49 protein-coding genes, 2 tRNA genes and 2 pseudogenes (1 of these 53 cut by a window edge) are annotated in these 56,498 nt (G+C 72.9%); 34 read left to right on the forward strand and 19 right to left on the reverse strand.

What is annotated here, in order from left to right; all coding sequences use genetic code 11:
- Nucleotides 1-189 precede the first annotated feature (189 nt).
- Nucleotides 190-1,767 carry a glycosyltransferase family 87 protein gene (locus tag ACFVX9_RS14180; RefSeq protein WP_387981823.1) on the forward strand — a complete coding sequence of 526 codons (1,578 nt, stop codon included), beginning with the start codon at nucleotides 190-192 and terminating at the stop codon, nucleotides 1,765-1,767.
- Nucleotides 1,768-1,798: 31 nt separating this feature from the next.
- Here ACFVX9_RS14180 and ACFVX9_RS14185 read toward each other — a convergent pair whose 3' ends face one another.
- From ACFVX9_RS14185 to ACFVX9_RS14195, 3 genes are all read right to left on the reverse strand, one after another.
- Nucleotides 1,799-2,833, reverse strand: a complete 1,035-nt coding sequence (locus ACFVX9_RS14185; RefSeq protein ID WP_063348483.1) for an alanine racemase — start codon at nucleotides 2,831-2,833, stop codon at nucleotides 1,799-1,801.
- A gap of 13 nt (nucleotides 2,834-2,846) precedes the next feature.
- Nucleotides 2,847-3,965, reverse strand: coding sequence for a peptidoglycan bridge formation glycyltransferase FemA/FemB family protein (locus ACFVX9_RS14190; RefSeq protein WP_063348484.1), 1,119 nt, complete (start codon nucleotides 3,963-3,965; stop codon nucleotides 2,847-2,849).
- A 177-nt stretch (nucleotides 3,966-4,142) separates the two neighbouring features.
- Nucleotides 4,143-4,442, reverse strand: coding sequence for a hypothetical protein (locus ACFVX9_RS14195; protein ID WP_063348485.1), 300 nt, complete (start codon nucleotides 4,440-4,442; stop codon nucleotides 4,143-4,145).
- Between the two features lie 315 nt (nucleotides 4,443-4,757).
- On the opposite strand from ACFVX9_RS14195, the gene rpsF reads away from it, so the two are divergent.
- The 4 genes from rpsF to rplI all read left to right on the forward strand — a co-directional run bounded on the left by rpsF (nucleotide 4,758) and on the right by rplI (nucleotide 6,546).
- A complete protein-coding gene (rpsF, locus tag ACFVX9_RS14200) occupies nucleotides 4,758-5,048 on the forward strand; it encodes a 30S ribosomal protein S6 (protein ID WP_063348486.1) in 291 nt (96 codons plus the stop codon).
- A 96-nt stretch (nucleotides 5,049-5,144) separates the two neighbouring features.
- Nucleotides 5,145-5,765 (forward strand): single-stranded DNA-binding protein, encoded by a 621-nt coding sequence (locus ACFVX9_RS14205; RefSeq protein WP_063348487.1) that lies wholly within the window; start codon nucleotides 5,145-5,147, stop codon nucleotides 5,763-5,765.
- Nucleotides 5,766-5,845: 80 nt separating this feature from the next.
- Nucleotides 5,846-6,082, forward strand: a complete 237-nt coding sequence (gene rpsR / locus ACFVX9_RS14210; RefSeq protein WP_030304537.1) for a 30S ribosomal protein S18 — start codon at nucleotides 5,846-5,848, stop codon at nucleotides 6,080-6,082.
- 17 nt (nucleotides 6,083-6,099) lie between these two features.
- The gene (gene rplI / locus ACFVX9_RS14215) at nucleotides 6,100-6,546 is read left to right on the forward strand and encodes a 50S ribosomal protein L9 (protein ID WP_063348488.1); all 447 of its coding nucleotides are present in this window, start codon (nucleotides 6,100-6,102) and stop codon (nucleotides 6,544-6,546) included.
- Between the two features lie 128 nt (nucleotides 6,547-6,674).
- Here rplI and ACFVX9_RS14220 read toward each other — a convergent pair whose 3' ends face one another.
- The gene (locus tag ACFVX9_RS14220; protein WP_387981825.1) at nucleotides 6,675-8,015 is read right to left on the reverse strand and encodes an MATE family efflux transporter; all 1,341 of its coding nucleotides are present in this window, start codon (nucleotides 8,013-8,015) and stop codon (nucleotides 6,675-6,677) included.
- A 452-nt stretch (nucleotides 8,016-8,467) separates the two neighbouring features.
- Between ACFVX9_RS14220 and dnaB the strand changes: the two genes are divergently transcribed.
- Both dnaB and ACFVX9_RS14230 read left to right on the forward strand, forming a co-directional pair.
- Entirely contained in the window at nucleotides 8,468-10,114 is a 1,647-nt protein-coding gene (gene dnaB / locus ACFVX9_RS14225) for a replicative DNA helicase (RefSeq protein WP_380369734.1), read from the forward strand.
- A gap of 92 nt (nucleotides 10,115-10,206) precedes the next feature.
- Nucleotides 10,207-11,673, forward strand: coding sequence for an acyltransferase (locus ACFVX9_RS14230; protein WP_079135734.1), 1,467 nt, complete (start codon nucleotides 10,207-10,209; stop codon nucleotides 11,671-11,673).
- A gap of 74 nt (nucleotides 11,674-11,747) precedes the next feature.
- Here the strand turns inward: ACFVX9_RS14230 and manA are convergent, their stop codons facing one another.
- Complete coding sequence (manA, locus tag ACFVX9_RS14235) at nucleotides 11,748-12,938, reverse strand: mannose-6-phosphate isomerase, class I (RefSeq protein WP_387981826.1); 1,191 nt, start codon at nucleotides 12,936-12,938, stop codon at nucleotides 11,748-11,750.
- Nucleotides 12,939-13,267: 329 nt separating this feature from the next.
- Between manA and ACFVX9_RS14240 the strand changes: the two genes are divergently transcribed.
- The 11 genes and pseudogenes from ACFVX9_RS14240 (at nucleotide 13,268) to ACFVX9_RS14290 (ending at nucleotide 24,935) form a co-directional block, all read left to right on the forward strand.
- Complete coding sequence (locus tag ACFVX9_RS14240) at nucleotides 13,268-14,032, forward strand: polyprenol monophosphomannose synthase (RefSeq protein ID WP_380428610.1); 765 nt, start codon at nucleotides 13,268-13,270, stop codon at nucleotides 14,030-14,032.
- Nucleotides 14,033-14,278: 246 nt separating this feature from the next.
- Nucleotides 14,279-15,280: an MBL fold metallo-hydrolase gene (locus tag ACFVX9_RS14245; RefSeq protein ID WP_387981828.1), complete on the forward strand. Its 1,002-nt coding sequence runs from the start codon at nucleotides 14,279-14,281 to the stop codon at nucleotides 15,278-15,280.
- A gap of 16 nt (nucleotides 15,281-15,296) precedes the next feature.
- Nucleotides 15,297-15,866: pseudogene (locus ACFVX9_RS14250) on the forward strand (molybdenum cofactor guanylyltransferase); the annotation flags it as partial.
- A 108-nt stretch (nucleotides 15,867-15,974) separates the two neighbouring features.
- Nucleotides 15,975-16,256 (forward strand): annotated as a pseudogene (locus tag ACFVX9_RS14255) (DUF6457 domain-containing protein); the annotation flags it as partial.
- Nucleotides 16,253-17,530, forward strand: coding sequence for a molybdopterin molybdotransferase MoeA (locus ACFVX9_RS14260; protein WP_387981830.1), 1,278 nt, complete (start codon nucleotides 16,253-16,255; stop codon nucleotides 17,528-17,530). The pseudogene ACFVX9_RS14255 and the gene ACFVX9_RS14260, both read left to right, overlap by 4 nt.
- A gap of 49 nt (nucleotides 17,531-17,579) precedes the next feature.
- Nucleotides 17,580-18,626, forward strand: a complete 1,047-nt coding sequence (locus tag ACFVX9_RS14265) for a potassium channel family protein (RefSeq protein WP_380369749.1) — start codon at nucleotides 17,580-17,582, stop codon at nucleotides 18,624-18,626.
- A 47-nt stretch (nucleotides 18,627-18,673) separates the two neighbouring features.
- The gene (locus ACFVX9_RS14270; RefSeq protein WP_380369751.1) at nucleotides 18,674-19,651 is read left to right on the forward strand and encodes an NAD(P)H-quinone oxidoreductase; all 978 of its coding nucleotides are present in this window, start codon (nucleotides 18,674-18,676) and stop codon (nucleotides 19,649-19,651) included.
- 134 nt (nucleotides 19,652-19,785) lie between these two features.
- Nucleotides 19,786-20,490 (forward strand): hypothetical protein, encoded by a 705-nt coding sequence (locus ACFVX9_RS14275; protein WP_387981831.1) that lies wholly within the window; start codon nucleotides 19,786-19,788, stop codon nucleotides 20,488-20,490.
- 198 nt (nucleotides 20,491-20,688) lie between these two features.
- Nucleotides 20,689-21,300: a bacterial proteasome activator family protein gene (locus tag ACFVX9_RS14280; protein ID WP_208869088.1), complete on the forward strand. Its 612-nt coding sequence runs from the start codon at nucleotides 20,689-20,691 to the stop codon at nucleotides 21,298-21,300.
- A gap of 257 nt (nucleotides 21,301-21,557) precedes the next feature.
- Nucleotides 21,558-23,024, forward strand: coding sequence for a protein kinase (locus ACFVX9_RS14285; protein ID WP_387981833.1), 1,467 nt, complete (start codon nucleotides 21,558-21,560; stop codon nucleotides 23,022-23,024).
- Between the two features lie 183 nt (nucleotides 23,025-23,207).
- Nucleotides 23,208-24,935: a protein kinase gene (locus ACFVX9_RS14290; RefSeq protein ID WP_380369763.1), complete on the forward strand. Its 1,728-nt coding sequence runs from the start codon at nucleotides 23,208-23,210 to the stop codon at nucleotides 24,933-24,935.
- A gap of 20 nt (nucleotides 24,936-24,955) precedes the next feature.
- Here ACFVX9_RS14290 and ACFVX9_RS14295 read toward each other — a convergent pair whose 3' ends face one another.
- Together ACFVX9_RS14295 and ACFVX9_RS14300 are read right to left on the reverse strand one after the other, a co-directional pair.
- Nucleotides 24,956-26,056, reverse strand: coding sequence for a phosphotransferase (locus ACFVX9_RS14295; protein ID WP_079135737.1), 1,101 nt, complete (start codon nucleotides 26,054-26,056; stop codon nucleotides 24,956-24,958).
- Nucleotides 26,057-26,123: 67 nt separating this feature from the next.
- Nucleotides 26,124-26,783, reverse strand: a complete 660-nt coding sequence (locus ACFVX9_RS14300; protein ID WP_063348500.1) for a response regulator transcription factor — start codon at nucleotides 26,781-26,783, stop codon at nucleotides 26,124-26,126.
- Nucleotides 26,784-27,209: 426 nt separating this feature from the next.
- On the opposite strand from ACFVX9_RS14300, the gene pdhA reads away from it, so the two are divergent.
- From pdhA to ACFVX9_RS14330, 6 genes are all read left to right on the forward strand, one after another.
- Nucleotides 27,210-28,364: a pyruvate dehydrogenase (acetyl-transferring) E1 component subunit alpha gene (pdhA, locus tag ACFVX9_RS14305; RefSeq protein WP_063348501.1), complete on the forward strand. Its 1,155-nt coding sequence runs from the start codon at nucleotides 27,210-27,212 to the stop codon at nucleotides 28,362-28,364.
- Entirely contained in the window at nucleotides 28,364-29,338 is a 975-nt protein-coding gene (locus ACFVX9_RS14310) for an alpha-ketoacid dehydrogenase subunit beta (protein WP_063348502.1), read from the forward strand. Before pdhA ends, ACFVX9_RS14310 begins: the two co-directional genes overlap by 1 nt.
- A gap of 15 nt (nucleotides 29,339-29,353) precedes the next feature.
- A complete protein-coding gene (locus tag ACFVX9_RS14315; RefSeq protein ID WP_387981836.1) occupies nucleotides 29,354-30,820 on the forward strand; it encodes a dihydrolipoamide acetyltransferase family protein in 1,467 nt (488 codons plus the stop codon).
- Nucleotides 30,821-31,076: 256 nt separating this feature from the next.
- Complete coding sequence (locus ACFVX9_RS14320) at nucleotides 31,077-32,300, forward strand: benzoate/H(+) symporter BenE family transporter (RefSeq protein WP_387981838.1); 1,224 nt, start codon at nucleotides 31,077-31,079, stop codon at nucleotides 32,298-32,300.
- 230 nt (nucleotides 32,301-32,530) lie between these two features.
- Nucleotides 32,531-33,709: a M64 family metallopeptidase gene (locus ACFVX9_RS14325; protein ID WP_380369776.1), complete on the forward strand. Its 1,179-nt coding sequence runs from the start codon at nucleotides 32,531-32,533 to the stop codon at nucleotides 33,707-33,709.
- Between the two features lie 100 nt (nucleotides 33,710-33,809).
- On the forward strand, nucleotides 33,810-35,171 hold the full coding sequence (locus tag ACFVX9_RS14330) for a nitrate/nitrite transporter (RefSeq protein ID WP_387981841.1): 1,362 nt from the start codon (nucleotides 33,810-33,812) through the stop codon (nucleotides 35,169-35,171).
- A 57-nt stretch (nucleotides 35,172-35,228) separates the two neighbouring features.
- Here the strand turns inward: ACFVX9_RS14330 and ACFVX9_RS14335 are convergent, their stop codons facing one another.
- The 4 genes from ACFVX9_RS14335 to ACFVX9_RS14350 form a co-directional block, all read right to left on the reverse strand.
- A complete protein-coding gene (locus tag ACFVX9_RS14335; protein WP_387981842.1) occupies nucleotides 35,229-36,077 on the reverse strand; it encodes a Bro-N domain-containing protein in 849 nt (282 codons plus the stop codon).
- Between the two features lie 265 nt (nucleotides 36,078-36,342).
- Nucleotides 36,343-36,519 (reverse strand): hypothetical protein, encoded by a 177-nt coding sequence (locus tag ACFVX9_RS14340; protein WP_387981844.1) that lies wholly within the window; start codon nucleotides 36,517-36,519, stop codon nucleotides 36,343-36,345.
- Nucleotides 36,504-36,683 carry a BRO family protein gene (locus tag ACFVX9_RS14345; RefSeq protein ID WP_387981845.1) on the reverse strand — a complete coding sequence of 60 codons (180 nt, stop codon included), beginning with the start codon at nucleotides 36,681-36,683 and terminating at the stop codon, nucleotides 36,504-36,506. The genes ACFVX9_RS14340 and ACFVX9_RS14345 overlap by 16 nt, the downstream gene beginning before the upstream one ends.
- 194 nt (nucleotides 36,684-36,877) lie before the next feature.
- On the reverse strand, nucleotides 36,878-37,699 hold the full coding sequence (locus ACFVX9_RS14350) for a maleylpyruvate isomerase family mycothiol-dependent enzyme (protein WP_387981847.1): 822 nt from the start codon (nucleotides 37,697-37,699) through the stop codon (nucleotides 36,878-36,880).
- Between the two features lie 173 nt (nucleotides 37,700-37,872).
- Between ACFVX9_RS14350 and ACFVX9_RS14355 the strand changes: the two genes are divergently transcribed.
- From ACFVX9_RS14355 to ACFVX9_RS14365, 3 genes are all read left to right on the forward strand, one after another.
- Nucleotides 37,873-38,670, forward strand: coding sequence for a carbon-nitrogen family hydrolase (locus tag ACFVX9_RS14355; protein WP_380369791.1), 798 nt, complete (start codon nucleotides 37,873-37,875; stop codon nucleotides 38,668-38,670).
- Nucleotides 38,671-38,882: 212 nt separating this feature from the next.
- A complete protein-coding gene (locus tag ACFVX9_RS14360) occupies nucleotides 38,883-40,016 on the forward strand; it encodes a GntR family transcriptional regulator (protein ID WP_380489443.1) in 1,134 nt (377 codons plus the stop codon).
- Nucleotides 40,017-40,131: 115 nt separating this feature from the next.
- Complete coding sequence (locus ACFVX9_RS14365; RefSeq protein ID WP_063348510.1) at nucleotides 40,132-40,779, forward strand: hypothetical protein; 648 nt, start codon at nucleotides 40,132-40,134, stop codon at nucleotides 40,777-40,779.
- A 52-nt stretch (nucleotides 40,780-40,831) separates the two neighbouring features.
- Here the strand turns inward: ACFVX9_RS14365 and ACFVX9_RS14370 are convergent, their stop codons facing one another.
- Nucleotides 40,832-41,617: an SLATT domain-containing protein gene (locus ACFVX9_RS14370; RefSeq protein ID WP_363619432.1), complete on the reverse strand. Its 786-nt coding sequence runs from the start codon at nucleotides 41,615-41,617 to the stop codon at nucleotides 40,832-40,834.
- Nucleotides 41,618-41,992: 375 nt separating this feature from the next.
- Here ACFVX9_RS14370 and purD point away from each other — a divergent pair, with 375 nt between their 5' ends.
- From purD to ACFVX9_RS14390, 4 genes are all read left to right on the forward strand, one after another.
- Complete coding sequence (purD, locus tag ACFVX9_RS14375; RefSeq protein WP_063348512.1) at nucleotides 41,993-43,240, forward strand: phosphoribosylamine--glycine ligase; 1,248 nt, start codon at nucleotides 41,993-41,995, stop codon at nucleotides 43,238-43,240.
- A gap of 532 nt (nucleotides 43,241-43,772) precedes the next feature.
- Nucleotides 43,773-45,356: a hypothetical protein gene (locus tag ACFVX9_RS14380; protein ID WP_387981850.1), complete on the forward strand. Its 1,584-nt coding sequence runs from the start codon at nucleotides 43,773-43,775 to the stop codon at nucleotides 45,354-45,356.
- A gap of 219 nt (nucleotides 45,357-45,575) precedes the next feature.
- The gene (locus ACFVX9_RS14385; RefSeq protein WP_387981852.1) at nucleotides 45,576-47,216 is read left to right on the forward strand and encodes a N,N-dimethylformamidase beta subunit family domain-containing protein; all 1,641 of its coding nucleotides are present in this window, start codon (nucleotides 45,576-45,578) and stop codon (nucleotides 47,214-47,216) included.
- A 73-nt stretch (nucleotides 47,217-47,289) separates the two neighbouring features.
- Nucleotides 47,290-48,189 (forward strand): phosphoribosylaminoimidazolesuccinocarboxamide synthase, encoded by a 900-nt coding sequence (locus ACFVX9_RS14390; protein WP_063348514.1) that lies wholly within the window; start codon nucleotides 47,290-47,292, stop codon nucleotides 48,187-48,189.
- 51 nt (nucleotides 48,190-48,240) lie between these two features.
- Here the strand turns inward: ACFVX9_RS14390 and ACFVX9_RS14395 are convergent, their stop codons facing one another.
- From ACFVX9_RS14395 to ACFVX9_RS14425, 7 genes are all read right to left on the reverse strand, one after another.
- Nucleotides 48,241-48,861, reverse strand: coding sequence for a response regulator transcription factor (locus ACFVX9_RS14395; protein WP_350876631.1), 621 nt, complete (start codon nucleotides 48,859-48,861; stop codon nucleotides 48,241-48,243).
- Nucleotides 48,862-48,889: 28 nt separating this feature from the next.
- The gene (locus ACFVX9_RS14400) at nucleotides 48,890-50,122 is read right to left on the reverse strand and encodes a sensor histidine kinase (protein ID WP_387981854.1); all 1,233 of its coding nucleotides are present in this window, start codon (nucleotides 50,120-50,122) and stop codon (nucleotides 48,890-48,892) included.
- A gap of 103 nt (nucleotides 50,123-50,225) precedes the next feature.
- Complete coding sequence (locus ACFVX9_RS14405; protein WP_387981855.1) at nucleotides 50,226-51,059, reverse strand: ABC transporter permease; 834 nt, start codon at nucleotides 51,057-51,059, stop codon at nucleotides 50,226-50,228.
- Nucleotides 51,056-52,069: an ABC transporter ATP-binding protein gene (locus tag ACFVX9_RS14410; RefSeq protein ID WP_380339112.1), complete on the reverse strand. Its 1,014-nt coding sequence runs from the start codon at nucleotides 52,067-52,069 to the stop codon at nucleotides 51,056-51,058. The genes ACFVX9_RS14405 and ACFVX9_RS14410 overlap by 4 nt, the downstream gene beginning before the upstream one ends.
- Before the next feature lie 158 nt (nucleotides 52,070-52,227).
- A tRNA-Gly gene (locus ACFVX9_RS14415) sits at nucleotides 52,228-52,303 on the reverse strand.
- Between the two features lie 39 nt (nucleotides 52,304-52,342).
- Nucleotides 52,343-52,415, reverse strand: a tRNA-Gly gene (locus tag ACFVX9_RS14420).
- A 137-nt stretch (nucleotides 52,416-52,552) separates the two neighbouring features.
- A complete protein-coding gene (locus ACFVX9_RS14425) occupies nucleotides 52,553-52,870 on the reverse strand; it encodes an Lsr2 family protein (protein ID WP_063348519.1) in 318 nt (105 codons plus the stop codon).
- Between the two features lie 467 nt (nucleotides 52,871-53,337).
- Here ACFVX9_RS14425 and purS point away from each other — a divergent pair, with 467 nt between their 5' ends.
- The 3 genes in view from purS to purL are tightly spaced (each overlapping or abutting the next) and all read left to right on the forward strand, a layout consistent with a single transcriptional unit that may run on beyond the window.
- Entirely contained in the window at nucleotides 53,338-53,592 is a 255-nt protein-coding gene (purS, locus tag ACFVX9_RS14430) for a phosphoribosylformylglycinamidine synthase subunit PurS (RefSeq protein ID WP_045692676.1), read from the forward strand.
- Nucleotides 53,589-54,290, forward strand: a complete 702-nt coding sequence (purQ, locus tag ACFVX9_RS14435; RefSeq protein ID WP_380483248.1) for a phosphoribosylformylglycinamidine synthase subunit PurQ — start codon at nucleotides 53,589-53,591, stop codon at nucleotides 54,288-54,290. Before purS ends, purQ begins: the two co-directional genes overlap by 4 nt.
- Nucleotides 54,290-56,498, forward strand: the 5' portion of a protein-coding gene (gene purL, locus ACFVX9_RS14440) for a phosphoribosylformylglycinamidine synthase subunit PurL (RefSeq protein ID WP_063348521.1). It continues 47 nt past the right edge of the window; the window shows 2,209 of its 2,256 coding nt (coding positions 1-2,209); the start codon lies at nucleotides 54,290-54,292; its stop codon lies beyond the right edge, outside the window. The genes purQ and purL overlap by 1 nt, the downstream gene beginning before the upstream one ends.

A 56,498-nucleotide genomic window follows, 5' to 3' on the forward strand; every position in this document is an offset into this window, starting at 1 on the left:
GGGGAAAAGAGGGGTTGGTACCAAAAACAACCACCGGGGAAGGGGAAAAAAGAGGGGGGGGTGCCTCCTTCCTCAGGATCCCCCCCACCGCCGTTTCGTCATGATTCGCCGTGCCGCCGGGCGACGGAGGCCGGGCCCGTTGCGGGGTCCTCCTCGTCCCGGTGGGGCCGGTGCGGCAGGATGTCCGGCATGACGTCGAGCGATCGTGACGAATCCGCAGGGCCGGCCGGGCCCGGCGACGCCGCAGGGCCGGTCGGGCCGGCCGTCGCCACGGCCGCGCCGCCGGTCAACACCGTGGTCGTCCCGGCCGACGAGGACCCGGTGGCGGCGGCCGGCAGCGAGGTGATCGGCGGCCCGCCGGGCCGCCGGGCGCTGCTGGGCGTCTCCTGGTGGATCCCGGCGCGCTTCCTGGCGCTGGCGGTGATCGTGGTCTCGGTGCTCGGCATGGTGCAGAAGGCGCCCTGCTACAACCAGGCCTGGTTCCAGCCGGGTTCGCCGCAGTACATCCACGCCTGCTACAGCGACATCCCGCACCTGTTCTCCGGCCGCGGCTTCTCGGCCGGGCTGCACCCGTACGTGGACCGCATCCCGGGCACCTCGGGGGATCTGCAGTACCTCGAATACCCGGTGCTGACCGGCCTGTTCATGCAGGTCGCGGCCTGGCTGACGCCCGGCGCCGGCACCTCGCAGGACCAGGAGCGGTGGTTCTGGGCGATCAACGCGGGGCTGCTGATGGCCTGCGCGGTGGTCGCCGTGGTGGCGCTCTCGCGCACCCACCGCCGCCGCCCCTGGGACGCCCTGCTGTTCGCGCTCGCGCCCGTCCTGCTGCTGAACGGCACGGTCAACTGGGACCTCCTCGCGGTCGCGCTGGCCGCCGTGGCGATGGCCTGGTGGTCCGGCTCCCGGCCCGGCTGGGCGGGTGTCTTCATCGGCCTGGCCACCGCGGCCAAGCTCTACCCGGTGCTGTTGCTCGGCCCGCTGCTGGTGCTCTGCTGGCGGGCCGGGAAGTGGCGTGAGTTCCGGGTGATGCTGGCCGGCGCGGTCGGCTCCTGGCTGCTGGTCAACCTGCCGATCATGGCGGCCAACTGGCAGGGCTGGTCGACCTTCTACGTGTTCAGCAAGCACCGCGCCGAGGACTACGGCTCGTTCTGGCTGATCCTGATGCAGAGCCGGGGCACGGGGCTGGCCGACCTCGACCTCTACATCGGCGTGCTGATGGTCCTCGGCTGCCTGGCCATAGCGTGGCTCGGCTTCACGGCGCCCCGCCGCCCGCGCCTCGCGCAGCTGGCCTTCCTGGTGGTCGCCCTGTTCGTGCTGGTCAACAAGGTGTACTCGCCGCAGTACGCGCTCTGGCTGCTGCCGCTCGCGGTGCTGGCCCGGCCGCGCTGGCGGGACTTCCTGATCTGGCAGGCCTGCGAGGTGCTGTACACCCTGGGCATCTGGTCCCACCTGGGCTTCGTCACCGGGCCCAAGCAGCACGGGATCGGCGAGGCCTGGTACCACTTCGCGGTCGTGCTGCACCTGCTGGGCACGCTCTACCTGGTGGTCATGGTGGTCCGCGACGCCCTGCAGCCGGACCGCGACCCGGTGCGCTGGGACGGCAGCGACGACCCGTCCGGCGGGGTGCTCGACCGGGCCCCGGACGTGTTCGTGCTCGGCACCGCCCGGACGCTGCGCGAGGAGGAGAGCTACGCCGGATACGCGCCGGCCGGCTCCGAGCAGTGGCTGGACGAGCCGGAACTGCCGGAGCCGGCCGAGAAGGCGTAGGCGCTTCAGTCGTTCTAGGGCCGGACAGGGCCTAGCGGTCCACCACGCGGTCGAAGTGCGTGGTGGTGTGCCGGACCTGGAGGCCGAGCTCCTCGCCGATCGCGGGGGGCTTGGTCTCGCCGTCCAGGAACAGCAGCGAGACCTGCATGTGCGGCGGCTCGGCGAACCAGAGCTGCTTGCCGGCCCAGTGGAACGGCGACTTGGTCTTGTTGACGGTCGCCAGGCCGGCCCGGGCGATGCCCTTGGCCCGGGAGGCCATGGTCTGCACGTACTTGGGCGCCTCCAGGCCGATGCCGTGCGCGGTGCCGCCGGCCACCACCACGATGTGGCCGTCGGCCGGCGCCGGGTGCTGGCGGTAGCCGTAGCGGTCGCCCTTCTTCACCGGGGTGACGTCCAGCACCGTGGCCCGGACCTCCAGCGCGCCGTGGTCGCCCAGCCAGAGCCGGGTGCCGATCCGGGCCCGGAAGACGATGTCCGGGTAGCGCTGGGCCAGCTGCTCCATGCCGGCCGCGCCGAGGTGGCTGACGTACACGGTGTGCACCGGCACCCCGGCCGCCCGGGCGGTGTCCACCCAGTGGACGACCTCCTCGGTCGGGCTGGAGCCGTCCGGCCGGTCCATCGGCAGGTGCAGCGCCAGGCCCTCGAAGGCGACGCCGTCCAGCTCGGCGGCGACGGCCGTGAGGTCGGCGGCGCTCACCCCGTGGCGGCGCATGGAGGTCATGCACTCCACCACCACCCGGGCGCCGCGCAGCGCCCGCAGCGCGTCCAGGTTCGCCACCGTCCGGATCACCCGGGCGTGCGGCAGCGGCAGCGCCTCCTCGCCGACCCGGTACGGGGTGAGCACCAGCAGCTCGCCGCCGTACCACTCGGCGGCGTCGGCCGCCTCGTACGCGGTGCCGACGGCCAGCACACCGGTGCCCAGCAGCGTCGCCTCCTCGGCCAGCCGGTGGTTGCCCAGGCCGTAGCCGTTCCCCTTGGCGACCGGCACCAGGCCGGGGAACTCGGCGAGGACGGAGCGCTGGTGGGTGCGCCAGCGTTCGGTGTCGAGGTAGAGCGACAGCGTCATCGGGTCAGCCTCCTCAGCGGCGGGACATGTAGAGGTCGAGGGCCTTGTGCAGCAGCTTGTTGAGCGGGAAGTCCCACTCGCCGAGGTACTCGGCGGCCTGGCCGCCGGTGCCGACCTTGAACTGGATCAGGCCGAACAGGTGGTCGTTCTCGTCCAGGGTGTCGCTGATGCCGCGCAGGTCGTACACGCCGCCGCCGAGCGCGTAGGAGTCGCGCATCATCCGCCACTGGATCGCGTTGGACGGCTTGACCTCGCGCTTGTGGTTGGCCGAGGCGCCGTAGGAGTACCAGACGTGCTCGCCGACCACCAGCATCGTGGTCGCGGCCAGCGGCTCGCCGTCGTGGTAGGCGATGTAGAGCCGCATCCGGTTCTGGTCCTCGGCGGTGAGGGCCTTCCACATCCGCTGGAAGTAGGACAGCGGGCGCGGGGTGAACTTGTCGCGCTCGGCGGTCACCAGGTAGAGCTGGTGGAAGATCGGCAGCTCGTCGTAGCCGCCCTGGTACACCTCGACGCCGCTCTTCTCGGCCTTCTTGATGTTGCGGCGCCAGAGCTGGTTGAAGTTCTTGTGGATGTCGTCCAGCGAGCGGTTGGCCAGCGGCACCTGGAACACGTAGCGCGGCTGGACGTCGCCGAAGCCGGCGCCGCCGTCCTCGCCCTGCAGCCAGCCGGCCTTGCGCAGCCGGTCGGCCACCTCGAAGGCGCGCGCCTCGTACCAGTCGGCCTCGACGTCGCGCAGGCGCTTGGCCTGCTTGCCGGCGATGGCCTCCTTGATGGTGGGGGCGTTCCAGCGGCGGATGACGATCGGCGGGCCCATCTTGACCGAGAACGCGCCCTGCGACTTGAGGTGGGCGAGCATCGGGGAGAGCCAGCGGTCGAGGTCCCGGTCGAACCAGTCGATGACCGGGCCCTCGGGCAGGTAGGCGAGGTAGCGCTTGAGCTTGGGCAGCTGCCGGTAGAGCACCAGGCCGGCGCCGACGAGCTGGTTGGCCTCGTCGAACCAGCCGATCGACTCCGAGCGCCACTCGGCCTTCACGTCGCCCCACGACGGCACCTGCATGTGGCTGGCCGAGGCGCGGCTCCTGATGAAGGCGAGGTGCTCCTCGCGGGTGATCGTCCTCAGGCGCAGGCTCATTGCTCGGTGCTCCTCGTCGGTCGGGCTGCGGTGGGCCCAGGTTCTCGGGCTGACCCTATCGTCCGGGGCCCGGGCGCCCGCCGCTGCGGGCGCGACGGCGCCCCCGTCGCGTACCTGTCTCCTTGCAGATACGCCACGGGGGCGCCGAGGGTTCCGGAACGGTGCGCCCGGGGCGGCTCAGCCCCAGAGGCCGCCCCGGGCGATGCCGAGGTAGAAGCCGATGGCGGAGGCGCCGAGCGTGATCATCAGCACGAAGCGCTCGGCCGTGGTGACCGAGACGAACATGCCGAGCAGCCCCGTGATGATCCCGAACAGGCCGGTCCACGAGGTCAGCAGGTGCAGGTTGTGGAAGAACGAGGTGGTGAAGGCGATCACGCCCAGCACGGCGGTGAGGCCCACCAGGGCGTTCTCGCGGGGGTGCGGGTGGCCGTCGGTGTTCAGTGTGAGCGCGGGCATGCGGTGGACGGACTGGGCCATGAGTCCCACCTCCTGGCGTGGAGACGAACGGGCAGGAATCCCGTTCCGTCCAGATTGCGGCGGTTGGGCCCGTCTCACAACCCCTATGCGTTTTGTTCGGCCGTCCGGGTGCGGGTAGGCTGTGCCGTCTGCACTGGTGTAGTTGTGCCCCCTTGCGCCCTCTTCCGGGCGACCACCCCGTCGGGTGAGCGGGGCCCGATTGTCGGACCCGGCCGCTACGGTGGCCGGTGTCGTCACTGCTCCGGTGCCGACGCTGCACAACCCTCCTGCCACGGAGAGACCGTGGCCGTTGAGTCCAAAGGAGGTGGGTTACCCATGCGTCACTACGAGGTGATGGTCATCCTCGACCCCTCGGTCGAGGAGCGCGCTGTCTCCCCCCTGATCGAGAACTTCCTCACCGTCGTCCGGAACGCCGGCGGCAAGGTGGAGAAGGTCGACACCTGGGGTCGTCGCCGTCTGGCTTACGAGATCAACAAGCAGTCCGAGGGCATCTACTCGGTCATCGACCTGAAGGCCACGCCTGAGGTCGTCAAGGAGCTCGACCGCCAGATGGGCCTGAGCGAGTCGGTTCTGCGGACCAAGGTCCTGCGCCCGGACACCCACTGAGCCACCTCTGAGGCCTTCGGGTCTCGGGTAGCTCGCGTCCGCTGTTTCACGTGAAACAGCGGTGAACGGACATCTTCCCGAGAGGTCATCACCACCATGGCAGGCGAGACCGTCATCACCCTCGTCGGCAATCTCGTCGACGACCCCGAGCTGCGCTTCACCCCGTCGGGTGCGGCGGTCGCGAAGTTCCGTATCGCGTCCACCCCCCGCACCTTCGACCGTCAGACGAACGAGTGGAAGGACGGCGAGAGCCTCTTCCTCACGTGCAACGTCTGGCGGCAGCCGGCGGAGAACGTGGCCGAGTCGCTGCAGCGCGGCATGCGCGTCATCGTGCAGGGCCGACTGCGCCAGCGGTCTTACGAGACCAAGGAAGGCGAGAAGCGGACGGTCTTCGAGGTCGAGGTCGACGAGGTCGGCCCGAGCCTGCGCTCGGCGACCGCGAAGGTCACCCGGGCCAACCGGTCCGGTGGCCCCGGCGGCTCTGGTGGCGGCTTCGGCGGCCAGCAGGGCGGCGGCGGTGGCCAGCAGGGCGGTTGGGGCGGCGGTGGCGGCCAGCAGGGCGGCGGCGGCAGCTGGGGTGGAAACTCCGGCGGCGGCGGCCAGTCCGGCCCCTCCGACGACCCGTGGGCGTCCAGCACTCCGTCCGGCGGCCAGCAGGGCGGCGGCAGCTGGGGCGCCCCGTCCGGTGGCGGCTTCTCGGAAGAGCCTCCGTTCTAAGAGCTGACAGATTTCGTGCGGCCCGGCCGCCGGCGTCCTGAGGACGCAGGCCGGGCCGTGAACCCCAAATGGAGCACACAATGGCGAAGCCGCCTGCTCGCAAGCCGAAGAAGAAGGTTTGCGTCTTCTGCAAGGACAAGGTCAACTACGTTGACTACAAGGACACGAACCTGCTGCGGAAGTTCATCTCCGACCGTGGCAAGATCCGTGCCCGCCGGGTCACCGGCAACTGCACCCAGCACCAGCGTGACGTCGCCACGGCCGTGAAGAACAGCCGTGAGATGGCGCTGCTGCCCTACACCAGCACCGCGCGCTAAGAGAGGGTGACCAAGTAATGAAGATCATCCTCACGCACGAGGTGCCGGGTCTCGGCTCCGCCGGCGAGGTCGTCGAGGTCAAGGACGGCTACGCCCGCAACTACCTGGTTCCGCGTGGCTACGCCATCCGCTGGACCAAGGGCGGCCAGAAGGACGTCGACGCGATCCGTCGCGCCCGCAAGATCCACGAGATCCAGACCCTTGAGGCCGCCAACGAGGTCAAGGGCAAGCTCGAGGGCGTCCAGGTCAAGCTGGCCGTTCGCTCGGGTGACGCCGGCCGTCTGTTCGGTTCGGTGACCCAGGCCGACGTCGTGGAGGCCATCAAGGCCGCCGGCGGCCCGGCCGTGGACAAGCGCGCCGTCGCGATCGCCTCGCCGATCAAGACCGTGGGCACCCACAAGGTCTCGGTCAAGCTGCACGCCGACGTCCAGGCCAACCTCGACGTCGCCGTCGTCGCTGCCTGAGTTCCGTAGCAGTGGCCTGAGGGCCGGACTCCTCCGGGAGTCCGGCCCTCGGTCGTGTTCCGGAGCGTTCGGCCCCTGCGCATTCGGTGCCGGCGCATTCCGTGCCGGAGCCCTCGGCCCCGGCGCCGTCAGCTCCGGACGGCCCCGGTGACCAGCCAGCGGCCGCCGCGCGCCCGCCCGACCAGGAAGGCCGCGCGGACCAGCATGAACAGGTTCATCGCCCACCACAGCCCGGCCAGCCCGGTGCCGGTGGCCGGCACCGCGATCGCCGCCGGGGTGAACACCGCCAGGGTCGCGATCGCCGCCCAGGCCAGGTAGGGGCCGTCCCCGGCGCCCATCAGCACCCCGTCCAGCACGAAGACCAGGCCGGCGACCGGCTGGCTGAGGGCGAGCAGCAGCAGGGCGGTGTCCAACTGCCCCTGCACCGCCGGATCGGGCGTGAACAGCGGGACGTACAGCGGGCGGGCGGCCACCACCAGCAGACCCAGCAGCACGCCCGAGCCGATGCCCCACTCGACCATCCGGCGGGTGGCGGCCCTGGCGCCCGGGGCGTCCTCGGCGCCCAGGTAGCGGCCGATGATCGCCTGGCCGGCGATCGCGATGGCGTCCAGGGCGAAGGCCAGGAAGCTGAACAGCGTCATGGTGATCTGGTGCGCGGCCACCTGGTCGTCGCCCAGCCTGGCGGCCACCGCGGTGGCGATCATCAGCACCGCGCGCAGGCTGACCGTCCGGACCAGCAGCGGACCGCCCGCCCTCGCACTGGCCCGGATGCCGGCCGCGTCCGGCCGCAGCGAGGCGTGCTCGCGCCGCGCCCCTCGCACCACCACGACCAGGTAGACGGCGGCCATCCCGGTCTGCGCGAGCACGGTGCCCCAGGCCGAGCCGGCCACCCCGAGCCCGGCGCCGTACACCAGGCCGGCGTTCAGGCCGATGTTGGCGGTGAAGCCCGCGATCGCCACCAGCAGCGGCGTGCGGGTGTCCTGGAGGCCGCGCAGCACGCCGGTGGCGGCCATCACCATGAGCATCGCGGGGATGCCCAGGGCGCTGATCCGCAGGTACGTCACGGCGTAGGGGGCGGCGGTCTCCGAGGCCCCCAGGACGTCGGCCGCCCAGGGGGCCAGCAGCACGGTGAGCAGCACCACCGGGACGGCCAGGCCGAGGGCGAGCCAGATGCCGTCGACGCCCTGCTGGACGGCGCCGCGGCGGTCCCCGGCACCGATCCGGCGGGCCACCGCCGCGGTGGTGGCGTAGGCGAGGAAGACGAACACGCCGGTCGCGGTGGACAGCGCGGCGGCGGCGACGCCGACTCCGGCCAGCTGCGGGGTGCCGAGGTGGCCGACGATCGCCGAGTCGGCCATCAGGAAGAGCGGTTCGGCGACCAGCGCGCCGAAGGCCGGGACGGCCAGTGCGAGGATCTCCCGGTCGTGCCGGCGTCTGGAGGGGGTCGGGGCTGCGGGAGGGGCGGTCATGGGCTCCAGGCTACTCATCCACAGGTAATGACTGCTAGTGGCAGTTGTCTATTACTCGAATTCTTGAGCGAGGCGTTCGACCCGCTTCGCGCCCGCGGGGGTCCGGCTGTGTGTGAAGAATTTCTCATGCACAGGCCCGGAAAGAGGTAATACCTGGTCAACAGGTTGACGGTGGACAGATGGTCTGGTTATCCACAGGGCCTTCCACAGGGGCGTCCACAGCTTTGCGGCACTTCTCCACAGCCCAGGGCCGCTCGTCCACACCCCCTGTGGATAACCGCCTTGGCTGAACGGCTCCCGGCGCCTTAGCGTGGGCCCTCCGCCCGACACTCCCGCCCGCCCCGGCGTCCGATTTGTCGGTGCCGTGGCGTACAAAGAGGAGCGGCTCCGCTCCACCCAGCCACCGGCAAGACCCGCTCCAACTCGCACCACTCGCTGATCGGGGAACACGCGTGACCGGCCCCCAGTACGACGACCACGACGCCCCGCCGCCGGAGGAGGACTGGCAGCCCGCCGAGGACCCCTTCCCCGCCGGCGCCTTCGACGACGCGTCCTTCCCCGACGGGCCCGGCGACCGGCTCCCGGTCTCCCGCAGCCGCTCCGGCCAGGGCGGCGGCCGGGACGGCAACCGCGACGGCGGCGGCCGCGAGGGCGGCTTCCAGAAGGGCGGCAAGGGCGGCCGGAGCGGCTCCCAGCGCGACGGTTCGCAGAGCGGTGGCGGTGGCGGCGGCTGGCAGCGCCGTGGCGACGACGAGGGCCAGGGCGGCGCGGACGGCTTCGAGCGCGTCCCCCCGCAGGACCTCGCCGCCGAGCAGTCCGTCCTCGGCGGCATGCTGCTGTCCAAGGACGCCATCGCCGACGTGGTCGAGGTGCTCAAGCCGGCCGACTACTACCGGCCCGCGCACGAGATGGTCCACGGCGCGATCCTCGACCTGTACGCCCGCGGCGAGCCGGCCGACCCGATCACCGTGGCCGGCGAGCTCACCAAGCGCGGCGAGCTCCAGCGCGTCGGCGGCGCCTCCTACCTGCACACCCTGGTCAACTCCGTCCCGACCGCCGCCAACGCCGAGTACTACGCCCAGATCGTCCACGAGCGCGCCGTCCTGCGCCGCCTGGTCGAGGCCGGCACCCGGATCGCCGGCATGGGCTACGCGGCCGAGGGCGACGTCGACGAGATCGTCAACGCCGCCCAGGCGGAGATCTACGCCGTCACCGAGCAGCGCACCAACGAGGACTACGCGCCGCTCGCCGACATCATGGAGGGCGCCCTCGACGAGATCGAGGCGATCGGCTCCCGCAACGGCCAGATGTCCGGCGTCCCGACCGGCTTCGCCGACTTCGACGCGCTCACCAACGGCCTCCACCCCGGCCAGATGATCGTCATCGCGGCCCGTCCCGCGATGGGCAAGTCGACCCTGGCGCTGGACTTCGCCCGCGCCTGCTCGATCCAGAACAAGCTGCCGAGCGTGATCTTCTCGCTCGAAATGGGCCGCAACGAGATCGCCATGCGCCTGCTGTCCGCCGAGGCCCGGGTCGCGCTGCACCACATGCGCTCCGGGAACATGACGGACGACGACTGGACCCGCGTCGCCCGCCGGATGCCCGACGTCAGCGAGGCGCCGCTGTTCATCGACGACTCCCCGAACCTGTCGATGATGGAGATCCGGGCCAAGTGCCGCCGGCTCAAGCAGCGCAACGACATCAAGCTGGTCGTCATCGACTACCTCCAGCTGATGCAGTCCGGCGGCTCCCGCCGGGCCGAGAACCGCCAGCAGGAGGTCTCCGACATGTCGCGAAACCTGAAGCTGCTGGCCAAGGAGCTGGAAGTCCCGGTCATCGCGCTCTCCCAGCTGAACCGTGGCCCCGAACAGCGCACCGACAAGCGGCCGATGGTCTCCGACCTGCGCGAGTCCGGCTCGATCGAGCAGGACGCCGACATGGTCATCCTGCTCCACCGCGAGGACGCCTACGAGAAGGAGTCCCCGCGCGCCGGCGAGGCCGACCTGATCGTCGCCAAGCACCGTAACGGCCCCACCGCCACCATCACGGTGGCCTTCCAGGGCCACTACTCGCGCTTCGTCGACATGACCCGGGACTAGGACAGGACCTGGCACCGACGAGGGGCACCGGGGGGCCTCGTCCGACCGTCACCGAGGCCAACGCAGCAGTGTGATGAGCTACTGTCCGTGCGGTGAAAACGATACGACAGCTGTCCGCCCGCCGGGCCGGGGGAAGCACGAAGGCTCGGGCGAGCGGGTCGGCCAGTCGGCTGGGCTGGCTCGACGCGCTTCGCGGCGTGGCCGCCCTGGTGGTGGCGCTCCACCACTTCGACGTCCTGAAGATGCTGCCGGACGGGGTGGCGTCCTTCATCTGGTGGCACGCCGACCTGGGCCTCTACGGCGTCATGCTGTTCTTCCTGGTCAGCGGCTACATCATCCCGGCCTCGCTGGAGCGTCGCGGGGACGTGCGGGCGTTCTGGATCGGACGGATCTTCCGGCTCTGGCCGCCGGTGATCATCGGTATCACGGTGGCGCTGGCCATCATCCCGAAGGGCGACGGCTCGGTCGCGCTCTTCGCCACCGATCACGACCTGATCTACGTGGCCGCCAACTCGACCATGCTGCAGGACTTCATGGGCGTCTGGAACGGCCTGGGCGTCATGTGGACCCTCAGCTACGAGATGGTCTTCTACTACATGGTCACCGCGCTCTTCACGGTCGGCCAGCACCGCCGCAGCGGCCCGATCGCGGTCGGCTTCGCCGGCGTGGCGCTGCTCTTCGGCACCTCCATCGCCTCCCACACGCTGACCAGCGACATCACCTCGACCCGCAACCTCGTCTGGGGCTCCGTCCTGATCGTGCTGTTCGGCTTCGCCTGCGTGCTGAGCGGCCGGCCGAACCTGACCCGGGTCGGGGCGATCACGCTCGGTCTGCTGGGCTTCGTGCTGATGTACAACAACAGCCGGGCCCCGATGTTCGAGACCCTGATGATCTTCGCGACGATGTTCGCGGGCACCGCGATCTACCGGGCCGAGAACCGCCAGATCGACCGCCTCCAGGCGATCCTGTGCTGCGGCTTCGTGGTCGTCGCGGGGGTGGCCGTCGCCTGGATGTACAACCGTGACGGCATGGAGCAGAACACCTGGACGGCCGGCTGGATGGCCTGGGCCGGCTCCTACCTCGGGGCCTGGATCACGTTCGGCATCGGCATGGCGCTGCGCAAGCGCCGCTTCCCGAAGCCGCTCACCTGGCTCGGCGGGATCAGCTTCTCGCTCTACCTGCTGCACGTCCCGCTGGTCCACACCATCCAGCCGCTGCTGCACGTGCCCAAGGTGCCGCCGACGACCGGCGGCAAGCTGATCTGGACGGCCGAGTACCTCGTCGTGATCATGCTGGCGAGCTGGGTGATGTACCGGCTGGTGGAGCTGCCCGTGCAGAAGCTGGGCCGCAAGGTGGCCAAGGCGGTCGAGCGCCGCTGGCCGGGCAGCGCCCTGCAGCCGGCGGCCGCCGTGTCGATCGGGGCGCCCGCGACCGGCGAGGCCGCCGGGGCTGTTCCGGCCCAGTCCGGGGAGAAGGGCCAGGGCGGGGGCCAGGATCAGGAGAAGGATCAGGTGCCGGTCGAAGTCGGCGCCGGCGGCCCGGGGCAACGGGTCGGCTGACCGCCGCACGGACACACCGAGGGCTCGCCTCCCACCCGGGAGGCGAGCCCTCGGCACGTGGTCCCCGGGCGCCGTCAGACGGTGACGGTGGCGCGGAAGAGGGTCGTGGCAGTGCCGGACAGCCGGGTGGGGGCGCCGGTGGCGGGGAGGAAGGCCGACCGGCCGGGGGCGAGGTCCAGGGTGGTGCCGTCGGCGGCGGTGAGCCGGGCGGTGCCCTCGGTGCAGAGCAGGATCTGTGGGGCGCGGCCGTCGATCTCGCGGTCCCGGCCGTCCAGGACGAAGCGGGAGAGCCGGAACTCGTCGATCGGGACGGGGTAGAGCTCCTCGCCGGCGGTGCCGTCGACCGGGCGGGGGTGCAGCAGCTCGGGGGCGCCGGCCTCGAAGACCAGGACCTTCAGCAGCTCGGGCAGGTCGATGTGCTTGGGGGTGAGGCCGGCCCGCAGCACGTTGTCGGAGTTGGCCTGGAGCTCGACGCAGGCACCCGCCAGGTAGGCGTGCGGCACGCCGGCGTCCAGGTAGAGCGCCTCGCCGGCCCGGAGCCGGAAGTGGTTGAGCAGCAGGGCGGCGATCAGACCGCGGTCCTCCGGGAAGTCCTCGGCGATCCGGGCGTACGGCCCGTAGTCGCCGGCCGGGTCGGTGCGGGCCAGGGCCGCGGCCGTCTCCCGGACGGTCTCCTCGGCGGCCTTCCCGTCCATGGTGAGGATGGCGGCCAGCGTGCCGCGCAGCGCCTCGGCCTCGTCCTCGACGGCCAGCAGGTCGATCAGCGGGCCGAGCCCGGGCACCGCGAGCCCGGCCATCAGCCCGGCCGCCTCGGCGGGCCGCCGGAAGCCGCAGAGACCCTCGAAGGCGCCCAGCGCGCAGACCATCTCGGGCTTGTGGTTGGCGTCGCGGTAGCTCCGCTCGGGGGCGTCCAGCGGGATGCCGAGGGCGTTCTCGGCGGCGAACCCGGCGCGGGCCTGGGCGATCGTGGGGTGGGCCTGGATGGACAGCGGGATGCCCGCGGTCAGGATCTTGAACAGGAACGGCAGGGCCGGACCGAACCGGGTGACGGTCGCGGCGCCGAGTTCGCCCTCGGGGTCGGCCGCGATCAGCTCGTCCAACCGGCGGGGCCCCTCGCCCCGGTCGGCCCGGGACGGGTCGCCGGGGTGGGCGCCCATCCACAGCTCGGCCTGCGGTTCGCCGGTCGGCTCCTGCCCGAGCAGTTCGGGCAGGGCGGTCAGCGACCCCCAGGCGTACGGGCGGACGGTGTTGATGAGCCTGTCCATGCGCGCGGTCCTACTCCTTCGCTGGGTGGCGGGTGTGCCGGATCGTCGGGGCAACGGGCCCGGCGGTGCGGGGGTCCGGGCACGGGCAAGGTCATCGACCCTAGCCGACCGGTGTCGCCCGCGAGGAAACGGCGGGTATCGGAGGGGAGTGCCCTGGCCGGACCGGTGGTTCCCGGGCGCGGTAGTAGGATGCCAGGACGCAGTAGTCTCCGCCCTGCACAGCAGTTTCCACCGTGGTCACTCCGTCGGCGGGCTGCCGGCGGAGCCGCGTTCCAGAGTGCGGGCGATGGTGTTCTGACACTCCCCGCCATCGGCCGAGAGGTTTGTACGTGACCGTGAACCAGCAGAGTTTTGCTGATCTCGGCAGGGTCCTGGTGATCATTCCGACCTACAACGAGGCGGAGAACGTCGAGCGGATCGTCGGCCGGGTGCGGGCGGCGGTCCCCGAGGCCCACGTGCTGGTCGCCGACGACAACAGCCCCGACGGCACCGGCGAACTGGCCGACAAGCTGTCCGCCGAGGACCCGAACGTGCACGTCATGCACCGCAAGGGCAAGGAGGGCCTGGGCGCCGCCTACCTCGCGGGCTTCCGCTGGGGCATCGACCACGGCTACGACGTCCTGGTCGAGATGGACGCGGACGGCTCGCACCAGCCCGAGGAACTGGACCGGCTGCTGGGCGCGCTGCGCGGCGCCGACCTGGTGCTGGGCTCGCGCTGGGTGCCGGGCGGCCGGGTGGTGAACTGGCCGAAGTCGCGCCTGCTGCTCTCCCGCGGCGGCTCGACCTACTCGCGGCTGGCGCTGGGCGTGCCGATCCGGGACGTCACCGGCGGCTACCGGGCGTTCCGCAAGGAGACCCTGCTGGGCCTGGGCATGGACGAGGTGGCCTCGGCCGGGTACTGCTTCCAGGTCGACCTGGCCTGGCGCACGGTGAAGGCCGGGTTCAAGGTGGCCGAGGTGCCGATCACCTTCGTCGAGCGCGAGCTGGGCGCGTCCAAGATGAGCCGCAACATCGTCGTCGAGGCGCTGTGGCGGGTGACCGCCTGGGGCGTCTCCGACCGGCTGGCCCGCCTGCGCGGCGCGATCAAGCGCTGAGCTCCACGACGTAACCTCCACGACGTAACCGCCCGGGGCCCGTCCGTTGCCACAACGGACGGGCCCCGGGCGTTTTCGTGCCCTGGGGCAGGCCGCCCACGACGCCAAGGTGCCGGCCCTCCGAACCGCGATGTGACCTGAGCCGGAAGGCGCGCCCCGCCGGGCGCGCCTTCCGCGCAATCCGACACCGGTACTCCCATGCTGTAGGGCGCAGGAAGTCCGACCGCCGACCAGAGGGAGCAGCCAGTGACGACGTCCCCGCCCGAGGAGGGCGCCGGCGCGGAGCGCACGGCCGCCGAGGCCGCCGCCCCGGACCACGAGCGGCCCGCCCGCCCGCTGGAGGTCGCCGTCTTCACCGGCCCCGAATCGGCCTTCTTCGCCACCTCCACCCTGATCCTCGGCGAGCGGACCGCGATCCTGGTCGACGCCCAGCTCACCCGCAGCGCCGGCCGCGAACTCGCCGAATGGGTCGCCGGCAAGGGCCGCCGACTGCTCGCCATCGTCGTCACCCACCACCACCCCGACCACTACTTCGGCGCCGAGGAGGTGCTGAAGCTCTTCCCCGACGCCCGGCTGCTGGCCGCGCCCGCCGTGGTCGACGGCATCCGGCGCACCGCCGCCGCCAAGGTCGCCCAGTGGAAGCCGGTCTACGGCGACGACATCCCGGACCACCCGCTGATCCCCGCCCCGCTGCTGCCGCAGCCCCTCATGCTCGACCGCCAGGTCATCCCCGTGCTGCTGCTCGGCCAGGCCGACTGCGGCGACTCGACGGTCGTCCACGTGCCGAGCATCCGGACGGTGATCGCCGGGGACTTCGCCTACAACGGCACCCACGTCTGGACCGCCGACACCACCCCGGCCCAGCGCACCACCTGGGGCCACAACCTCGGCCGGATCGCCGACCTCGGCGTGGACCGGGTCATCGCCGGCCACCGCGCCCCCGACCAGGGCGACGACGCCGCCCGGGTGCTCGCCTTCACCGGCGAGTACCTCCAGGACTTCGACCGGCTGCTGGCCGTGCACCCGGACGACCCGGAGGCACTGGTCACCGCGATGAACGAGCGGTACGGGGAGCTGACGCTGCCGGCCATCCTGGAACTGGGCGCCGCCGCCAACACCGCCCGGGCGGCGCGAGGGGGCGAGATCGTCGAGGCGGAGATCGTCGAGGACGACATCATCGAGGCGGAGATCGTCGAGGACGAGATCACCGAGGAGCGCACGGAGCCCGGGAAGGGCGAAGTCGAGTAGGGCGGATACTGGCCGCATGACGCCCTACGACGTGATCGTCCCGGCCGGCGGGGCCGCCCGTCGCCTCGGCGGGGCCGACAAACCCGGGCTGACCGTGGGCGAGACCACCCTGCTCGACCGGGTGCTCGCCGCCTGTGCGGGCGCCCGCACCACCGTCGTGGTCGGCCCCGGCCGGCCGACCGCGCGCACCGGCGTCCGCTGGACCAGGGAGCAGCCGCCGGGCGGCGGGCCGGTCGCCGCCGTCGCCGCCGGACTCGACCTGGTCACCGCGCCGACCGTGCTGCTGCTCGCCGCCGACCTGCCGTTCCTGGACCGGCGGACCGTCGACCGGCTGGTCACCGCCCTCGCCGAGGCCGGCCCGGCCGTCGACGCCGCCGTCCTGGTCGACGCCGGCGGGCGCGATCAGCCGCTCGCCGCCGCCTACCGCACCGCCCCGCTGCGCACCGCGCTGGCCGCCCTCGGCGATCCGGCCGGCCTCCCGCTGCGCCGCCTCACCGGCGGTCTCGCCCGGCAGTTGGTGGCCGACACCGACAACGTCGCCTACGACTGCGACACCTGGGAGGACCTCGAACAGGCCCGGGAACGCGACCGGTCGTAGGGGCGCCCCAGGGGTCCGTGTGCACGGCCCGCGCGGGCGTCCGTGCGGGAAACGACGCGCGCCGCACACGGGGCGAACACGCCGGGGAAACCGCCGATCAGGCAGCATGGGCGCATGGAGCGCACGCTGGAAGACTGGATCGCCGAGGTCAGGGCCGACCTGGGCATCGACCTGGACGTCGACGTCCGGGGACTGCTCGACCTCACCCGGGTGGTCGCGCACGGGGTGGCCCGCCCGGCCGCGCCGCTGACCGCCTTTCTGATCGGCTACGCGGCCGCCCAGCAGGGCGGCGGGCCGGAGGCCGTGGCCGAGGCCGCCCGGCGGACCGCCGCGCTCGCCGAGCGCTGGAGCGCCGCCGCCGGGCCGGGCGAGGCGTGAGCGCCGTCGGGCAGACCACCGTGGCCGCCCCGTCGACCGGTCCCGGCGTGCTGAGCTGGGCGCAGGCCCGCGAGGCCGCCCGCCGGGCCGGGCTGAGCCCGCTGCCGGCGGTCGGGCTGCCGCTCGCCGAGGCGCTCGGCCGCACCCTCGCCGAGCCGCTCACCGCGCTGACCGACCTGCCCGCCTTCGACACCTCCGCGATGGACGGCTGGGCGGTCGCCGGGCCGGGCCCCTGGCGGGTCGCCGGGCGGGTGCTGGCCGGCCGGGCGGCGTCCGCGCCGCTGGCCGACGGCGCCGCCGTCGAGATCGCCACCGGCGCCCAACTGCCGCCGGGCGCCACCGCCGTCCTGCGCCGTGAGCACGGCCGCACGGACGGCACGTTGCTGCACGACTGCGGCCGCCACCCGCTGACCACCGGTCAGGACGTCCGCCCGCGTGGCCAGGAGTGCCGCCGCGGCGAGGCGTTGCTGCCCGGTGGCGTCCCGGTCGGCCCGGCCGTGCTCGGCCTGGCCGCCGCCTGCGGTCACGACCGGCTCGCCGTGCGCCGCCGCCCGGTGGTCGAACTGCTCGTCCTCGGCGATGAGTTGCTGGCCTCGGGCGTCCCCGGTCCGGGCCTGGTCCGGGACGCGCTCGGGCCGCTGCTGCCGCCCTGGCTGCGGGCGGCCGGTGCCGAGGTGGCCGAAGTGCGGGCCGTCCGGGACGACTTCGGGCTGCTCCGGGACGCGCTGCGGCACTCCACCGCCGACATCGTGGTCACCACCGGCGGAACGGCGGCCGGCCCGGTCGACTTCCTGCACCGGGCCCTCGCCGAGGCCGGCGCCCGACTGCTGGTGGACGGCGTGGCCGTTCGCCCCGGGCACCCGATGTTGCTGGCCGAACTCCCGTCGGCCGCATCCCCGTCGGCCGGCCCCGCCGGGGGCGGACTTCCGGGCGGGGGTCCAGCCGGGCTTCCGGGCGGGCGGCACCTGGTGGGGCTGCCCGGCAACCCGCTGGCCGCCGTCGCCGGGACGGTCACCCTCGCCCTGCCGCTGCTGCACGCCCGCAGCGGGCGGTCCGCCGTCACCCCGGTCCTCGCACCCACCGCCGTCGGCCTGCCCGGGCACCCGGTGGACACCCGGCTGCTGCCCGTCCGGCACACCGCCGACGGCGTCGTCCCACTCGCCTTCGACGGGCCCGCGATGCTGCGCGGCCTCGCCCGGGCCGAGGCGCTGGCCGTGGTCCCGCCCGGCGGCGCGGCGGCCGGCGCACCCGTCGAACTGCTGGAGGCACCGTGAACGGGCCCACCAGGGCGTGCGCGTCCCACGACAGCCGGGAGGCGACCGCATGAGCAGGCTGCGGGGTGCGCCCGCCCCGGGCACCGAGCCGTGGTCGGACGCCGGGATCGTGCTGCCTGCCCGGCGGAGCGCGCCGGCCGTCAGGCAGGTCGGCTCCCGGCTGCTGGTGGCGCTCGCCGTCCTGGTCGCCACGACGCTGATCGTCTACGTCGACCGGGCCGGCTACAACGACAACGCGGGCGGCGGGGTCAGCTTCCTGGACGCGGCGTACTACGCGACCGTGACGCTGTCCACCACCGGGTACGGCGACATCACCCCGTACAGCGACGCCGCCCGGCTCACCAACATCTTCGTGATCACCCCGCTGCGCGTGGTGTTCCTGATCATCCTGGTCGGGACCACGCTGGAGGTGCTCACCGAACGAACCCGCCAGCAGTGGCGGTTGAACCGCTGGAGGTCCACCGTGCGCGAGCACACCGTCGTCATCGGGTACGGCACCAAGGGCCGCAGCGCCGTCGACACCCTGCTCGGGCAGGGCGTGAAGAAGGACGAGATCGTCGTCGTCGACCCGCAGCGCAAGGTGATCGACCAGGCCGCCCGGCACGGGCTGGTCGGCGTGGTCGGCGACGCCACCCGCACCGACACGCTGCTGCGGGCCGAGGTGCCCACCGCCGCCCGGGTGGTGATCGCGCCGGAACGGGACGACACCGCCGTCCTGGTCACGCTGACGGCGCGCCAGCTGAACAAGGGCGCCACCGTGGTCGCGGCCGTCCGGGAGGACGAGAACGCCCCGCTGCTGCGGCAGAGCGGCGCCGACGTCGTCGTCACCAGCTCCAGTTCGGCCGGGCGGCTGCTCGGCCTGTCGATGCTCAGCCCGCACGCCGGCGCGGTGATGGAGGACCTGCTCACCTACGGCAACGGCCTGGACGTGGTCGAGCGCCCCGTCACCCGGGCCGAGGCCGGGCACAGCCCGCGCGCGTGCGAGGACCTGGTGGTCGCGGTGGTCCGCGGCCGGCGGGTGCTCAACTACACCGAGCCCGAGGCCGCCGTGCTCCAGCTCACCGACCGGGTGATCGTGATCAAGTCGACCGGCTGACGCGGGCCTTGCCCCCTCCTCGCCGTGACGCGCAGTAGGTTCGGGGCATGCATGCGATGACGATTCCCGTACCCGGCGGTCCCGAGGCCCTCGTGTGGGCGGAGGTGCCCGACCCGGTGCCCGGCGAGGGCGAGGTCCTGGTCGAGGTGGCGGCCACCGCCGTCAACCGCGCCGACCTGCTCCAGCGGCAGGGCCACTACAACCCGCCGCCCGGCGCCTCGCCCTACCCCGGGCTGGAGTGCGCCGGGCGGATCGCCGCCCTCGGCCCGGGCGTGTCCGGCTGGGCGGTCGGCGACGAGGTGTGCGCGCTGCTGTCCGGCGGCGGGTACGCGCAGCTCGTCGCGGTGCCGACCGGACAGCTGCTGCCGCTGCCCAAGGGCCTGGGCTTCGAGGAGGCCGCCGCGCTGCCCGAGGTCGCCTGCACGGTGTGGTCCAACGTGTTCCTCACCGCCCACCTGCGGCCCGGCGAGACGGTGCTGCTGCACGGCGGCGCGAGCGGCATCGGGACCATGGCGATCCAGCTGGCCAAGGCGGTCGGCGCGCGGGTCGCGGTGACTGCGGGCAGCGCCGGGAAGCTGGCCCGGTGCGTCGAACTCGGTGCCGACATCGCGATCGACTACCGCGAGCAGGACTTCGTCGAGGCGGTCAAGGAGGCCACCGGCGGGGCCGGGGTGGACGTGATCCTGGACATCATGGGCGCCAAGTACCTGCAGCGGAACGTGGACGCGCTGGCCGTCAACGGGCGGCTGGTGATCATCGGGCTGCAGGGCGGCGTGAAGGGCGAGCTCGACCTCAACGCGCTGCTGCGCAAGCGTGCCGCGGTGATCGCCACCAATCTGCGCGGGCGCCCGCTGGCGGAGAAGGCGGCGATCGTGGCGGCGGTGCGCGAGCACGTGTGGCCGCTGGTGGAGTCCGGGGTGGTGAAGCCGGTGATCGACCGGGTGCTGCCGCTGACCGACGCCGGCGACGGGCACCGGGCGCTGGAGGCGGGGGAGCAGGTCGGCAAGGTCGTGCTGCGGGCCTGATCCGGGTCCGCGGGGCGGCGGCCCGAGGCGGAACATCCGAAATGCCCTGATCGTCGGATTGTGTGAGGCTGGTTCGGAGCTGTCCCGCCGCCGACCCCGCCGCGCGCGGTCGGCCGTCGGAAGGACCTCCGACCGTGGCCGCACCAACGCACCTCCTCGGGCCGCTGCCCGCCGCGCCGCACCACCGTCGTACCCGCCGTACCGGCCCGGGCCGGACCCAGCGACTGATCGCGGCGGCCGTGCTCGGGCTCACGCTCCCGCTGGCCGCCGCTTCGGCGGCCGCCGCCGTCGGGCCGGCGTCGTCGTCGCCGCCCCCGTTCACCGCTGAGCCCGCCGCCGTGGGTGGGCCGGAGCCCGAGGCCGTTCCGGCGGTCGGGCCGCCGCAGCACCCGCGCCCCGGCCGGGGCGACGCCCGGGTGTACCGGCGCTGGGCGGTGTGGGCGCCCGAGCGCGCCGACACCGCCCCGGAGCGGGCGCCGGACCGGGCTCCCGAGCAGATCCCCGGGCAGGCTCCTGCGCAGATCCCCGGGCAGAACCCTGCGCAGGTTCCCGAGCAGAACCCCGACCAGGTTCCCGACCGGAGTATCGGGCAGGCCGGTGCGGGGGACCAGCCCGAGACCGACCAGGGCGCCCCGGACACGGCGGACGCCGCCGCACCGAACGCCGCCGCCGCATCGGACGCCGCCGCCGCGACCGCCCAGGCCATCGCCGCCGCCGTCCCCGCCGTCCTGCCCGCCCGCTGGCGGGACGCCTCGACCGTCCAGTTCCCGCTGGGCGCGGGGCTGGGGTTGATCGGCTGCGGCCTGGGGTTGATCGGGTTGCGGCTGCGCCGGGGCTGAGTCGCGGGGCGGGTGCGGCGGAGGAGGTTCCGTGAGGGGTGTGTGCACGCCCCAGGGGGGCCGGGGCGGGCCGGGAGCTGAGTATCCGTACGGATTCCGGGGCGGCGCCCGGGGGCGTACCGTCGTCAGCGGTGGCTCAGGACGGCGGTTGTACGGGGGCTTCCGCCCGACCAACCCCAGTGAGAGAGAATGTTGTTCATGACGAATCCGATGAACGAGCGCTCGTTTCAGCAGCCATTCCAGGCCGCGGGCGGGCAGTCGCAGGACGGCCAGAAGGTGCTGATCGTCGGACCGGACGGGCTGCCCGTGGGCCAGGGGTTCGCCGGCTCGGCGGGGGACGAGGACGAGGGCGACCTGCCGCGTGAGCTCCCGGTGACCGAGATGGTCGAGCAGCCCGCGAAGGTCATGCGCATCGGCAGCATGATCAAGCAACTGCTGGAGGAGGTCCGGGCGGCGCCCCTCGACGAGGCCAGCCGGGCCCGGCTGAAGGACATCCACGCCAGCTCGATCAAGGAGCTGGAGCTCGGTCTGGCCCCCGAGCTGGTCGCCGAGCTGGAGCGGCTGTCGCTGCCCTTCAACGAGGACATCATTCCGACCGAGGCGGAGCTGCGGATCGCCCAGGCCCAGCTGGTCGGCTGGCTGGAGGGCCTGTTCCACGGGATCCAGACCGCGCTGTTCGCCCAGCAGATGGCGGCGCGGGCCCAGCTGGAGCAGATGCGGCGGGCGCTGCCGCCCGGTCTGCACGGCGGCGAGCTGGACGAGGACGAGCCGGGCCAGGGCCGCGGCATCCGTTCCGGCCCGTACCTGTAACGGGCCGCCGACACCGGACGTACCACGACGGTCCGCCCCGGGCCGGGGCGCCGTCCGGCGGCGCCGGCGGTCCGGGGGCAGGACCGGCCCTGGACCGATCACCGTCGGCGTCAGCCGATACCCTGACCCCTGTCGCAGGCCGGTCGTACCGCCGCGGCAGGGGTCCGCCAGGCCCGCGGGCCCGGCCCACCACGCACGGACGAGACCGAACGTCACGGTCGCGGCGCCACGGCCGCGCCGAGGGGGAGCAGAGGACCATGAGCGAGCACGGCAACGCGGCGGTCGGAGGCTCCTCCCTGGGCAACGGCCGCTATGTGCTGCAGCGGCTGCTGGGCGAGGGCGGCATGGCCTCGGTGCACCTCGCGTACGACAGCGTGCTGGACCGGCAGGTCGCGCTGAAGAGCATGCACAACGAGCTGGGCCGGGACGCCTCGTTCAAGGAGCGGTTCCGCCGTGAGGCGCAGGCGGTGGCCCGGCTGGAGCACCCGAACATCGTCACGGTGTACGACAGCGGCGAGGACGTCGCGCCGGACGGCTCCAGCACCCCGTACATCGTCATGCAGCTGGTGGACGGCAAGGGCCTGCGCGAGGCGATCAACGAGGCGGTCGCCCAGTACGGCGCGATGCCGACCGAGGAGGCCCTGCGGGTCATCGTCGGCGTGCTGAACGCGCTGGAGGCCTCGCACGACATGTCCCTGGTGCACCGCGACATCAAGCCCGGCAACGTCATGTTCGACCGCAAGGGCAACGTCAAGGTCATGGACTTCGGCATCGCCCGGGCGCTGGAACCGGGCGCCACGTCGATGACGCAGACCGGCATGGTGGTCGGCACCCCGCAGTACCTGTCGCCCGAGCAGGCGCTCGGCAAGCCGGTGGACGCCCGCTCCGACCTCTACTCGGTCGGCGTGATGCTCTTCGAGATGCTCACCGGGCAGCTGGTCTTCGACGGCGACTCGGCGTTCTCGATCGCCTACAAGCACGTCCAGGAGGAGCCGCCGGCGCCGTCCACCCTCAACCGATCGGTCACCCCGGCGGTGGACGCCTTCGTCGCCCAGGCGCTGCGCAAGGACCCGGCGCACCGGTTCCAGAGCGCGGCGGCGATGCGGGACGAGGCGGAGCGGCTGATCGCGGCCGCGAAGGGCGGCGGCAGCGGGCACCCGTTGCAGGCCAGCACGCCGCTGGTGATCAACGAGGGGCCGCGCTCGGTGCACGCGGCGCCGCAGACCCCGCACCCCCAGTACCCGCAGCAGGCTCCGCCGCCGCAGCAGCCGCAGTACCGGACGCCGCCGCCGGCCTTCCAGCCGCCGCGTCCGCAGGGGCCGCAGACCCCGCACCCCCAGTACCTCCAGCAGCCTCCGCCGCCGCAGCAGCCGCAGTACCGGACGCCGCCGCCGGCCTTCCAGCCGCCGCGTCCGCAGGGGCCGCACACGCCGCACCCCCAGTACCTCCAGCAGGCCCCGCCGCAGCGGGCGCACACCCCGCCGCCGCAGCCGATGCCGCCGTACCAGCAGCCGAAGGCGCCCAGCGGCGGCGGCTGCTCGACGGCCGTGGTCGTCATCGCGATCATCGTCGGCGTGCTCGTGCTGGCCGGCATCATCATCGCGATCGTGGTCAACAAGGCACAGGACAACAAGACGAAGACCAAGACCGGGCACACCGCCGGTGAGCGGCCCGCAGTGGTGCTGGTGGTTGACCTTCCGGTCGACCGGAATGGCCTGCTCTGACGCTTTCCGGCCGGTTCGGGCGTGCCACGGGCCCGCGCCGGAGGCGGTAGCGTTCGGGGATACGAAGCGACAGGGCACCGCGATCCGAGCGAACGCCCGGGGCGAGGAGCGATGGCACAGACGCAGCAGCCGGATGACGGAACGGGTGCCGGAGCTGACGGCCGGACCGGCGGGACGCCGAGGATGCCCGGACCCGGCAACGACGCCGCGACCAGCGCGTTTCCCCCGGTCGGGCCCGGCGGCCCGCAGACCCCCGGCCGCGGCATGGCCGCGCCGCTGGGCACGGTCGGCGACGGCCGCTACCGGCTGACCTACCGGCTCGGCCGCGGCGGCATGGCCGAGGTGTTCGCGGCCGAGGACGTACGGCTGGGCCGGACGGTCGCGGTCAAGCTGCTCCGCGGCGAGCTGGCCCAGGACGACATCGCCCGGCTGCGGTTCACCCGCGAGGCACACGCCGTCGCGGGGCTCAACCACCACTCGATCGTCGCGGTCTACGACACCGGCGAGGAGTACGCCGGGGACGAGTCCACGCCGTACATCGTGATGGAGCTGGTCGAGGGCCGGACCGTCCGCGAGCTGCTGGTGGACGAGGACGCGCCGCCGGTCGACCAGGCGCTGATCATCATCGCCGGGGTGCTGGAGGCGCTGGCCTACAGCCACCGCAACGGCATCGTCCACCGGGACATCAAGCCCGCCAACGTGATCATCACGACCGCGGGCGCCGTCAAGGTGATGGACTTCGGCATCGCCCGGGCGCTGACCGGCACGGCCAGCACCATGACCCAGACCGGCATGGTCATGGGCACCCCGCAGTACCTCTCGCCCGAGCAGGCCCTCGGCAAGCCCGTCGACCACCGCTCCGACCTGTACGCGGCCGGCTGCATGCTGTACGAACTGCTGGCGCTGCGCCCGCCGTTCACCGGCGACACCCCGCTCTCGGTGGTCTACCAGCACGTCCAGGACATGCCGGTGCCGCCCTCGCAGGCCAACGGCCGGGTGCCGGTCGGGCTGGACCAGCTGGTGCTGCGCTCGCTGGCCAAGAACCCGGACGACCGCTTCCAGGACGCCGACGAGTTCCGCGCGCACCTCCAGCACGCGCTGCGCGAGATGCACGGCGCGGGCGGCGCGGGCTGGGCCGGCGCGACGGCCGGGCTGGCCGCCGCGGGGCAGGGGAACACCGACGCCACCCAGGTGATCCGGCCCGACCAGACCGCGGCCACCGCGGCCTTCGGCGCGATCGGCCCCGGCGACCAGACCTCGGTGCTGCCCTACCAGGGGATGGGGGGCCCGGGCGGCCCGCACACCCCGTCGACGCCCTACCCGGGGGCCGGCGGCCCCTACGGTGGCGACGACGACGGCGACTCCGGCCGTCGGCGCGGGCCGTGGGCCTGGGTGGCCGGCGCCGTGGCCGTGCTGCTCGCGGCCGGGGTCGGCATGGCGTTCGCGTTCAGCGGCAACGAACCCGGGAACTCGCACATCGTGCCGCCGACGCCGCTCCCGGCGGTCAGCACGACCGAGCCCAGCACGCCGCCCCAGAGCGGCTCGCAGAGCCCGCCCGCGTCCAACACCGGCAGCAGGCGCCCGACGCAGCCGACCGAGAACGGCAGCAACGGCGGCAGCTACAACAACGGCGGCAACAACAACGGCAACAACAACGGCGGCAACAACAACGGCAACAACAACATGTCGCCGTCGCCGGGTTCGGGCAAGCACTCGACGACCCCGTCGCCCAGCCAGACCCCCAGCCACACTCCGCCCCCCACCACGGCGCCCGGCACGCCCAGCACGGCGCCGACCACCCCGAGCACGGGAAGTGGCGGCAGCACGGGGGCGGCCACGCAGCCGCCGGCGACCAAGTCGAACCCGCCGGCCACCCAGCCGCCGGCTACCCAGCCGCCGGCGACGCCCTGATCGGGCCGGGCTGACACCGGTCAGTTGGCGAAGGCGTCCAGGACCTGTTCGTACTCCTGGCACCACCACGTCAACTGGCCGGCCGAGGCGGGGTAGAGCGGGTCGGCCCGATGGTCGGCCCGCTGGTAGCGCCACTGGAGCATCCAGAAGTCGTTCAGCCGCTCCCACCAGACCCGGTGGACGGCGGCGGCCAGGTGTTCGGCGGTGGCGGCCCCGGTGGCCCGGTAGGACTGCGAGTAGTGGCGGACCCGCACCAGGTCGAGGGTGCCGGACGCCCGGTCGTTGAAGAGCAGCGTGGCGGCGCGGACGGCCTCCTCGGCGCGCGGCTGCGGGCCGAGCTTGTCCCAGTCCAGGACGGCCGCGACCGGGCCGCCGTCGGGGCCGTCGCCGTACAGCAGGTTGAGTCCGTGGAAGTCGCCGTGGGTCCAGCCGGTGGGCGGGGCGGTCTGCGGGGCGGGGCGGCGGTGGGCGTGTTCGGCGAGCAGTTCCAGCCGTTCGGTGAGCCGCCGTTCGACCAGCGCGTCCAGGTCGCCGTACGGGCGGTGGTCGCGGGCGTGGCGCCGCAGGTCGCGGGCGAGGTCGGCGCTGTCGAGGGGGTCGGCGGTGCGGTAGCCGGGGGGCTGTTCGAAGGGGGCGCACACGTCGTCGAGCGCGCCGTGCAGTCGGCCGAGCAGCGCGCCGAGCGCGTCGCACTGCGGCGGGGAGAGGTCGGTACCGTGCCGGTGTCGGCCATCCACCCAGGGGAACAGCGCGAACAGCCGGCCGCCGTAGCCGGCCACCGTGCCGGCTCGTTCGGCGCAGGTCAGCGGGGGTGCGACGGGCAGTCCGAGGGCCTGGAGCCCGGCCATCGCCCGGTGGTGGGCGACGATCTTCGGGCGGCTGGCGGTGGCGGCGTCGACGTAGCACTTCAGGAAGTACGCGCCGGTCTCGGTGGTGACCCGGTAACCGCGGTTCAGCAGGCCTTCGGCGACCGGTTCGGCGGTCAGCAGCCCTCCCACCCGGTAGCGGCCCAGGACCTCGGCGAGTGCGGCGCGCGGGACGGGCGGACTGAGGGTCCCTATCGGCGGCGCGGAGAGGTCGGGGCGGGCCGGGGAACAGGAGAGGGTCTGGCTGAAAGTCACAGCCAGAGGTTAGGGCCCCCGTGCGGGGGCCCTTGACAAGTCGTCAGTTCTGTGATCGCTGTTCTGATCAGTGCTGCTGGTCCGCCTGGTGCCGTGCCACGAAGGCCGCTGCCTGGGTGCGTCGCTCCATGCCCATCTTGGCGAGCAGACTGGAGACGTAGTTCTTCACCGTCTTCTCGGCCAGGTGCAACTCGTTGCCGATCTGACGGTTGGTCATCCCCTCGCCGATCAGATCGAGGATCCGGCGCTCCTGCTTGGTGAGTTGCGCCAGCCGCTCGTCCTCCTTCTCGCCGCCGTCGCGCAGCCGGGCCAGCACCCGGCTGGTGGCGACCTGGTCGAGCAGCGACTTGCCGGCCGCGACGTCCCGGACGGCGGTGATCAGGTCGGTGCCGCGGATCGCCTTCAGGACGTAGCCGGACGCGCCCGCCATGATCGAGTCGAACAGCGCCTCGTCGTCCGAGAACGAGGTCAGCATCAGGCACTTGATCTCCGGCATCCGGGACCGGATCTCCCGGCAGACCTCGACCCCGTTGCCGTCCGGCAGCCGGACGTCGAGCACCGCGACATCGGGGTGGACCGCCGGGATCCGGGTGAGCGCCTCGGCGGCGGTGCCGGCCTCGCCGACCACCTCGATGTCGTCCTCGACCGAGAGCAGATCGTGCACGCCCCGCCGGACAACCTCGTGATCGTCGAGCAGGAACACCCTGATTTGTCCGTTATCAGTCACGTCCAAAGCCTCCCATATCACCGTACGGAAGACCTATCGTCCCTGGTGCCGCAGCCAGGTGGTCCGGCCGGGGCGGTCCGAAACCGATACCGAGAACCCCCTTACGTACGGGCCCGCGCCCGGATAACGTGCGCTGGTGTCCTGAAGGCGCCCGAATTGAGAGCTGCGTCACGCGGTCCGTCACCCCCACCCTTCCGACGGCGCGCTGCCCGCGGCACCCTCGGGGTTGTAAGCCCTGAACAAGTAGGACGTCCTAGCGCAAGCGCGCCAAGGGCGGACGCTGGGTAACGTTCTCGTGAGGGACGCCGTCGGAACAGGATCACCACCTGCCCCGCAGTAGGAGCGCACACCCACGCGCGCCCCGCGAGGCGGTGACCGGACCGGTCACCGGCGACCCCGGGCGGCCGGACAGACCGAGGAGTGAACGTGACCGTCAAAAGCACGGCGAGGGCCCGCAAGAAGGCGGCCCCCGGCGTCCCTGACACCCTCCGCGCCACGGGGAAGGACGCCCAGCCGGAGCTCGTACAGCTGCTCACCCCGGAAGGCGAGCGGGTCGAGCACCCGGACTACCCGCTCACCACCACCCCGGAGGAGCTGCGCGCCCTCTACCGCGACCTGGTGCTGGTCCGCCGGTTCGACGGCGAGGCCACCGCACTCCAGCGCCAGGGAGAGCTGGGCCTGTGGGCCTCGCTGCTCGGCCAGGAGGCCGCCCAGGTCGGCTCCGGCCGCGCCATGCGCACCGGCGACTACGCCTTCCCCACCTACCGCGAGCACGGTGTCGCCTGGTGCCGCGACGTCGACCCGCTCAACCTGCTCGGCATGTTCCGCGGCGTGAACCACGGCGGCTGGGACCCGAACGAGAAGAACTTCCACCTGTACACCATCGTGATCGGCGCGCAGGCCCTGCACGCCACCGGCTACGCGATGGGCATCAGCAAGGATGGCGCCGACGACGCGGTCATCGCCTACTTCGGCGACGGCGCCTCCAGCCAGGGTGACGTCAACGAGGCCTTCACCTTCGCCTCGGTCTACAACGCGCCCGTGGTGTTCTTCTGCCAGAACAACCAGTGGGCGATCTCCGAGCCCACCACCACCCAGACCAAGATCCCGCTGTACCGCCGCGCCTCCGGCTTCGGCTTCCCCGGCGTCCGGGTCGACGGCAACGACGTGCTGGCCTGCCTGGCCGTCACCCGCTGGGCGCTCGACCACGCCCGCAGCGGCAACGGCCCGGTGCTGATCGAGGCGTTCACCTACCGGATGGGCGCGCACACCACCTCCGACGACCCCACCCGCTACCGGCCCACCGAGGAGACCGAGGCCTGGAAGGCCAAGGACCCGATCGCCCGGCTCCGCGCCCTCCTGGAGAAGGAGGGCCTGGCCGACGAGGAGTTCTTCACCGCGATCGACGCCGAGAGCGAGCGGCTGGGGCTGCGGGTGCGCGAGGGCGTGCGCGGCATGCCCGACCCGGACCCGACCCTGATCTTCGACCACGTGTACAGCGAGCCGCACGCGCTGGTCGATGAGGAACGGGCCGAGTACGTCCAGTACGCGGCCTCCTTCGAGGCGGGGGAGAACCACTGATGGCCGGTCAGCTCAGCATTGCCAAGGCGCTCAACGGCGCGCTGCGCAAGTCGCTGGAGAGCGACCCGAAGACCGTCCTGATGGGCGAGGACATCGGCAAGCTCGGCGGCGTCTTCCGGATCACCGACGGCCTGCAGAAGGACTTCGGCGAGGGACGGGTGATCGACACCCCGCTCGCCGAGTCCGGCATCGTCGGCACCGCGATCGGCCTGGCGCTGCGCGGCTACCGCCCGGTGGTGGAGATCCAGTTCGACGGCTTCGTCTACCCGGCCTTCGACCAGATCGTCTCCCAGCTGGCCAAGATGCACGCCCGCGCGCTCGGGAACATCAAGCTCCCGGTCACCATCCGCATCCCCTTCGCGGGCGGCATCGGCGCGGTCGAGCACCACAGCGAGTCGCACGAGGCGTACTTCGCGCACACCGCGGGCCTGCGCGTGGTCAGCCCGTCCAACGCGCACGACGCGCACTGGATGCTGCGGCAGGCCATCGCCTCGGACGACCCGGTGGTCTTCCTGGAGCCCAAGCGCCGGTACTGGGACAAGGGCGAGGTCGGCGACGCCGCCGACCTCGGACTGCACGACGCCCGGATCGTGCGCTCCGGCACCGACGCCACGCTGCTCGCCTACGGCCCGATGGTCAAGGTCTGCCTGGAGGCCGCCGCGGCCGCCGAGGAGGACGGCCGCCGCCTGGAGGTCGTCGACCTGCGCTCGCTCTCCCCGGTGGACTTCACCACCCTGGAGGAGTCGGTCAAGCGCACCGGTCGGGCCGTCGTGGTGCACGAGGCGCCGGTCTTCCTGGGCATGGGCGCCGAACTGGCCGCCCGGCTCACCGAACGGTGCTTCTACCACCTGGAGGCGCCCGTCCTGCGGGTCGGCGGCTACCACGCGCCGTATCCGCCGTCCCGCGTCGAGGAGGCCTTCCTCCCCGACCTGGACCGCGTGCTCGACGCCGTCGACCGCGCACTCGCGTACTGATCCGGGGGAGCGAAGATGACCACCGAAGTTCGCTCGCTCCGCGAGTTCAAGATGCCCGATGTGGGCGAGGGCCTGACCGAGGCCGAAATCCTCAGCTGGTACGTCAAGCCCGGTGACACCGTCACCGACGGGCAGGTCGTGTGCGAGGTGGAGACCGCCAAGGCGGCGGTGGAGCTGCCGATCCCGTTCAACGGGGTCGTCGAGCAGCTCTTCTTCCCCGCGGGCGCGACGGTCGACGTCGGCACCGTGATCATCTCGGTCGCGGTCGCCGGGGAGGCCGGGGCCGCGGCTCCTGCCGCTCCTGCTGCTGCTGTTGCGTCCGTCGCCGCCGCCGCCGCGCCGGCCGAACCGGCCGAGCCCGAGCGGCGCGAGGTGCTGGTGGGCTACGGCCCGCGCACCGGCACCGCCCAGCGCCGGGCCCGGCGCACGACCACGACGACCGTCACCGCGACGCCGGCTCCGGCCGCACCCGTCGTGCCGGCTGCGTCCGTCGTGCCGGCCGCTCCGGCACCGGCCGCACCGGTCGCGACCGCCTCGTCCGTCCTGGCCGAACAGCCCGCCGGGGAGCGGCCGTTGGCCAAGCCGCCGGTGCGCAAGCTGGCCAAGGACCTCGGCATCGACCTGCGCGCGGTCGTCCCGACCGGCCGGGACGGTGTGATCACCCGCGAGGACGTGCACGCCCACGCGTCGGCCCTGGCCACCGCGCCGGCCGCCCCGGCGGCGGCGCCGGTCGAGGCCGGGCCGGTCGGTGCCGCGGTGCCGGTGCCGGTCACCGTGACGGGCGACGTCCGGGTGCCGATCAAGGGCGTCCGCAAGGCGACCGCGCAGGCGATGGTGGCCTCGGCCTTCACCGCCCCGCACGTCACCGAGTTCGTCCAGGTCGACGTGACCCGCACGATGAAGTTCGTCCGCCGGCTCAAGGAGAGCGGCGAGTTGGGCCGGGACGTCCGGATCAGCCCGCTGCTGCTGGTCGCCAAGGCGCTGCTCACCGCGGTCAAGCGGCACCCCGAGATCAACGCGCAGTGGGACGAGGCGGCCCAGGAGATCGTCATCAAGGGCCAGGTGAACCTCGGCATCGCCGCGGCCACCCCGCGCGGCCTGATCGTCCCCAACATCAAGGACGCCGGTGGCAAGACCCTCACGGGCCTCGCCGTCTCGCTGGGCGAGCTGATCGACACCGCCCGCCAGGGCAAGACCTCGCCGGGCGACATGCAGGGCGGGACCATCACCATCACCAACGTCGGCGTCTTCGGCGTCGACACCGGCACCCCGATCCTCAACCCCGGCGAGGCCGCGATCCTCGCCGTCGGCACGATCCGGGACATGCCGTGGGTGCACAAGGGCAAGGTCGTCCCGCGTCAGGTGACCACGCTGGCGCTCTCCTTCGACCACCGCCTGGTGGACGGGGAGCTGGGCTCCAAGGTGCTGGCCGACGTGGCCGCGCTGCTGGAGCGCCCGAAGCGCCTGATCACCTGGGGCTGACGGCCCGGGACGTCACGAACGGGAAGCCGCGAAGGGGCCTTCCCCCACACCGCCGTGTGGGGGAAGGCCCCTCCGCTTCTGCCCGCCCGTCGGTCGGCGCTGGGAGCGAGGCCGGCGGACGGCGATCAGGACCAGCCGATGACGGACGCGCACATGACGTGACTTCATCCCTACAGACGTGCATCCTCGCCGGGGGTTGCAGGTGGTTTCAAAGACTTTTCCGGGGCCCCGGCGCGGCGTTCGGGATACTTCCGGAATGACTGAAGAGCTGACGGTCCGACCGGAGACGGTGCCGGACGGGGGCGGGGAGCGCCGGTCACTGCGACGGGACGTGTCGGGGCCGGCGCTGCTGGCGGGGCTGGTCTGCATCGCGGTGTCGTTCTCGGGGCCGCTGGTGGTGGTGCTCGCGGCGGCGGCCGCCGGACGGCTGGACGCGGCGCACACGGCGTCCTGGATCTGGGCGGTGGCCATCGGCAGCGGGCTGAGCGGCCTCGCGCTGAGCTGGTGGACCAGGACCCCGGTGATCACCGCCTGGTCCACCCCGGGCGCCGCGCTGCTGGTGACCAGCCTGGGCGCGTACCCGTACCGGGAGGCGGTGGGGGCGTTCCTGGTGAGCGCGGTGGTGGTGACGCTCTTCGGGGTGACCGGCTGGTTCGGCCGGCTGATCGCGGCGGTGCCGGCCGGGATCGTCAACGCGATGCTGGCGGGCATCCTGTTCTCCTTCGGCGCCGGGATCTTCGGCGCCGTGCACGGCGCGCCGGTGCTGGTGGTGGGCAGCCTCGCGGCCTTCCTGCTGGCCAAGCGGCTGGCCCCGCGGTACGCCGTCCCGGTGGCGCTGCTGGTGGGCGGGGTGCTGGCGGCGCTGACCGTCGGACTCCCGCTGCACCTGGGCGCGGGCGGGCCGACCCGGCCGGTGTTCACCGTGCCGGGGTTCTCCTGGGCGGCCACGGTGGGGCTGGCGCTGCCGCTCACGATCGTGGTGCTGGCCTCGCAGAACGCACCGGGCCTCGGGGTGATGCGGGCCTTCGGCTACCGGCCGGACGACCGGCTGCTGATCGGGTCGACCGGTGTGGTGTCGCTGCTGCTGGCGCCGTTCGGCTCGCCGGGGGTGAACCTGGCGGCGATCACGGCGGCGATCTGCTCCGGCCCGGAGAGCCACCCCGACCCGCGCCGCCGCTACGTCGCGGGGATGTCCTCGGGCGTGCTGTACGTGCTGGTGGGCAGCTTCGGCGGGGTGCTGGTGAGCCTGTTCACCGGCCTGCCGAAGGAACTGATCGCGGTGATCGCCGGGGTCGCCCTGCTGGCCTCGCTGCAGGGCAGCCTGGCGGCGGCGGTGGCGGACGAGCGGGGGCGGGACGCGGCGGTGGTGACCTTCCTGGCCAGCGCCTCGGGGATGAGCCTGTTCGGGATCGGCTCGGCCTTCTGGGGCCTGCTGTTCGGGCTCGGCACCCACCTGGTGCTGAACCTCCGCAGGCGCTGACGAGGGGCCTGTCATCGGCTAGATTCCAGTCATTGGGATGACTGGTGAGGTGAGGGTCATTCGGCCAGGTCGGTGACATTTTCGGCGCGCGGTAGGGGTGACACACCCGTCCGGGTACGTCTTCGCTCCACCACCCGGGCTACGCCGGGTGACCGGAACCCCGAGGACGCACCCGTATGCCACCTGGCAACCCTGGCCGTCTCGTTCGGAGTCTGGCCGCGCTCGTGCTGGTGTCCACCGCCGTACTCCCCGCCGCCCTGGAACTGGTCGGCCCCTCGCCGTTCGGCGTGATCGGGCCGGGCGCCCCCGCCGACCGGGCGGTCCCGCCGCACAGCGCACAGCGCTCCGACCGCCGGACCGTCACGGCCGCCCCCACCGTCGACATACGCCGCACCGGGGACCCGGCCAACCGGATCACCCTGGTCCTGCTCGGCGACGGCTACACGGCCACCGAACAGGACCTGTTCCGACAGCAGGTCGACCGGGCCTGGCACGCGCTGATGGCCATCGAGCCGTTCCGCACCTACCAGGGGTTCTTCAACATACGGCGGGTCGAAGTGGTCTCCCCGGTCTCCGGGATAGCCGAGACCGAGAGCCGCGGCCGCAACCCCGCCACCCCGCTCGGCATGCACTTCTGGTGCGACGGAACCGCCCGGCTGCTCTGCGCCGACGAATCCGCCACCGCCCGGTACGCGGGCGACAGCTCCGGGCCGCAGTACCTGATAGCCCTGGCCAACTCCACCGAGTACGGCGGCGCCGGCGGCACCGGGGTGACCACCCTGGCCGGCGGCAGCCCGGACGCCGGGCGGATCATCCAGCACGAGATCGGGCACACCGTGGGGGACCTCGGCGACGAGTACGACAGCGCCCCGGACGACGCCGAGTACCCCAACCTCGCCACCCTCGACGCCGACGACATGCGCAAGAAGCAGACCAAGTGGTGGCGCTGGCTGGGCGCGCAGTCCCCGGACGGCGCCGGGACGGTCGGCGCCTACCGCAGCGCCAACGGCCTCTACCGGCCCACCCCCGACTCGGTGATGCGCACCCTGGGCAGCGCCTACAACCTGCCGTCGCGCGAAGCGATCATGGAGGAGCTGTACCGCAGGATCCGGCCCACCGACGCCCCGTCGCCGCCGCCCGGCGAGGTGAGCGGGCACCCCCGGCTGAACGTCCGGCCGGTGCCGCTGACCGGCCCGCGACAGCTGAAGGTCGAATGGAAGGTGGACGGCGTCGCGGTGACGCCGCAGGCCGCCGACGGCACCTGGCTCGACACCGACCAGCTGAACCTGGCCCCGGGCCGGACGGCCACCGTCACGGCGACCGTCCGGGACACCACCGACTGGGTGCGGGACGAGGCCTTCCGGGACCGCTACATGACCCGGTCGGTGGCCTGGACGGTGACCGGCTGACGCGCGGCTGACGCCCGGTCCGCGGAATCCGTGGTCCGTGGACGATCGACCGCACCCCGCACTGGGCGTCCCATCATGGGATGACTAGTCTGGTCGCACTATGACCGTGGAGCCCGCCCGTTCAGCCGAACCCCTGTCCGTCCCCGCTCCCCGAACCGCCGACTCGCCGCCGTCGGCCGCCCCCGCGCCGTCGGCAGCCCCCGCGCCGTCCCCGCCCGGCGGGCGCGCGGCCTGGCTCGCCTGGTCCATCGGCGTCAGCGTCTACATCCTCGCGGTGATCCACCGCACCAGCCTCGGCGTGGCCGGACTGGACGCCGCCGACCGCTTCGGCATCGGCGCCTCCGCGCTCTCCACCTTCTCGATCCTCCAGGTGCTGGTCTACGCGGCCATGCAGATACCGGTCGGCCTGCTCGTCGACCGGATCGGGCCGCGCCGGGTGCTGCTGATCGGCGTCGTCCTGCTGAGCTTCGGCCAACTGGCCTTCGCGTTCAGCTCCTCCTTCGCCCCCGCGCTGGCCTCCCGGGCGGTGCTCGGCTGCGGCGACGCGATGACCTTCATCAGCGTGCTGCGGCTCGCCGCCCGGTGGTTCCCCGCCACCCGGAACCCGTTCGTGGCCCAGCTCACCGGCCTCGCCGGAATGGGCGGCAACCTGATCACCACCGTGGTGCTCGCACAGGCCCTGCACCGCGAGGGCTGGACACCCACCTTCACCGCGATCGCCCTGCTCGGCGTCGCGGTCTTCGCGCTGGTCGCGCTCTTCCTCAAGGAGGCCCCGGACGCCGCCGTACGGCCGGTCGAACACCCGCCCGCGCCGCGGCCGAACGTCGGCCGGCAGGTCCGCGCGTGCTGGCGCGAACCGGGCACCCGGCTCGGGCTCTGGGTGCACTTCACCACCCAGTTCCCCGGCAACGCCTTCGGCCTGCTCTGGGGCCTGCCCTACCTGGTGGAGGCGCAGGGCCTCTCCCGGGCCGCGGCCGGCGGAATGCTGACCCTGCTGGTGCTCAGCAACATGGCCTTCGGCTTCCTGTTCGGCCGGGTGCTCTCCGTCTCGGCGCGGGCCCGGATGCCGATCGTCCTCACCGTCATCACGGCCACCGCCCTCGGCTGGGCGCTCGTCCTGGCCTGGCCCGGCGGACACCCGCCGATCTGGCTGCTGTCCGCCATCATCGTGGTGATGGGCAGCAACGGCCCCGCCTCACTGGTCGGCCTCGACTACGCCCGCGCCCGCAACCCGGTGGAGCGCCTCGGCACCGCCTCCGGGATCGTCAACATGGGCGGCTTCATCGGCACGATGATCACCCTCTTCGGCATCGGCGTCCTCCTGGACGGCCTCTCCCCGGCCGGCACCGACTCCTACTCGGCCGACGCCTTCCGCTGGGCGTTCTGCTGGCAGTACGTCCCGCTGGCGGTCGGCACGGCGATGATCCTGCGCCTGCGCCGCAAGGTCGCGGCGGGGGCGTAGGGTCTCTGACCTGCGGAGGGCGTTGAAACTATCACTTTGGGTGATGGTTTCCCGCCGCTACAGCCCGATGCCCCGGAGCACCTCGGTGATCTCCGTCGGCCGTCCGTAGAGCTGGACCCGGTCGATCACACAGAGCACCGTGCCCTCCGGCGGCATCATCGCTGTGCGAGCCGGATGCGCCCCCGGTCGCGCCGGCTGCTCGGCGGCTTCGCGCCGCATGCGGATCAGGTCCACCAGCTTCAGTTTGGGGCAGCCGGGGACGATCCGGCTGGCCCGGATGCCGACTCGCTCTTCGCCCGGGCAGGCGAAGTAGGCGCCGAACGGCGGCCCGCTGTCCTCTTCCCGGTTTGGCAGGTGGAGGACCATCTCGCCGTGCTGGCAGTGGACCGTCCCGTCCGAGTGGACGGTCAGGCCGGGCCAGTCCTCGTGGTCGATCTCGGCGACGATCCGTACCTGTTGTCCGATCGCCTCGGCCAGGGTCTCCGTCATCCGCCGCTGCTGGGTGGGGATATCGGCGTCCCCGCGACGGACGGCGGGGATCAGCTCTTCGGTAACCCATTCTCGGAACGGTCGGGCCGTGTCCTTGTCCGACCGCATGAGGAGGCCGTACAGACCTGCCTCGCTCACCACGCCGAGTAGTGGATTCCCTCGTCGATAGGCTTTCTGACCTGCAGGAACCCGGTAACCCTTGTTCCGAACAAGGGTTACCGACCGTAGGTCGACGACACGGTGCTGATGGTGTTCCAGCACCTTGACGGTATCTGTCGGGTTTCCTCGGCCCAGGACTCGGCACACGTCCGCTGTGACGAACCACGGTTGTCCGTCGATCATCACGACTCTGATCGGTTGCCCCGTGACCGGGAAGCTGGACCGGACCAAGACCATCTGCTGCTGTTCGTCGTCCATGGGGACGCCCCTCCTTCTTCCGGGTGATGGCTGGGATGCCCGGAACAACGAGGTCGAACGGGTGAGGTGATGGTGCTGGATTGACGGATGGATGCACGAGTGGTGCCGACCCGGCGCGCACTCGTGCGTGTACGCCGGGTGGCGTGCGCTGAGGGATGGCTGGGGTGTAGGGCTAACGACCTGCGGAAACGTGATTAACCTTCCCGAAAGTCGGGCCATGCCTGACTGAAAGTCAGGCATGGCCCGGTGCACATGCCGCTTCAGGTCAGCGCCGGTACTCGCGCAGCAGCTCGGCGAGCTGTGGCGCTGACCCGTAGATGCGGTTGATGTGACCGCCGTTCACTTCTGCGTACAGGACTTCATGGCCGGGCCAGTCCTCGTGGTTGATCTCGGCGACGATCCGTACCTGTTGTCCGATCGCCTCGGTCAGGGTCTCCGCCATCCGTCGTTGCTGGGTGGGGATGTCGGTGTCCCCGCGACGGATGGAGGGGGGAGGTCTCGGGTGACCCAGTGCCTGAACGGCTGGGCGTCGGGCTTGCTCGACCTCATGATCAAGGCATACAAGCCCGCCTCGCTGATCACCCCGAGCAGTGGGTTTCCGCGCACGTATGGTTTCCCACCTGCGGAAACGTCCTAACCATCGCTTTTGGTGATGGTTACCGACCGCAGGTCGACGGTGCGGTGCTGGTGGGTTTCCAACCTTTTGACGGCGTCGGGCGGATTACGCCGGACCAGGATTCGGCACCCGGCGCGCACTCGTGCGTGTACGCCGGGTGGCGTGCGCTGTGGGGCGGTTGGGGTCAGATGGTGACCGCGAAGGCGGACAGGACGCGGTCGGCGAGTTCCTTGTCGCCGTCGATGGTGACCGGGCCGGGGCGGCCGCGGCCGCAGGCGAGCCGGAGGTAGGTCTCCCAGTCCATGGTGAGCTGGACGTCGGGGGCCAGGCTGATCGACTCGTCGACGGTGCCGCGGCCGGTCGAGTCGACCCGGATGGTGCGCAGGAACTCCACGCGGCCGGTGACGTCCAGGACCATGGCCGTTCCGGCCGGGGCGCCGGCCTGGTGGGCGACGGCCTTGGGCAGCAGCCCCAGCAGGACGTCCCGGGCGATCAGGGCGGCCGGGGAGTCGAGGTTGCCGGGGGTGTCCAGGGCGCGGCGCAGGTCCTGCTCGTGCACCCAGACGTCGAAGGCCCGCAGGCGCAGCAGCTCGTGGTACGGCACGTCGCGGCTGTTCGGGCCGCCCGGCCAGCGCACCGGCTCCAGGGGCATCTGCTTGGCGTTCCGCAGCGCCCGGGAGCGGCGGATGATCGTGTACTCCAGCTCGCTGGTCATCTCCAGCGCGGTGTGGCAGCGGCGCTTGTCGACCGGCAGTTCGATGTAGCGGGCGAAGTCGGTGGTGACGTGGCGAAGGTCACGTGGCAGGGAGTGGATCGGGCGGGGGTCGCCGAGGAGTTCGGACTCGACCGCGATGATGTGCGAGACGACGTCCCGGACCGACCAGCCGGGGCATTCGGTGGCCCGGTTCCAGGAGCCCTCGGGGAGGGGGGCGACCAGCTCCGATATGGACTCGATGCTCTGGGCCCACGCCTCCGTGTAAGCCTGCACGGTCTGGTTGTCCGTCACGGGAATCTCCGGCCCTCCGTCAGCTTCCTTGCTCTCTGCGCCCGGCCTCCCCGGTCGGCCGGGATGGTCCGGCTTCCGGGCGCACAAGCTAACCGCACGTTACGCTGCCGGGAGACAGCTGGGCAGCGCTTTCGGGTGACGATCGTAGGTCTCTTGCCGTGGACGGTGGTACTGTGCGCGCTTCATTGATCCAACTCGGGGTCTCCGACGCCGAGCCGCCCGCCGAACGGCGGGCCCGGGCCGCCGCGCTGGTCCGGGCGCAGCAGGGCGCGGACCTGGTGGTCCTGCCGGAGCTGTGGCCGCTCGGCGGCTTCGCCTACGACCTGTGGTCGGACGGCGCCGAGACGCTGGACGGGCCCACGTCGGACGCGATGGCGGCGGCCGCGCGGGCGGCCGGGGTCTGGCTGCACGCCGGTTCGATCGTCGAGCGCGATCCGGACGGGCCGATCTACAACACCTCGCTGCTGTTCGCCCCGGACGGCGAGCTGGTGCACACCTACCGCAAGATCCACCGTTTCGGTTTCGACAGCGGCGAGGCGGTGGTGATGGGCGCCGGGCAGGAGATCGTCACCGCGGCCACCGACTTCGCCACCCTGGGCCTGGCCACCTGCTACGACCTGCGCTTCCCGGAGTTGTTCCGGGCGCTGTTGGACGCCGGCGCGCAGCTGCTGGTGGTTCCGGCGGCCTGGCCGGCCCGGCGGCGCGAGCACTGGACGCTGCTGGCGCGGGCGCGCGCGGTGGAGGAGCAGGCGTTCGTGCTGGCCTGCAACACCGCTGGGACGCACGCCGGGGTCGAGCAGGCCGGGCACAGCATCGTGGTGGACCCGTGGGGCCGGGTGCTGGCCGAGGCCGGTACGGAGGAGCAGGTGCTGACCGTCGAGTTCGATCCGGCCGAGGTGGGCAGGGCCCGCGAGGAGTTCCCGGTGCTGCGGGACCGCCTGCTGGGGATCCCGGCGCCGGTCCAGCGCTGACCCGGGCCCCGCCCCGCTCGGCCCCGCCCCGCCCGGCCCCGCCCGGCACGGCCCTGGCGGGGGGAGTCCGGGGGTGTCGGAGGCCTCCGGGGGGTTGGTTTGTACCTTCTCGGGGCGGGTTTGAGAAGATGAGCACTCGTCGTGTTCCCCGCCGCTCGTTGGCCGGTCCGCCGAGGGGCGGCCTGATCAGCCCGCCCCAGGAGGTTGCGCGCATGCCCGGCAACGGCGCAGGCGACACCCGTCCCGTCATCCAGCGCAACAGCCTGCGCGAGCAGATCGCCGGTGCGCTGCGCGAGGAGATGATGGCCGGCCGGCTGGCGGCCGGCCGCAACTTCACCGTCAAGGAGATCGCCGAGCTGTACGGAGTCTCGGCGACCCCGGCCCGCGAGGCGCTGGTCGACCTCGGTGCGCAGGGCCTGCTGCGGGCCGAGCACCACCGCGGGTTCACCGTGCCCGAGCTGGGCTGGGACGACTTCCTGGAGATCTTCGAGTCCCGGGTGCTGGTCACCGACAGCTACTACCGCCAGTTCTCCGCCCGCCGGGCGCTGCCGGACCTCGCCAGGCTGCCCTCGCTGCGCCGCCGGGCCGACGCGGCGGTCCGGGCCGCCCGGGCCGGGAACCTGGACGTGATGGTGGGCTGCGACCGCCGGTTCTGGCAGGAGGTCGCCGCGCTGATCGGCAACCGCCGGATCGGCGACTACCTGGACTGGCTGCGGGTGCAGTCGTGGATGTTCGCCGCGCCCTACTTGCGGGAGCTGCCCGTCCTGGCCGAGATCTGCTGGGACCGCCACCTCGACCTGGTCGACGCCATCGGCGCGCGGGACCTGGTCGGCGCGCACCGGATCATCTGCGAGTACAACCTGTACACCGCCCGGCTGCTGGCCGGGCTGGCCGGGCGGCCGCTGGAGTCGGTGACGGTGCTGGGGCTGCTCACCGAACCCCTGGACGACGAACCCCTGGACGACGAGCCGCTGGACGGCGAGCCTCTGGACAGCGAACTCCTGAATAGCGAACCCCTGGACGGCGAGCCCGATGGCGGCGGGCCCGGCGGCGGGTTCCTGGGCGGCGAGCCCGTGCCGCCGGCCCCGTCCGCCGAAGTCCCGTCGGTGGCGGCCGAACCGGTTCCCGGCCAGGCGTTCGACCAGGTCGGGAGGGGCCGACGCCGGCCGGGCGAGGAGGTCGGCCGGGAGCTCGGCCGGGAGCTCGGCCGCGAACTCGGGCTGGGCCTCGGCCTGGTGCCGCAGCCGCGCTCGGTGCCGTACGGCCGGTTCGGCCGACGGCTGCCCGAACCGCCCCCGGACGCACCGCAGGGACGGCCCGACCCGCGCCCCGCCCCGGGCCGGTAGGGTGGGCGGTCGTCGAACCGGGCGTCCCGCACAACGGCCGTCCGGGTACCGACCCCGCCCCCGTCGTCGTCCCGTCCTGCGGGCGACCCCGCCGCCCGGAGAGGAACTGCCGGCCATGGCCTGCGACCTCTGGCTCGTCCCGCTCGTGGACGTGCTGAGCCACAGCCCCGACAATCCCTTCAGGGACGATCTCGCCCTCTACAACTCGGTGTTGGCCTCCCGCGGGCTGCCCGAGGTGCCGGTCTACCAGTACGTGCCGGGGCTGAGCGGGGCGGTCGAGCCGATAGCCGCCTTCGACTACGACTCGCTGCACTTCCTGCGCCGCGCCTACCTGCTGGGCCTCACCGGGCTGGACATCACGCCGGTGGACTCGCTCGGCGGCGACTACGAGCAGCTGCTGGAGATGTTCGAGAGCAGCGCCGAACAGTCGCACCTGGTCTGGCACTTCGACCACGCGGGCGCCTACGTGCCGATAGAGTTCCCGGCACCGCTGGTGGACGACGCACTGCTCGCCTCCGGTGGTCCGCTCGGCTCCAGCCACGGGCTGCTGCGCGAACTGCAGGCCGTCGCCCCGGCGCTGGGCCTCGACCCGCTCAACCCGCCGGGCCCGACCCGGCCGCTCGGCCCGACCGGCCTGGAGCAGCCGTTCGGGCCGCCGCTGGACGACCTGCACCCCTTCGCCCGCGAGCGGCACGCCTGGGCGGGCCTGTACGCGGCGGCGACCCGCAGCCTCGCCCAGGGCTCGATGGTGGTCTTCGCCTGAGGCACCCGGCCGCCTTCCGCCCGAGGCGCCGCCCGCCGCATCAGCCCGCCCGCTACCGCAGCGGCCCCTCCGGCGGCCGCTGGCGCGGCATGGTGGGCCGGGTGCCCGGCGGCGGCAGCACCCGCACCTGGGCGCCCACCCCGCTCTCGCTGCGCCCGCCCCAGGTGCCCGGGGCCTGGGTGGGCAGCTGGGTCATGGACGCGCGGAACTCCAGCATCCACTCCGAGGTCTCGGTGCGGACCATGTCCGAGACGTCCTCGCAGAACCGGCGCAGCACGCCGAGGCAGCGCTCGGCGGCTTCGCCCGCGGTGCCCTCGGTCGGGCCGAGCACCTCGCGCACGCACTCCGACGCCCAGTCGAACTGGAAGGCCTCCAGCCGGCGTTGCAGCGCCTGCGCGGTGCTGACGTCACGCATCCAGCCGGAGGTGAGGCCGAACACCCGGTCGGTGCCGTAGCAGGCGGCGGCGAGGGCCAGGCCGACGTAGCCCCAGCTGGTGCCGTGCGAGACCGCGCCGGTCAGGTCGACCAGCGGCGCGGTCACCCCGCCCACCGCGAAGCCGGCCGTGCCGAACCGCAGCAGGCGCGCCCAGCGGCGCTTCCAGATCCGGTCCTTGCGGTACCACTCGATCGCCTCGACCGCCCGCTCCTCGGACCAGCGGTACAGCTCCTCCAGGCGCTCGGCCGGCTCGCCCCAGTCCCCGAGGGGGAACTGTCGAGTGCTCAGATCGGTCCGTCGGCGGGTGGACGCCTGGCGGGCGATGGTCGCGGCGGGCGGGTCCTCCTCGCCGATCTCCTTGCCCCAGGCACTCTCCTCGGGCTGCATTTCCGGCTGGCTCACCTGTGGGGCTCCCTGTGGCGGGCGGACTGCTGGGTCTGGCGGTCTGGCGGTCCATCGGCTGACGCGGCGTCTGCCGTTGTTTGTCCAACAGCACTTCTTACCGCCAAATGGCTGACCATGGGGTCGCTTCCCCGGTGATCGTTACCGGATTCGGCCACCGGAGCCCGAGGTGGAAGGGATGCGGGGGGCGGCGAGATTTCACCCGTCCGAGGGAGGGTCCGGTGACCCGCCGTCCTGACTCGGGCACCCGGTGCGCACCGAGCCGGTCCGAGTTGGAGGTTTCTCCGACATCCTCGGCGTACGGACCTCCCCGACTGGAGGATCGGACGGGACCGGAGAGCGGCCGGAACTGGCCACCGACTACCCTTGCCAAGCGTGAAGGTCCTCGTCATCGGCGGCGGCGCCCGCGAACATGCCCTGTGCCGCTCTCTGTCCCAAGATCCCGCTGTCTCCGAGCTGCACTGTGCCCCGGGCAACGCCGGGATCGCGCAGGTGGCGACGGTCCACCCGGTCGACCAGTTGAACGGCGCGCAGGTCGCCGACCTGGCCGTGCGGCTCGGCGCCGCCCTGGTCGTCGTCGGCCCGGAGGCCCCGCTGGTCGCGGGCGTCTCCGACGCCGTGCGCGCGGTCGGCATCCCGGTGTTCGGCCCGTCCGCCGAAGCCGCCCAACTGGAAGGCTCCAAGGCTTTTGCCAAGGACGTGATGGCCGGGGCCGGCGTGCCCACCGCCCGCTCCTACGTCTGCACCACCCCTGCCGAGGCCGCCGAGGCGCTGGACGCCTTCGGGGCGCCGTACGTGGTCAAGGACGACGGCCTGGCCGCCGGCAAGGGCGTGGTGGTCACCTCCGACCGCGCGGCCGCGCTGGAGCACGCCGCCTCCTGCGAGCGCGTGGTCATCGAGGAGTACCTGGACGGCCCCGAGGTGTCGCTGTTCGCGATCACCGACGGCACCACCGTCGTCCCGCTCCAGCCCGCGCAGGACTTCAAGCGCGCGCTGGACGGCGACGAGGGCCCCAACACCGGCGGCATGGGTGCCTACTCGCCGCTGCCGTGGGCGCCCGCCGGGCTGGTCGAGGAGGTCCAGCAGAGCGTCCTGCAGCCGACCGTCGACGAGCTGCGCCGCCGGGGCACCGAGTTCTCCGGCCTGCTGTACGCGGGCCTCGCGCTCACCTCGCGCGGCACCCGGGTGATCGAGTTCAACGCCCGCTTCGGCGACCCGGAGACCCAGGTCGTGCTGGCCCGGCTGCGCACCCCGCTGGCCGCCGTGCTGCTGGCCGCCGCCACCGGCACCCTGGACCAGCTGGAGCCGCTGCGCTGGGACGAGGGCGCGGCCGTCACCGTGGTCGTCGCCTCCGAGGGCTACCCGGCCGCGCCGCGCACCGGTGACCCGATCGAGGGCCTGGCCGAGGCCGAGGCCGACGGCACCGCGTTCGTCCTGCACGCCGGTACCAGGGCCGACGAGGACGGCCGGGTGCTGAGCGCCGGCGGCCGCGTCCTGTCGGTCACCGCGACCGGCGCCGACCTGGTGGAGGCGCGCGACCGCGCGTACGCCGCCGTGGACCGGATCACCCTCAAGGGCGGCCAGCACCGCACCGACATCGCCCTGAAGGCAGCCACCGAGTAGGCCCTGCCCCGCCTCCGCCCGCAGGGCGCCGCGCACCGTGGGATTTCCCCCCATGGACGCAGCGCCCTGCGGCGTTTCCGGGGCGGGAGTGACTCCGGGGGCCGGCGCACCGTTCGGCGGTCGGATTCCAGCCCATCGGGTGACAGCACCCGCATCCGGCTGACGTAGCCGGGCGCCCGGCCTTATGGTGCGCTGGATCGCAGTGCGACGTGGCCGTGCGCCGGGGTCGCCGCCGGGTAGCGGTGTTCCCACGGGGGGATGCTGGACGGCGTCCGGCCGGGCGGGTGCCCGGGTGCTTCGCACCGGACCGGTCGTGACCGTCCGGAATCCGGGCGGTGTCACCGGGACGAGTGGAAACCGGGGCGATCCGGAACACCCACCCGGGCCGGTGCGTCGAACATGGCAGAAGCGCCACACAGCATGCACTACCGGGGATCGGACGCCTCCGCTTCCCGGTCGGAACTGATCGTTTCGAGTCGGCTCAGGGCCCGTCGCCGGGCGCCCGAGGGCTCCGAAGGGGGTGCCGCACCGTATGGCCGCAGTCGACACCGCGCGCGCTCACGCCCAGGCGGTCCTGCGGGTCCGAGGTCTCGCCCTGGCCGCCGCCGTCATGCCCGCCGCCGTCGCGGTGGTCCTGCTCGCGGGCCGGTTCACCGGGCGGATCGGCGCACCCGGCTCCTCCGACGCCGCCGGGTGGGACGCCGCCCGCTGGGCGGTCTGCGCAGTGGCCGCGCTGACCCTCCTGGTGGCCGGGCTGACCGCCCGCGCCTACCACCGGGCCGTCCCGCCCCGGACCCCGGCCGTCCCGTTGAAACGCGTCGAGGCGCCCGAGCTGTACCGGCTGATCGACGAACTCGCCGACCGGCTGGACGTGCCCGCGCCCTCCGCGGTGGCCCTCACCCCGGACTGCGACAGCTGGCTGGAGGACGTGCCGCAGGCGCGGCGGGCCCGCCCGCTGCGGCTGCACCCCGAGCCGACTGGCCCGGTCCTGGTGATCGGCTCGCCCTTCCTGTGGTGGATGCGGGCCGGCGAACTGCGCGCCCTGCTCGCTCCCGTGGTGGCCGGCACCGCGGCCTCCGCCGACCCGGAGATCGCCGCCGCCCGCCGCTTCCTGCGCAGCCTGGACGCCAGCCTGGACTCCGGCCGGAGCGCCGCCCCCGGCCTCGGCGGCGGCACCCTGGCGGGCCCGCCCCGGCCGGAGCACCGCGGTCCGGCCGCGCTCGCCGAGCGGATCACCCGCGGGATCACCCGTCGGCTGCTCGGCGCCTGCCGCGGCCACGCCGCCGAGCTGGAGCGCTCCGTCGCGAGCTGGGCCTCCGAGCAGGCCAGGACGGTCGACTACGGCCTGCGGATCGCCGCCCAGGAGCAGGTCGGCCTGGCCTACGCGGGCTGGGACCGGCTGCTCACCCGGGTCGCGCTGCCCGCCTGGCGGCTCGGCCGCCACCCCGCCCACCTCAACGCCGGCGTCGTCTCCGCCCTCACCGAGCTGTCCCGGCGCGACCGCCTGGCCGACGGCTACGGCACCCGGCTCGGCGACCGCCCCGCCTGCGACCTGCTGGAGGAGCCCGGCACCGTCGACCGGGCGGTCTCCCGGCTCGCCGCCGAGCTGTTCTTCGGCAGCCCGGCCGCCGGCGCCTGGCACGAGCTGGAGTGGACCGACTACCCGGCCGACGTGGTGGACGCCGGCTGGCGGGCCCGTGCTGCCGCCCTCCAGACCGCCCTGGACCGGCTCGCCCCGCAGGCCCGCCCCGGCTCCCCGACGCTCACCCGGCTGCTGGTCCGGCTCGCCGAGGGCGAGGGGGAGCAGCTGGCCGCCGCGCTGGCCGCCCAGCTGGCCCGCACGACCGCCCCGGCCCCGCTGCTCGAAACCGCCCGCAGCGGCCGTGACCTGCTGGTCGACCACGTCACCGCGATGGTCTGCTGCGCCGCCGTGGACACCGCGGGCGGCGCGCCCGGCCTGGACTGGCTGGACGGTCCGGTGCTGCTGCTGGGCGGGATCCGCCGTACCGACCTGGCCGGGCCGGTCGCCCAGGCCGTCGAGCAGGGCCAGGACGGCCCGCTGCGGGCCTGGCTGGACGCCGCCGACGTCCGTCTGGAGAAACCCGTCCGGTTGTGAGCCGGACAGGCGGCGCTCGGCGCTCCGGCGCGCGCCCCCAAACCGACCGGCGGGCGGCCGTCTTCGCAGGCCGGAGGCCCGGCCGGGGGAGGGCGTGAGATTCCCGGCACCAATTGCGACCACAGGGTGACGGAGCGCCAGCACTCTGTGGTGTATTAGACCGCACGCACATCCGGGGGGCACGTGCCAACCGGGCGGAAGTGCACCTGGGAGGGGCGCGTGGGCACGGAACTCAACCGTCGCTGGGAGTCCGGAACGCACGCTTACAGCGTCTCCGACCCCTTCGGCCAGGGCCCGCTGCCCTGGCTGCGCAGCCCGGACCAGTACCTGGCCGGCGCCGAGGGCGCCGTCCCCTGGTACGTCTCGGTGGACGCGCCCGGCCAGCGGCCGCTGGCGGTCGGCGCCCGGCCCAAGCCGCCGGTCGGCACCCCGCAGAGCGCCAACGACGTGGACCAGCAGATCAAGGGCTTCGCCTCGGCCGGGGTGATCCGCCCCGGCGGTTCGGTGGACTTCCGGGTCACCGTCAACCCGCCCCGCGAGTTCACCGTGGACGTCTGGCGGATCGGCCACTACGGCGGCGACGGCGCCCGCCACATGACGTCCAGCCCGCTGATCGCCGGGCTGGCCCAGCCCGCCCCGCTGGTGGTCGAGCGGACGGTCTCCTGCCACCACTGGTGGCACTCCTGGCGGTTGCAGATCCCGGTGCACTGGAAGCCCGGCGCGTACGTCGCCGTGCTGACCACCGCGGACATGCTGCACCGCAGCCACATCCCGTTCACCGTCCGGGACTTCGAGGACCGGGAGCACGCCGCCGAGCTGCTCCTGGTGGTCCCGGACGTGACCTGGCAGGCCTACAACCTGTTCCCCGAGGACGGCCGCAGCGGCGCCAGCCTCTACCACGCCTGGGACGGCCGGGGCGGCCTGGTCGGCGAGCCGGAGGCGGCCGTCACGGTCTCCTTCGACCGCCCGCACGCCACCGCCGGGCTGCCGCTGCACGTCGGCCACGCGTACGACTTCATCCGCTGGGCCGAGCGCTACGGCTACGACCTCTCCTACGCCACCGCCACCGACCTGCACGCGGGCCTGGTCGACCCGGGGCGGCACCGGGCGCTGATCTTCCCGGGCCACGACGAGTACTGGTCCGAGCCGATGCGCCGGGCCGTCGAGCAGGCCAGGGACGACGGCACCTCGCTGGTGTTCCTGTCCGCCAACACCATGTACTGGCGGGTCGAGCTGACCGCCGCCGCCTCCGGCGAACCCAACCGGCTGCTCAACTGCCGCAAGCGGCAGAAGGTCCAGCCGGGCAGCCCGGCCGCCGGGGTACCCGGTTCGGCCAGCGCGCTGTGGCGGGACGCCGGCGAGCCCGAGCAGCAGGTGCTCGGCCTGCAGTACTCGGGCCGGGTCGCCGCGCCCGTCCCGCTGATCGCCCGGCACACCGCGCACTGGCTCTGGGACGGCACCGGCCTGCAGGAGGGCGACGAACTGCCCGGCCTGGTCGCCGGCGAGGCCGACCGCTACTACCCCAAGGTGGCGCTGCCCGAGCACACCGAGCGGGTGCTGCTCGCGCACTCGCCGTACCAGGACCTCGCCGGCCGCACCCGCTACCAGGAGACCTCGCTGTACCGGGCGCCCAGCGGCGCGTACGTGTTCGCGGCCGGCACCTTCGCCTGGTCGCCCGCACTGGGCCGCCCCGGCCTCACCGACGAGCGGATCCAGCGGGCCACCGCCAACCTGCTCGACCGCCTCGGCAAGAACGAGCCCGCCCCCGGCAAGAACGGTGCCGCCCTCGGCCGGAGCGGTGCCGCCCTCGGCCGGAGCGGGGCCGCCCTCGGCCAGAAACGGGGCCTCGGGGGTTCGTGAAAGACTGCGGGGGCAGTGACCTCCCCTTTCGCGCGCCCCACGCCCGCGAACGACCCCTGAGGACTGAGACACCTTGAGCGGATTTGTCACCAAGCCCGAGCCGGTCCAGGTGCCCGGCCTGGTCCACCTGCACACCGGCAAGGTGCGCGACCTCTACCGGACCGAGTCCGGCGAGCTGGTCATGGTCGCCAGCGACCGGATGTCCGCCCACGACTGGGTGCTGCCGAACGAGATCCCCGACAAGGGTCGCGTCCTCACCCAGCTGTCCCTGTGGTGGTTCGAGCGGATCGCCGACATCGTCCCCAACCACGTGATCTCCACCGAGGTCCCGTCCGGCGCCCCCGCCGACTGGAAGGGCCGCACGCTGATCTGCCGCAGCCTGGACATGGTCCCGGTCGAGGCGGTCGCCCGCGGCTACCTGGCCGGCTCCGGCCTGGCCGAGTACCAGGAGAACCGCACGGTCTGCGGCATCGCCCTGCCGGAGGGGCTGGAGAACAGCTCCGAGCTGCCCGCCCCGATCTACACGCCGGCGCTCAAGGCCGAGGTCGGCGAGCACGACGAGAACGTCTCCTACGAGGAGACCGCCCGCCGGATCGGCGCCGACCTGGCCGCCCAGCTGCGCCGCACCACCCTGGACGTCTACGGCCGGGCCCGGGACATCGCCCGCGACCGCGGCATCATCCTGGCCGACACCAAGTTCGAGTTCGGCCTGCTGGACGGCGAGCTGCTGATCGGCGACGAGGTGCTCACCCCGGATTCCTCCCGGTACTGGCCGGCCGACGAGTGGCAGCCCGGCCGCTCGCAGCCGTCCTTCGACAAGCAGCTGATCCGCGACTGGCTGGTCTCCCCGGCCTCCGGCTGGGACCGCTACAGCGAGCAGCCGCCGCCGGAGCTGCCGGCCGAGCTGGTCGAGCAGACCCGCGCCAAGTACATCGAGGTGTACGAGCGGCTGACCGGCACCGCCTGGGCCTGACGCCCGGCCGCCCGCGAGCCGGTGCCCGGTCCTGGACCGATCTGGATCGGCCTAGATCCAGCCGTGCTCGCGGGCGATCCGCACCGCCGCGTGCCGGTTCTCGGCGCCCAGCTTCCCGGCCGCCGAGGACAGGTAGTTGCGGACGGTGCCGGGGGACAGCGCCGCCCGTTCGGCGATCTCGGTGATCGAGGTGCCGTCGGCGGCCAGCTCCAGGACGTCCGTCTCGCGCGGGGTGAGCGGGGTCTCGCCCGCGCTGATCGCGTCCGCGGCCAGCTCCGGGTCCACGTACCGGCCGCCGGCCCGGACGGTCCGGATGATGCCGGCCAGGTCCGCCGCCGAGACGGTCTTCGGCAGGAAGCCGCGCACCCCGACCTCCAGCGCCCGCTTGAGGTAGCCGGGGCGGCCGTGGCCGGTGACGATCATGCAGCGGCAGTCCGGCAGCAGCCGGCGCAGTTCGGTGGCCACCTCGATGCCGTCCTTGCCGGGCATCTGGAGGTCCAGCACCGCGACGTCCGGGCGGTGGGCCTGCGCCATCGCCAGCGCCTCCGGCCCGGAGCCGGCCTCGGCGACCACGGTGATGTCCTCCTCCAGGGAGAGCAGCGCGGCCAGCGCGCCCCGGATCAGGTGCTCGTCGTCGGCGAGCAGGACGCGCACGGGTGCGGGGTCGGTCATCGGGCGGTCCTCCGTCGGTGGGTGCGGGTCAGAGCGGTACGGCGGCGAGCATCCGGAAGGTGCCCTGGGCGGTCTCGGGGATGGTCAGTTCGCCGTCGTGGGCGGCCAGCCGTTCGCGCAGGCCGCGCAGTCCGGTGCCGCCGCCCTGCGAGGGGAGCGGGACGGCGGGCACCCCGTCATTCTCCAGCTCCAGGACGGCGCGGCCGTCCTGGAGGTCCAGCCGGATCAGGCAGTGGGCGGCCTCGCTGTGCCGCAGCACGTTGGTGGTGGCCTCGCGGATCACCCAGCCGAGCACCGACTGGATCGGCGGCGGCAGTTGGTCGGCGTTCTCGCCGAGGTCGATCTCGCAGGCGACGTCGGCGCTGCGGAGCACCGCGCGGGCGCCGATCGCCTCGGCGTGCAGGTCGGCGGTGCGGTAGCCGCGGATGACGTCCCGGACCTCGCGCTGCGACTCCTGGGCGATCCGCTGCACCTCGGCCATCTGGTCGGCGGCCTCCGGGCGCCCGCGGCGGGCGAACTGGACGGCGAGTTCGCTCTTGAGCGCGATGGTGGTGAGGTTGCGGCCCATCACGTCGTGCAGGTCGCGGGAGAACCGCAGCCGCTCCTCGGCGACGGCCAGCCGGGACTGGGCCTCGCGGGCGGTCTCCAGTTCCCAGATGATCGCGGTCACCCAGGCGAAGCTGCGGCAGGTGCCGACGAGGGCGGTCAGGCTGATCGCCGCCCCGACCGCCAGTCCGGCCGTGGTGGCGGGGCTCACCCCGGTCAGCAGCATCGCCGGGGCGGTCAGCAGGATCAGGCCGAGTCCGGCGGGGAAGACCTGGCGCAGGGGCAGGCCCACGCTGATCGGACCGATGGCGGCGCACAGCATGGCGATGGCGATCGCCGCGGTGAACGGCGTCCCTCCGGGCTGCCCGGATTCGGCGGCGGACGGGCCCAGCAGCAGGACGGCCCAGGAACCGGCGACCGAGAGCGCGCTGTTGACGATCAGCCAGCGCAGGTGCTCGGCGGGGCGGTGCAGGTAGTGGTCGAGCGAGGTGCGGAACGCCCGGAGGCAGAGCAGGGTGGAGGCGAGCGAGACGACCAGGGTGACCCGGACGGCGCCGACCGACCGGTCGAGGTTCGCGACGGAGGAGGCGCTGAGCACCAGGTTCACCGGAACGATGCACCAGGCCACCATGTAGAGCGACCAGCGGAAGTACAGCTCGGCGCGTTGGGGCTTGCCGAAGCCCTTCCATCTGCGAACCGGCCCCTGGACGGCCATCGAATCGCTCCCCGTATCGATCAAGATCGTGTCGCTACCTTCATATCAGAGGCGGAACGGGGGTCTGACCTTCGCACTTCCAGAGAGGGCGCCCGCCGGGGCGTCAGCGGCGCGACTCCCAGCGGAAGTAGCGCACCGCGCCCCAGACCGCCAGGCCGAGCCAGACGGCGCCGGTCACCAGGTGCGGGGCGGCGGTGGACCAGGTGCCGGCGAAGCCGGTGGCGGCGGCCGAGCCGTCGCTGCCGGTCCAGCCGATCCGGATCAGCTGGAAGGCCGGGGTGGTGGGCAGCAGGCGGCAGAAGTCGGCCAGCCCGGGGGGCATGATCTCCAGCGGGATGAGCAGGCCGGAGCCGAACTGGGAGACCAGCAGCACCGGGAGGGTGGTGATGCCGGCGGTCTCGACGGTCTTGGTGAAGGCGCTGGAGATGGCGGCCAGTGCGATGAAGACGGCGATGCTCAGGACCAGCCCGACGGCCAGCAGCAGCGGGTTCACCGGCGTGCTGAGCTTGAGGAGGGCGGCTGCGCCGACGCCGACCACGGCGCACATCATCAGGGCGAGGCTCACCGAGGGCACCGCCGTGCCGGCCAGGATCTCGATGTCCCGGGCCTCGCCGGTGCGCAGCCGCTTGAGCACCAGCTCGTTGCGGCGGGCGACGTACGCGGCGGTCAGGTTGTAGTAGACGACGAAGGCGAGGATGCCGCCGATGGTGCCGGTGATCAGCAGCGTGTCGACGTCCAGCCCGGGGTGGGACTCGGCCTGCTGCTTGAGCATGTTGCGCCGGCCGGCGATCAGCAGCAGCGGCAGCAGCAGCGCGGTGAACAGGGCGGCCCGGTTGCGCAGCAGCAGGGTGGCCTCGGCGCGGCCGAGGGAGAGCAGCCGGCGGGCGGTGGTGCTCTGCGGGCCGACGGCGGTCTTGGCGGCGGTGGCGGTGGTCATCGGGCGGATCCGATCAGGCGGCGGCGGGCGGTGCGGGCGGTGGGGGCGGCGGGCGACTGGGGCGGGGCCTGGTGGGCGGCCTCGGAGGCGATGGCGAGGAAGGCCTCCTCCAGCGAGGCGCTGCGGGCGTCCAGGGAGCCGAGCGCGATCCCGTGCTGCTGGGCCCAGCCGAGCAGTTCGAAGAGGGTGCGCTGGAGGCCGCCGGTCTGCACGGTGACCTTGCGGCCGTCGACGGCGATCTCGGCCCCGGCGAGGACCGGCAGCGCGGTCCCGGTGAACTCGGGGAGGTCGAAGCTGATCCGGGAGGGCCGGCCGGCGATCACCTCGGCGACGGTGCCGGTGGTGACGACCCGGCCGCCGTGCATGATGGCCAGCCGGTCGGCGAGCTCCTCGGCCTCCTCCAGGTAGTGCGTGGTGAGCAGCACGGTGGTGCCCTGGGCGCGCAGTTCGCGGACCAGCCGCCAGACGGCGGCGCGCGCCTCGGGGTCGAGGCCGGTGCTGGGCTCGTCCAGGAAGAGCACCTCGGGGCGGCCGAGCAGGGCCATCGCGAGGTCGAGCCGGCGCCGCTCGCCGCCGGACAGCTGCTTGACCCGGACGTCGCGGCGGTGGCCGAGGCCGACCAGCTCCAGGGCCTCGTCGACCGGGCGGGCGCCGCTGGTCATGCCGGCCCAGCTGCGGCCGGTCTCGGCGATGGTGAGGTCGCCGGGGAAGCCGCCCTCCTGGAGCATGATGCCGATCCGCGGGCGGACGGCGGCGCGCTCCCGGTGGGGGTCGTGGCCGAGCACCCGGACGGTGCCGCCGCTGGGGGCGGCCAGGCCCTCGATGAGCTCCATGGCGGAGGTCTTGCCAGCCCCGTTGGTGCCGAGCAGGGCGAACAGCTCACCGCGGCCGACGGTCAGGTCGATGCCGCGGACGGCGTGGTAGCCGGTGGTGCCGGTGCCGTAGTGGCGGTGCAGGTCGGTGACCTCGATCACGCTGTCGCCGGGGCGCAGGGGCTGGCTCGTTTCCATGGCTCAAGCCTTCCGCCTCCCCGGCCGGGCGGGCAGTGCGCGCCGTCATGAGCCGGCGGTGGAGATCCACGGGTCGGCGATGACAAATGTCATGGGCCCGGGATCAAGGTGGTGCGGGAATGCCGAAAGGCCCCCTCGATCGAGGGGGCCTTTCGTTCTGGAGCGGACGACGAGATTCGAACTCGCGACCCTCACCTTGGCAAGGTGATGCTCTACCAACTGAGCCACGTCCGCAGGTCTAACTATGGAGTTGTGCTGTGCTCGCACACTGCGAGCGGACGACGAGATTCGAACTCGCGACCCTCACCTTGGCAAGGTGATGCTCTACCAACTGAGCCACGTCCGCACGGTGCCTGGTGGGGCACCCGCCACCTCTTCGGATCTCTCCGTTGCGGCGACGAGGATTACTCTACAGCATCGTTCGGGGTGGTCGCCCCACCCTTTCGGTCCAGGCGGGCGGGGCGACCGGGGTGCCCGGGGCGGTCAGTTCGCCTCGGCGAACTGCTCGTACACGTGCTTGGGGATGCGTCCGCGGGCCGGCAGCTCCATGCCGCGCGACAGGGCCCAGGCGCGCACCGCGGCCGGGTCCGGGGTGAGCGCGGTGCGGCGGAAGGACTTTCCGGTGCGGCTCTGGCGGCGGCCGGCCGCGACGAACGGAGCGAGGGCCTCCCGCAGCTTTTCCGCGTTGTCCACGGACAGGTCGATCTCGTACGACTTCCCGTCGACGCCGAAGTGGACGGTTTCCGCCGCGGCGCCGCCGTCCAGGTCGTCGGAGAGCGTGACAACTACACGCTGAGCCATGGGTGTCAATCCTCTCGGGCAATTCGGCCGCCGGTCCGCGGGGTGCGTCCGGGGGCCTGATGTGCACCACTCGCGCAAGCGCATACGGGCAGGCCTGGTGGCCCGCCGGATACGCAGCACTTGCCGCGACAGGTGGCCCTATTCTGCACCCGAAGGGGGTCGAAATCGAAGAGTCCGGCATTCTTTTCCGGATATTCACGTGTCTTCGCCGGAGTGCCGGATACCGGAGTGCGGGACGGGTCGATCTGTCCCGGAGTGCCGTATTCGGGTGTTCTTCGGGTGTTCTCGTTCCGGGGGCCGAATCCGTGGAAACCGCGCGGCCGGGTCGGGGGTTCACGGGCGTGGATCCCTTGCCGCGTAAGGGTCTCGGGTCTACGCGCGTCGCCTGCCCCGGCCAGCAATCCCGCCCGAAACCCCCGGTAGTCTGGAGTTCCCCCGCCTCACCGAAGACACCACCGGGAGTGCCAGTGGCACGCGTCGTAGTCGACGTCATGCTCAAGCCGGAGATCCTCGACCCCCAGGGCCAGGCGGTGCAGCGTGCACTGCCCCGTCTCGGATTCACCGGGATCGCCGACGTCCGCCAGGGCAAGCGTTTCGAGCTGGAAGTGGAGGGCCCGGTCGACGACGCCGCGCTCGCCCGTATCCGCGAAGCCGCCGAGACCTTTCTCGCCAACACCGTGATCGAGGACTTCACCGTCCGCGTCGAGGAGGCGGCGAAGTGACCACCCGCGTTGGCGTCGTCACTTTCCCCGGCTCCCTCGACGACCGTGACGCCCAGCGCGCGGTCCGCCTGGCCGGCGCCGAGCCGGTCGCGCTCTGGCACCGTGACAAGGATCTCCACCAGGTCGACGCCGTCGTCCTGCCGGGCGGATTCAGTTACGGCGACTATCTGCGCTGCGGCGCGATCTCCCGCTTCTCGCCCGTGATGGACACCGTCATCGAGCAGGCGAAGCTGGGAATGCCGGTCCTCGGTATCTGCAACGGCTTCCAGGTGCTCTGCGAATCTCACCTGCTGCCCGGCGCGCTCACCCGCAACGACTCGCTGCACTTCGTCTGCCGCGACCAGAAGCTGCGCATCGAGAACACCGGTACCGCCTGGACCCGGGATTACTCGGCGGGCCAGGAAATCGTCGTTCCGCTGAAGAACGGCGAGGGCCGGTTCGTCGCCGAGGAGCGCGTCCTGGACCAACTGGAGGCGGAGGGCCGGGTGGTGGCCCGTTACGTGGCCCGCGGCGATGCCGCTGACGGATGCGGTAACCCGAACGGTTCGTACCGCGACATCGCCGGCATCACCAACGCCGCCGGCAATGTCGTCGGCCTGATGCCGCACCCGGAGCACGCCGTGGAGTCGCTCACCGGTCCGACCGTCGAGGGCCTGGGCTTCTTCACTTCCGTCCTGAAGCAGCTGGTGAACGCCTGATGAGCCTCGACACCGTCAAGAACGCCGAGCAGACCCCGGACGTCGCCCAGCCCTGGGCCGAACTCGGCCTCAAGGAGGACGAGTACACGCGCATCCGCGAGATTCTCGGCCGCCGCCCGACCGGCGCCGAACTCGCGATGTACTCGGTCATGTGGTCGGAGCACTGTTCGTACAAGAGCAGCAAGGTCCACCTGAAGCAGTTCGGCGACAAGAAGCCCGACTCGGACGCGATGCTCGTCGGCATCGGCGAGAACGCCGGTGTGGTCGACGTCGGCCAGGGCTACGCCGTGACCTTCAAGGTCGAGTCGCACAACCACCCGTCGTACATCGAGCCCTACCAGGGCGCGGCCACCGGCATCGGCGGCATCGTGCGCGACATCCTCGCGATGGGCGCCCGCCCGGTCGCCGTGATGGACCCGCTGCGGTTCGGTGCGGCCGACCACCCGGACACCCGGCGCGTGCTGCCCGGGATCGTCGCGGGCATCGGCGGCTACGGCAACTGCCTGGGCCTGCCGAACATCGGCGGCGAGGTCGTCTTCGACTCCTGCTACCAGGGCAACCCGCTGGTCAACGCGCTGTGCGTGGGCGTCATGAAGCACGAGGACATCCACCTCGCGCAGGCCTCCGGCGCCGGCAACAAGGTCATCCTGTACGGAGCCCGCACCGGCGGCGACGGCATCGGCGGCGTCTCCGTGCTCGCCTCCGAGACCTTCGACGACAGCAAGCCGACCAAGCGTCCGGCCGTCCAGGTCGGCGACCCGTTCCAGGAGAAGCTCCTGATCGAGTGCACCCTGGAGATCTTCCGGGAGAAGCTCGTCAAGGGCATCCAGGACCTGGGCGGCGCCGGCCTGTCCTGCGCGACCTCGGAGCTGGCGAGCGCCGGCTCCGGCGGCATGCGGGTCGAGCTGGACACCGTGCCGCTGCGCGACAACACGCTCTCGCCCGAGGAGATCCTCATGAGCGAGTCGCAGGAGCGCATGTGCGCCATCGTCGAGCCCGGCAAGGTCGACCGCTTCCTGGAGATCTGCGAGAAGTGGGACGTCATCGCCACCGTCATCGGTGAGGTGACCGACGGCGAGCGCCTGGAGATCTTCTGGCACGGCGAACTCGTCGTCGACGTGCCGCCGCGCACCGTCGCCCACGAGGGCCCGACCTACCAGCGCCCGTACGCCCGCCCGAGCTGGCAGGACGCGCTGCAGGCCGACGCCCCCACCGGCGAGCGGCTGGCCCGCCCGACCACCGGCGAGGGCCTCAAGGCCGACCTGCTGAAGGTCGCCGGCTCCCCGAACCAGGCCTCCAAGTCCTGGATCACCGACCAGTACGACCGCTACGTGCTCGGCAACACCGTGCTCTCGGTCGGCGAGGACTCGGGCATGATCCGGATCGACGAGGAGACCAACCTCGGCGTCTCGGTCGCCACCGACGGCAACGGCCGCTACACCAAGCTGGACCCGTACACCGGCGCCCAGCTGGCCCTCGCCGAGGCCTACCGCAACGTCGCGGCCGGCGGCGCCAAGCCGCTCGCGATCTCCGACTGCCTCAACTTCGGCTCCCCCGAGGACCCGGACGTGATGTGGCAGTTCGCCGAGGCCACCCGCGGCCTGGCCGACGCCTGCCTGGTGCTCGGCACCCCGGTCACCGGCGGCAACGTCTCGCTGTACAACCAGACCGGCGAGGTCGCCATCCACCCGACCCCGGTGGTCGCGGTGCTCGGCGTCATCGACGACGTCACCCGGCGCACCCCGGCCGCCTTCGCCGAGGAGGGGCAGCTGCTCTACCTGCTCGGCGACACCGCGGACGAGCTCGGCGGCTCGGCCTGGTCGCAGGTGGTCCACGACCACCTCGGCGGTCTGCCGCCCAAGGTCGACCTGGAGCGCGAGCGGCTGCTCGGCGACATCCTGATCGCCGCCTCGCGCGACGGCATGATCGACGCCGCGCACGACCTCTCCGACGGCGGCCTCGGCCAGGCGCTCGTGGAGAGCTGCCTCAAGGGCGGCCACGGCGCGCGGATCATCGTGCCCGAGGGCGCGGACCCGTTCGTGTTCCTGTTCTCCGAGTCGGCCGGCCGCGCCGTCGTGGCGGTGCCGCGCAGCGAGGAGCTCCGGTTCAACGACATGTGCACCGCGCGCGGCCTGCCGGCCACCCGCATCGGTGTCGTGGACGGCGAATCCCTGGACGTCCAGGGCCAGTTCACCGTCTCGCTGGCCG

Origin of the sequence: Kitasatospora sp. NPDC058243 (assembly GCF_042882025.1) — a bacterium.
GTDB lineage: Bacteria > Actinomycetota > Actinomycetes > Streptomycetales > Streptomycetaceae > Kitasatospora.

Excerpts from the sequence above, each read along its gene's own strand:
- ACFVX9_RS14180 (WP_387981823.1), top strand. The coding sequence starts at position 190 with ATGACGTCGAGCGATCGTGACGAATCCGCAGGGCCGGCCGGGCCCGGC.
- ACFVX9_RS14185 (WP_063348483.1), bottom strand. The coding sequence starts at position 2,833 with ATGACGCTGTCGCTCTACCTCGACACCGAACGCTGGCGCACCCACCAG.
- ACFVX9_RS14190 (WP_063348484.1), bottom strand. The coding sequence starts at position 3,965 with ATGAGCCTGCGCCTGAGGACGATCACCCGCGAGGAGCACCTCGCCTTC.
- ACFVX9_RS14195 (WP_063348485.1), bottom strand. The coding sequence starts at position 4,442 with ATGGCCCAGTCCGTCCACCGCATGCCCGCGCTCACACTGAACACCGAC.
- rpsF (WP_063348486.1), top strand. The coding sequence starts at position 4,758 with ATGCGTCACTACGAGGTGATGGTCATCCTCGACCCCTCGGTCGAGGAG.
- ACFVX9_RS14205 (WP_063348487.1), top strand. The coding sequence starts at position 5,145 with ATGGCAGGCGAGACCGTCATCACCCTCGTCGGCAATCTCGTCGACGAC.
- rpsR (WP_030304537.1), top strand. The coding sequence starts at position 5,846 with ATGGCGAAGCCGCCTGCTCGCAAGCCGAAGAAGAAGGTTTGCGTCTTC.
- rplI (WP_063348488.1), top strand. The coding sequence starts at position 6,100 with ATGAAGATCATCCTCACGCACGAGGTGCCGGGTCTCGGCTCCGCCGGC.
- ACFVX9_RS14220 (WP_387981825.1), bottom strand. The coding sequence starts at position 8,015 with ATGACCGCCCCTCCCGCAGCCCCGACCCCCTCCAGACGCCGGCACGAC.
- manA (WP_387981826.1), bottom strand. The coding sequence starts at position 12,938 with ATGGACAGGCTCATCAACACCGTCCGCCCGTACGCCTGGGGGTCGCTG.
- ACFVX9_RS14265 (WP_380369749.1), top strand. The coding sequence starts at position 17,580 with ATGAGCAGGCTGCGGGGTGCGCCCGCCCCGGGCACCGAGCCGTGGTCG.
- ACFVX9_RS14270 (WP_380369751.1), top strand. The coding sequence starts at position 18,674 with ATGCATGCGATGACGATTCCCGTACCCGGCGGTCCCGAGGCCCTCGTG.
- ACFVX9_RS14280 (WP_208869088.1), top strand. The coding sequence starts at position 20,689 with ATGACGAATCCGATGAACGAGCGCTCGTTTCAGCAGCCATTCCAGGCC.
- ACFVX9_RS14285 (WP_387981833.1), top strand. The coding sequence starts at position 21,558 with ATGAGCGAGCACGGCAACGCGGCGGTCGGAGGCTCCTCCCTGGGCAAC.
- ACFVX9_RS14290 (WP_380369763.1), top strand. The coding sequence starts at position 23,208 with ATGCCCGGACCCGGCAACGACGCCGCGACCAGCGCGTTTCCCCCGGTC.
- ACFVX9_RS14310 (WP_063348502.1), top strand. The coding sequence starts at position 28,364 with ATGGCCGGTCAGCTCAGCATTGCCAAGGCGCTCAACGGCGCGCTGCGC.
- ACFVX9_RS14315 (WP_387981836.1), top strand. The coding sequence starts at position 29,354 with ATGACCACCGAAGTTCGCTCGCTCCGCGAGTTCAAGATGCCCGATGTG.
- ACFVX9_RS14320 (WP_387981838.1), top strand. The coding sequence starts at position 31,077 with ATGACTGAAGAGCTGACGGTCCGACCGGAGACGGTGCCGGACGGGGGC.
- ACFVX9_RS14330 (WP_387981841.1), top strand. The coding sequence starts at position 33,810 with ATGACCGTGGAGCCCGCCCGTTCAGCCGAACCCCTGTCCGTCCCCGCT.
- ACFVX9_RS14335 (WP_387981842.1), bottom strand. The coding sequence starts at position 36,077 with ATGGACGACGAACAGCAGCAGATGGTCTTGGTCCGGTCCAGCTTCCCG.
- ACFVX9_RS14340 (WP_387981844.1), bottom strand. The coding sequence starts at position 36,519 with ATGGCGGAGACCCTGACCGAGGCGATCGGACAACAGGTACGGATCGTC.
- ACFVX9_RS14360 (WP_380489443.1), top strand. The coding sequence starts at position 38,883 with ATGCCCGGCAACGGCGCAGGCGACACCCGTCCCGTCATCCAGCGCAAC.
- ACFVX9_RS14365 (WP_063348510.1), top strand. The coding sequence starts at position 40,132 with ATGGCCTGCGACCTCTGGCTCGTCCCGCTCGTGGACGTGCTGAGCCAC.
- ACFVX9_RS14380 (WP_387981850.1), top strand. The coding sequence starts at position 43,773 with ATGGCCGCAGTCGACACCGCGCGCGCTCACGCCCAGGCGGTCCTGCGG.
- ACFVX9_RS14395 (WP_350876631.1), bottom strand. The coding sequence starts at position 48,861 with ATGACCGACCCCGCACCCGTGCGCGTCCTGCTCGCCGACGACGAGCAC.
- ACFVX9_RS14400 (WP_387981854.1), bottom strand. The coding sequence starts at position 50,122 with ATGGCCGTCCAGGGGCCGGTTCGCAGATGGAAGGGCTTCGGCAAGCCC.
- ACFVX9_RS14405 (WP_387981855.1), bottom strand. The coding sequence starts at position 51,059 with ATGACCACCGCCACCGCCGCCAAGACCGCCGTCGGCCCGCAGAGCACC.
- ACFVX9_RS14410 (WP_380339112.1), bottom strand. The coding sequence starts at position 52,069 with ATGGAAACGAGCCAGCCCCTGCGCCCCGGCGACAGCGTGATCGAGGTC.
- ACFVX9_RS14425 (WP_063348519.1), bottom strand. The coding sequence starts at position 52,870 with ATGGCTCAGCGTGTAGTTGTCACGCTCTCCGACGACCTGGACGGCGGC.